At 31.3% G+C, this 57671-nt stretch carries 59 protein-coding genes and 1 other annotated feature (2 of these 60 cut by a window edge); of the genes, 54 read left to right on the top strand and 5 right to left on the bottom strand.

The genetic code is table 11. The features are described 5' to 3' along the window. The 8 genes from fabG to ftsY form a co-directional block, all read left to right on the top strand. On the top strand, positions 1–728 hold the 3' portion of the coding sequence (gene fabG, locus RBH29_RS02255) for a 3-oxoacyl-[acyl-carrier-protein] reductase (protein ID WP_306694837.1). It extends 25 nt beyond the left edge of the window; the window shows 728 of its 753 coding nt (coding positions 26–753); its start codon lies beyond the left edge, outside the window; it ends in the stop codon at positions 726–728. 83 nt (positions 729–811) lie between these two features. Next, on the top strand, positions 812–1039 hold the full coding sequence (acpP, locus tag RBH29_RS02260; RefSeq protein ID WP_306694928.1) for an acyl carrier protein: 228 nt from the start codon (positions 812–814) through the stop codon (positions 1037–1039). A 163-nt stretch (positions 1040–1202) separates the two neighbouring features. Next, complete coding sequence (gene fabF / locus RBH29_RS02265; RefSeq protein WP_306694839.1) at positions 1203–2441, top strand: beta-ketoacyl-ACP synthase II; 1239 nt, start codon at positions 1203–1205, stop codon at positions 2439–2441. Positions 2442–2476: 35 nt separating this feature from the next. Next, the gene (gene rnc, locus RBH29_RS02270; protein WP_306694840.1) at positions 2477–3190 is read left to right on the top strand and encodes a ribonuclease III; all 714 of its coding nucleotides are present in this window, start codon (positions 2477–2479) and stop codon (positions 3188–3190) included. Positions 3191–3222: 32 nt separating this feature from the next. Continuing rightward, positions 3223–4239 (top strand): elongator complex protein 3, encoded by a 1017-nt coding sequence (locus RBH29_RS02275; protein ID WP_306694841.1) that lies wholly within the window; start codon positions 3223–3225, stop codon positions 4237–4239. Between the two features lie 159 nt (positions 4240–4398). Further along, complete coding sequence (locus RBH29_RS02280; protein ID WP_148893934.1) at positions 4399–4659, top strand: stage V sporulation protein S; 261 nt, start codon at positions 4399–4401, stop codon at positions 4657–4659. Positions 4660–4851: 192 nt separating this feature from the next. Then, positions 4852–8424 (top strand): chromosome segregation protein SMC, encoded by a 3573-nt coding sequence (smc, locus tag RBH29_RS02285; RefSeq protein ID WP_306694843.1) that lies wholly within the window; start codon positions 4852–4854, stop codon positions 8422–8424. Positions 8425–8498: 74 nt separating this feature from the next. After that, on the top strand, positions 8499–9422 hold the full coding sequence (gene ftsY / locus RBH29_RS02290) for a signal recognition particle-docking protein FtsY (RefSeq protein WP_306694844.1): 924 nt from the start codon (positions 8499–8501) through the stop codon (positions 9420–9422). Positions 9423–9438: 16 nt separating this feature from the next. On the opposite strand, the gene RBH29_RS02295 is transcribed toward ftsY, so the two are convergent. After that, positions 9439–9849 carry a response regulator gene (locus tag RBH29_RS02295; protein WP_306694845.1) on the bottom strand — a complete coding sequence of 137 codons (411 nt, stop codon included), beginning with the start codon at positions 9847–9849 and terminating at the stop codon, positions 9439–9441. A gap of 225 nt (positions 9850–10074) precedes the next feature. Here RBH29_RS02295 and RBH29_RS02300 point away from each other — a divergent pair, with 225 nt between their 5' ends. From RBH29_RS02300 to RBH29_RS02325, 6 genes are all read left to right on the top strand, one after another. Continuing rightward, the gene (locus RBH29_RS02300; protein ID WP_306694846.1) at positions 10075–10665 is read left to right on the top strand and encodes an RNA polymerase sigma factor; all 591 of its coding nucleotides are present in this window, start codon (positions 10075–10077) and stop codon (positions 10663–10665) included. Positions 10666–10686: 21 nt separating this feature from the next. Beyond that, entirely contained in the window at positions 10687–11739 is a 1053-nt protein-coding gene (locus tag RBH29_RS02305; RefSeq protein ID WP_306694847.1) for an anti-sigma factor family protein, read from the top strand. Positions 11740–11956: 217 nt separating this feature from the next. Continuing rightward, on the top strand, positions 11957–12130 hold the full coding sequence (locus tag RBH29_RS02310; protein WP_306694849.1) for a hypothetical protein: 174 nt from the start codon (positions 11957–11959) through the stop codon (positions 12128–12130). A gap of 43 nt (positions 12131–12173) precedes the next feature. Then, positions 12174–14855, top strand: coding sequence for a DNA polymerase I (polA, locus tag RBH29_RS02315; RefSeq protein WP_306694850.1), 2682 nt, complete (start codon positions 12174–12176; stop codon positions 14853–14855). A 22-nt stretch (positions 14856–14877) separates the two neighbouring features. After that, positions 14878–15462 carry a dephospho-CoA kinase gene (gene coaE / locus RBH29_RS02320; protein ID WP_306694851.1) on the top strand — a complete coding sequence of 195 codons (585 nt, stop codon included), beginning with the start codon at positions 14878–14880 and terminating at the stop codon, positions 15460–15462. A gap of 5 nt (positions 15463–15467) precedes the next feature. Then, entirely contained in the window at positions 15468–16076 is a 609-nt protein-coding gene (locus tag RBH29_RS02325; protein ID WP_306694852.1) for a lytic transglycosylase domain-containing protein, read from the top strand. Positions 16077–16084: 8 nt separating this feature from the next. Here RBH29_RS02325 and RBH29_RS02330 read toward each other — a convergent pair whose 3' ends face one another. Then, a complete protein-coding gene (locus tag RBH29_RS02330) occupies positions 16085–16465 on the bottom strand; it encodes a flagellar protein (RefSeq protein ID WP_306694853.1) in 381 nt (126 codons plus the stop codon). Between the two features lie 254 nt (positions 16466–16719). On the opposite strand from RBH29_RS02330, the gene RBH29_RS02335 reads away from it, so the two are divergent. Continuing rightward, positions 16720–17622: a DMT family transporter gene (locus tag RBH29_RS02335; RefSeq protein WP_306694854.1), complete on the top strand. Its 903-nt coding sequence runs from the start codon at positions 16720–16722 to the stop codon at positions 17620–17622. 133 nt (positions 17623–17755) lie between these two features. After that, positions 17756–18868 (top strand): GGDEF domain-containing protein, encoded by a 1113-nt coding sequence (locus RBH29_RS02340; protein ID WP_306694855.1) that lies wholly within the window; start codon positions 17756–17758, stop codon positions 18866–18868. A gap of 71 nt (positions 18869–18939) precedes the next feature. Here RBH29_RS02340 and aroF read toward each other — a convergent pair whose 3' ends face one another. Next, positions 18940–19953, bottom strand: a complete 1014-nt coding sequence (gene aroF, locus RBH29_RS02345) for a 3-deoxy-7-phosphoheptulonate synthase (RefSeq protein WP_306694856.1) — start codon at positions 19951–19953, stop codon at positions 18940–18942. Between the two features lie 184 nt (positions 19954–20137). Continuing rightward, positions 20138–20396: a binding site (T-box leader), on the bottom strand. A gap of 91 nt (positions 20397–20487) precedes the next feature. Next, on the bottom strand, positions 20488–21630 hold the full coding sequence (locus RBH29_RS02350) for an FtsW/RodA/SpoVE family cell cycle protein (protein WP_306694857.1): 1143 nt from the start codon (positions 21628–21630) through the stop codon (positions 20488–20490). Between the two features lie 365 nt (positions 21631–21995). Between RBH29_RS02350 and RBH29_RS02355 the strand changes: the two genes are divergently transcribed. Together RBH29_RS02355 and ychF are read left to right on the top strand one after the other, a co-directional pair. Further along, positions 21996–22436 carry a chemotaxis protein CheW gene (locus tag RBH29_RS02355; protein WP_306694930.1) on the top strand — a complete coding sequence of 147 codons (441 nt, stop codon included), beginning with the start codon at positions 21996–21998 and terminating at the stop codon, positions 22434–22436. 184 nt (positions 22437–22620) lie between these two features. Next, positions 22621–23715 (top strand): redox-regulated ATPase YchF, encoded by a 1095-nt coding sequence (gene ychF / locus RBH29_RS02360; RefSeq protein WP_306694860.1) that lies wholly within the window; start codon positions 22621–22623, stop codon positions 23713–23715. Positions 23716–23820: 105 nt separating this feature from the next. Here the strand turns inward: ychF and RBH29_RS02365 are convergent, their stop codons facing one another. Then, complete coding sequence (locus tag RBH29_RS02365; protein ID WP_306694861.1) at positions 23821–25113, bottom strand: ArnT family glycosyltransferase; 1293 nt, start codon at positions 25111–25113, stop codon at positions 23821–23823. A 256-nt stretch (positions 25114–25369) separates the two neighbouring features. On the opposite strand from RBH29_RS02365, the gene RBH29_RS02370 reads away from it, so the two are divergent. The 36 genes from RBH29_RS02370 to RBH29_RS02545 form a co-directional block, all read left to right on the top strand. Continuing rightward, positions 25370–27064, top strand: coding sequence for a GspE/PulE family protein (locus tag RBH29_RS02370; protein WP_306694863.1), 1695 nt, complete (start codon positions 25370–25372; stop codon positions 27062–27064). 63 nt (positions 27065–27127) lie between these two features. Then, positions 27128–28204, top strand: coding sequence for a type IV pilus twitching motility protein PilT (locus RBH29_RS02375; protein ID WP_306694865.1), 1077 nt, complete (start codon positions 27128–27130; stop codon positions 28202–28204). Continuing rightward, a complete protein-coding gene (locus RBH29_RS02380) occupies positions 28201–29415 on the top strand; it encodes a type II secretion system F family protein (RefSeq protein WP_306694866.1) in 1215 nt (404 codons plus the stop codon). Before RBH29_RS02375 ends, RBH29_RS02380 begins: the two co-directional genes overlap by 4 nt. 47 nt (positions 29416–29462) lie before the next feature. Beyond that, positions 29463–29843, top strand: coding sequence for a type II secretion system protein (locus tag RBH29_RS02385; RefSeq protein WP_306694867.1), 381 nt, complete (start codon positions 29463–29465; stop codon positions 29841–29843). A 180-nt stretch (positions 29844–30023) separates the two neighbouring features. Next, the gene (locus RBH29_RS02390; RefSeq protein WP_306694868.1) at positions 30024–30842 is read left to right on the top strand and encodes a prepilin peptidase; all 819 of its coding nucleotides are present in this window, start codon (positions 30024–30026) and stop codon (positions 30840–30842) included. Between the two features lie 128 nt (positions 30843–30970). Continuing rightward, positions 30971–31237 (top strand): late competence development ComFB family protein, encoded by a 267-nt coding sequence (locus RBH29_RS02395; RefSeq protein WP_306694870.1) that lies wholly within the window; start codon positions 30971–30973, stop codon positions 31235–31237. 33 nt (positions 31238–31270) lie between these two features. After that, on the top strand, positions 31271–32341 hold the full coding sequence (gene pilM / locus RBH29_RS02400) for a type IV pilus assembly protein PilM (RefSeq protein WP_306694872.1): 1071 nt from the start codon (positions 31271–31273) through the stop codon (positions 32339–32341). Between the two features lie 17 nt (positions 32342–32358). Continuing rightward, positions 32359–32853: a type II secretion system protein gene (locus tag RBH29_RS02405; protein ID WP_306694873.1), complete on the top strand. Its 495-nt coding sequence runs from the start codon at positions 32359–32361 to the stop codon at positions 32851–32853. Between the two features lie 23 nt (positions 32854–32876). Further along, entirely contained in the window at positions 32877–33446 is a 570-nt protein-coding gene (locus tag RBH29_RS02410; protein ID WP_306694875.1) for a PilN domain-containing protein, read from the top strand. 48 nt (positions 33447–33494) lie between these two features. Then, the gene (locus RBH29_RS02415) at positions 33495–34730 is read left to right on the top strand and encodes a hypothetical protein (protein ID WP_306694876.1); all 1236 of its coding nucleotides are present in this window, start codon (positions 33495–33497) and stop codon (positions 34728–34730) included. Between the two features lie 51 nt (positions 34731–34781). Continuing rightward, a complete protein-coding gene (locus RBH29_RS02420) occupies positions 34782–35690 on the top strand; it encodes a type IV pilus modification PilV family protein (RefSeq protein ID WP_306694877.1) in 909 nt (302 codons plus the stop codon). Positions 35691–35694: 4 nt separating this feature from the next. Continuing rightward, positions 35695–38037, top strand: coding sequence for a PilX N-terminal domain-containing pilus assembly protein (locus tag RBH29_RS02425; RefSeq protein WP_306694878.1), 2343 nt, complete (start codon positions 35695–35697; stop codon positions 38035–38037). A 16-nt stretch (positions 38038–38053) separates the two neighbouring features. Further along, positions 38054–40615, top strand: a complete 2562-nt coding sequence (locus tag RBH29_RS02430) for a cellulose binding domain-containing protein (RefSeq protein ID WP_306694879.1) — start codon at positions 38054–38056, stop codon at positions 40613–40615. A 131-nt stretch (positions 40616–40746) separates the two neighbouring features. After that, the gene (locus RBH29_RS02435; protein ID WP_306694880.1) at positions 40747–41604 is read left to right on the top strand and encodes a TIM barrel protein; all 858 of its coding nucleotides are present in this window, start codon (positions 40747–40749) and stop codon (positions 41602–41604) included. A gap of 1 nt (position 41605) precedes the next feature. Then, on the top strand, positions 41606–42034 hold the full coding sequence (gene aroQ, locus RBH29_RS02440) for a type II 3-dehydroquinate dehydratase (RefSeq protein WP_306694881.1): 429 nt from the start codon (positions 41606–41608) through the stop codon (positions 42032–42034). A gap of 22 nt (positions 42035–42056) precedes the next feature. Beyond that, positions 42057–43127 carry an aminopeptidase P family protein gene (locus tag RBH29_RS02445; protein ID WP_306694882.1) on the top strand — a complete coding sequence of 357 codons (1071 nt, stop codon included), beginning with the start codon at positions 42057–42059 and terminating at the stop codon, positions 43125–43127. A 134-nt stretch (positions 43128–43261) separates the two neighbouring features. Further along, a complete protein-coding gene (efp, locus tag RBH29_RS02450; protein ID WP_306694884.1) occupies positions 43262–43819 on the top strand; it encodes an elongation factor P in 558 nt (185 codons plus the stop codon). Positions 43820–43862: 43 nt separating this feature from the next. Continuing rightward, a complete protein-coding gene (locus RBH29_RS02455; protein ID WP_306694885.1) occupies positions 43863–44285 on the top strand; it encodes a CD1247 N-terminal domain-containing protein in 423 nt (140 codons plus the stop codon). A 149-nt stretch (positions 44286–44434) separates the two neighbouring features. Beyond that, entirely contained in the window at positions 44435–45457 is a 1023-nt protein-coding gene (gene spoIIIAA, locus RBH29_RS02460) for a stage III sporulation protein AA (RefSeq protein ID WP_306694886.1), read from the top strand. Beyond that, entirely contained in the window at positions 45447–45968 is a 522-nt protein-coding gene (spoIIIAB, locus tag RBH29_RS02465) for a stage III sporulation protein SpoIIIAB (protein WP_306694887.1), read from the top strand. Before spoIIIAA ends, spoIIIAB begins: the two co-directional genes overlap by 11 nt. A gap of 87 nt (positions 45969–46055) precedes the next feature. Continuing rightward, positions 46056–46250 carry a stage III sporulation protein AC gene (gene spoIIIAC / locus RBH29_RS02470; protein ID WP_306694888.1) on the top strand — a complete coding sequence of 65 codons (195 nt, stop codon included), beginning with the start codon at positions 46056–46058 and terminating at the stop codon, positions 46248–46250. An 11-nt stretch (positions 46251–46261) separates the two neighbouring features. Then, positions 46262–46648, top strand: coding sequence for a stage III sporulation protein AD (gene spoIIIAD / locus RBH29_RS02475; protein WP_306694889.1), 387 nt, complete (start codon positions 46262–46264; stop codon positions 46646–46648). Positions 46649–46684: 36 nt separating this feature from the next. After that, positions 46685–47884 carry a stage III sporulation protein AE gene (gene spoIIIAE, locus RBH29_RS02480; protein WP_306694890.1) on the top strand — a complete coding sequence of 400 codons (1200 nt, stop codon included), beginning with the start codon at positions 46685–46687 and terminating at the stop codon, positions 47882–47884. A gap of 28 nt (positions 47885–47912) precedes the next feature. Next, positions 47913–48533, top strand: a complete 621-nt coding sequence (gene spoIIIAF, locus RBH29_RS02485) for a stage III sporulation protein AF (protein ID WP_306694891.1) — start codon at positions 47913–47915, stop codon at positions 48531–48533. A 12-nt stretch (positions 48534–48545) separates the two neighbouring features. Further along, complete coding sequence (locus RBH29_RS02490; RefSeq protein ID WP_306694892.1) at positions 48546–49157, top strand: stage III sporulation protein AG; 612 nt, start codon at positions 48546–48548, stop codon at positions 49155–49157. Between the two features lie 108 nt (positions 49158–49265). Beyond that, complete coding sequence (locus tag RBH29_RS02495; protein WP_306694893.1) at positions 49266–49919, top strand: SpoIIIAH-like family protein; 654 nt, start codon at positions 49266–49268, stop codon at positions 49917–49919. Between the two features lie 190 nt (positions 49920–50109). Further along, on the top strand, positions 50110–50526 hold the full coding sequence (locus RBH29_RS02500) for an Asp23/Gls24 family envelope stress response protein (protein ID WP_306694894.1): 417 nt from the start codon (positions 50110–50112) through the stop codon (positions 50524–50526). Between the two features lie 178 nt (positions 50527–50704). Further along, positions 50705–51253 carry an alkaline shock response membrane anchor protein AmaP gene (gene amaP, locus RBH29_RS02505; RefSeq protein ID WP_306694895.1) on the top strand — a complete coding sequence of 183 codons (549 nt, stop codon included), beginning with the start codon at positions 50705–50707 and terminating at the stop codon, positions 51251–51253. Between the two features lie 14 nt (positions 51254–51267). Further along, positions 51268–51498: a DUF2273 domain-containing protein gene (locus RBH29_RS02510; RefSeq protein WP_459076748.1), complete on the top strand. Its 231-nt coding sequence runs from the start codon at positions 51268–51270 to the stop codon at positions 51496–51498. Positions 51499–51538: 40 nt separating this feature from the next. After that, entirely contained in the window at positions 51539–51964 is a 426-nt protein-coding gene (gene nusB, locus RBH29_RS02515; protein WP_306694896.1) for a transcription antitermination factor NusB, read from the top strand. Between the two features lie 22 nt (positions 51965–51986). Beyond that, positions 51987–53198, top strand: a complete 1212-nt coding sequence (gene xseA / locus RBH29_RS02520; protein WP_306694898.1) for an exodeoxyribonuclease VII large subunit — start codon at positions 51987–51989, stop codon at positions 53196–53198. Between the two features lie 35 nt (positions 53199–53233). Further along, positions 53234–53464 (top strand): exodeoxyribonuclease VII small subunit, encoded by a 231-nt coding sequence (gene xseB / locus RBH29_RS02525; RefSeq protein ID WP_306694899.1) that lies wholly within the window; start codon positions 53234–53236, stop codon positions 53462–53464. Positions 53465–53537: 73 nt separating this feature from the next. Then, entirely contained in the window at positions 53538–53978 is a 441-nt protein-coding gene (locus RBH29_RS02530; RefSeq protein ID WP_306694900.1) for a divergent PAP2 family protein, read from the top strand. Positions 53979–54984: 1006 nt separating this feature from the next. After that, positions 54985–55596 carry an Mg2+ and Co2+ transporter CorB gene (locus RBH29_RS02535; RefSeq protein WP_306694901.1) on the top strand — a complete coding sequence of 204 codons (612 nt, stop codon included), beginning with the start codon at positions 54985–54987 and terminating at the stop codon, positions 55594–55596. A gap of 76 nt (positions 55597–55672) precedes the next feature. Next, positions 55673–57577, top strand: coding sequence for a 1-deoxy-D-xylulose-5-phosphate synthase (gene dxs, locus RBH29_RS02540; RefSeq protein ID WP_306694902.1), 1905 nt, complete (start codon positions 55673–55675; stop codon positions 57575–57577). Continuing rightward, a protein-coding gene (locus RBH29_RS02545) for a TlyA family RNA methyltransferase (protein ID WP_306694903.1) crosses the window boundary here: on the top strand, positions 57574–57671 show its start. 688 nt of this gene lie beyond the right edge of the window; only the first 98 of its 786 coding nucleotides appear in the window; the start codon lies at positions 57574–57576; its stop codon lies off the right edge, out of view. The genes dxs and RBH29_RS02545 overlap by 4 nt, the downstream gene beginning before the upstream one ends.

The raw sequence follows: 57671 nt of genomic DNA on the forward strand, positions 1-57671 counted from the left end.
AAACTGCAATTGTAACAGGTTCCGGTAGAGGTTTAGGAAAAGCTGTTGCTAAAAAGCTTGGACAAATGGGGGCTAATATCGTTTTAAATGATATTTTGCAATCTGATAGTGTTGATGCTACTGCAGAAGAGCTTAAATCTTTAGGAATAAACGTACTTGTTACAAAGGGTGATGTTAGAAATTTAGAAGATAATGAAGCGATGGTTAAAGCTTCTATTGAGGAATTTGGAAGCATAGATATATTGGTTAATAATGCAGGAATAACCAAAGACAAACCTATAATTAAAATGTCTGAAAAAGATTGGGACGATGTTTTAGATATAAATTTAAAAGGTGCATTTTTGTGTACTAAGGCAGTTGTAAGACCTATGATGAAAAAGAGAAAAGGTACGATTATTAACATCGCATCTGTAGCAGGTGTTATGGGAAATCGGGGTCAAGCAAATTATTCTTCATCAAAGGCAGGATTAATAGGTCTTACAAAGTCAACTGCAAAAGAACTTTCATCAAGAAACATTACCTGTAATGCAGTTGCACCTGGAGTCATCGAAAGTAAGATGACGGATGTTTTAGCTGATGATGTAAAAGAGAATTATTTAAATAATATTCCATTAAAAAGGTTTGGGACGCCTGAAGACGTGGCAAATGTTATTGGTTTTCTTGCATCTGAAGATTCAAATTATGTAACAGGTCAAGTAATACATATTGACGGAGGACTAGTAATGTAATATTATCATATTGTAATATTTTTTTATGAGACAATATGATTGTACATTGTTAAATAAATACCCCCTGTGGAAGGAGGTGAATGATAGTGTTAGATAAGATTAAAAAAATTGTTGTTGAACAGTTAGGTGTTGAAGAAGAAGAAATAGCTATGGAATCTTCCTTTATAGATGATTTAGGAGCAGACTCATTAGATATTGTTGAATTAATAATGGCTCTTGAAGAAGAGTTTGATCTTGAAATTCCTGATAGTGAGGCTGAAAAGATTTCTACAGTGGGAGATGTTGTTGAGTACATTAAGAGTAATTCATAAAAAAAGTCCCTTAGTGGAGGGACTTTTTTTTAAAAAGATAATTTTAAAAGAGATTTACCATACATCTATTTAGAAACTATTCAAAAGAAGATGTTTAAATATATTGTTTTTAATCTAAATTATTAGTGGTACAGTTTTTACAATTAGCACTGGAGGTTAAATTATGAAAAAGCGTGTAGTTATTACCGGTATGGGGGTTGTTTCTGCATTAGGTAATGAAGTAAATGAGTTCTGGAATTCTATAAAGAATGGTAAATGTGGTATATCAAAAGTGTCAACATTTGATGTTTCAAATATGACTTCTAAAGTTGCTGCTGAAATAAATGATTTCGATCCAACAATGTACATTGAAAAAAAGGAAGCAAAAAGGATGGACAGGTTTACTCAGTTTGCCATGGCAGCTTCTAAAATGGCTGTTGATATGTCAGAATTGGATGTTAAAAAATTAGATAATTATAGATTTGGAGTTGTTGTAGGATCTGGTATAGGAGGAATTCAAACCTTTGAGAACCAACATAATGTGTTAAATAAAAGAGGACCTGGCAGAGTAAGTCCATTTTTTATTCCTATGATGATATCAAATATGGCAACTGGACGTATCGCTATTCAATATGGTGCAAAAGGTTTTAATGAATGTGTGGTTACTGCATGTGCAACATCTACTAATGCTGTTGGAGATGCATTTAAGGTTATTCAACGAGGAGATGCAGATGTAATAATTACAGGTGGATCTGAGGCATCAATTACTCCAATGTCATTTGCAGGTTTTTGTTCAATGAAGGCAATGTCCACTTGTGAAGATCCACAAACTGCATGCAGACCTTTTGATGCGGACAGAGATGGTTTTGTTATGGGGGAAGGTGCAGGTATACTGGTTATTGAAGAATTGGAACATGCCTTAAAGAGGAATGCAAATATTATAGCTGAAGTGGTTGGATATGCTTCTACTAATGATGCCTATCACATTACAGCTCCTAGTCCTGAAGGAGAGGGTGGAGTGATGTGTATGAAGATGGCAATAAAGGATTCAAATTTAACGCCAGATGACATTGACTATGTAAATACACATGGAACATCTACAGAGTTTAATGATAAATTTGAAACTGCTGCCATAAAGTCAGTGTTTGGAGAAAAGGCAAAAAAAATGCCGGTTAGCTCGACAAAATCTATGACAGGTCATTTGCTTGGAGCTGCAGGCTCTGTAGAAGCTATAATTTCAGCTCTTTCAATTAAGGACGGTTTTGTACCGCCTACAATAAATTATAAGACAAAGGATCCAGAATGTGACCTTGATTATGTGGCAAATGAAGGTAGAAAAGCAGATGTTTCAAGTGTGTTATCAAATTCATTGGGATTTGGTGGTCATAATGCTTCAATTGTAATAAAAAGATATGAACCTTAAAAAGCGTTTTATTTTTACTTGCTTTAGGAGGCAGCATGGAAAAGTTTGAAGAGATTTTAAAAAAAATAAAAAAACTAGAGGGAAAAATAGGGTATACTTTTAAAGACAAAAATAACATCATTTTAGCACTTACTCATAGTTCTTATGCCAATGAATACAAAAGCCAAAATTTCACAAGCAATGAAAGGCTTGAATTTTTAGGTGATACTGTGTTGAATATGATTATCAGCGAAGACATTTATAATAAATATTATAATTTGTCTGAAGGAGAAATGACAAAATTTAGATCAAATGTAATATGTGAGGCATCCCTTGCAAGATGTGCAAAAAATATAAATATTGGAGAATATCTTCTTTTAGGGAAGGGCGAAGAAAACACTGGTGGAAGATCTAGGATATCTATTCTTTCAGATTCCGTTGAGGCTTTAATTGGGGCACTGTATTTAGACGCAGGGATAGAGAGGACAAGATTTTTTGTGTTGAATCATATGGGTGAAATGATTGAAGAGTCCATAAAAGGTATAATATTCATGGATTACAAAACTCAGCTACAGGAAATTTTACAAAGAAGTAATGAAAAAAAGGTTGTGTATGAAATTATTGATGAAAAAGGTCCAGATCATAATAAAGTATTTATTTCTCAAGTAAAAATAGATGACAGACCAGCGGGTAGAGGAAAAGGTAGAACTAAAAAGGAAGCAGAACAGATGGCTGCTAAGGAAACAATTGAATCAATAAATAAAAACTAAAAATAATAATGATATATAAGTAAGGAAGTAAAATGAATAAGAGAAAAATAATTATACCAATTTTTATTCCCCATAAGGGATGTCCTTTTGATTGTGTTTTTTGTAATCAAAAAAATATAAGCGGACAAATAAAAGATATGGATGAAAAACAAATGCACAGCATTATACAATCATTTATAAATTCAGTTCCTAAAGGAGAAGTAGATGAAATAGCGTTTTATGGTGGAAGTTTTACAGGTATAAAAAAAGAAGAACAGGTAAAATTTCTACAAATTGCCAATGAGTATATAGAAAATGGTTATGTAAAGAAAATTCGCCTGTCAACACGTCCTGATTATATAAATCAGGATATACTAAATTATTTAAAACATTATAATGTATCTACAATAGAACTTGGCGTTCAAAGCTTAGATGAGGAAGTATTAAAAACTGCTTCAAGAGGGCATGGGATTGACGATGTTTATAGAGCATCAAAGATAATTAAGGAAAATGGTTTTATTCTTGGTATTCAGACCATGGTGGGTCTTCCTAAAGACACATCTGACAGGGCTTTGTATACTGCAAAAAAAGTAGTTGAGATTTCTCCTGACCTAGTGAGAATATATCCATTATTAGTAATAAAAGACACATATATTGAAAAAATGTATTATAATAGGGAATACATTCCTCTAACTATAGATGACACTGTTAATCTGTGTACAGAGTTAGTTCAAATATATAGAGCTAATGGTATAAATGTAATTAGAATTGGGCTTCAACCAACTGATAATATAAGTAAAAATGGTGATGTAATAGAAGGACCTTTTCATCCTGCATTGAGACAATTAGTTGAATCTAGGATTGCTCTTATTTCAATAGAAAAAGAAATAATAAAAAGAGGATTAAATAAAAAAAATGATATTGTTATATGTACAAGCAAGGAAAAAATATCAAATGTAATTGGACAAAAAAAGTCGAATATTATGTATTTAAAGGGAAAATATAAGTATAATAGTATTTTAGTTAGAATATCCAAAGACAAACATGAACTTTATGATATAAAATATTAATTTTGTAATATTGTTTGTTGAACAGTAATGTTATAAAATAGAATTATAGCAGGTTGTAGTATAACCTCTGGTCACTGATAAGTGAATAGCAATATACAGAGAGAGATTTATATAATTTTTAATTTATATAATTTACATTTAATTGAGGAGGATGAATGTATGGAAGTATTAAAGGTATCAGCACAATCACAGCCGAAGATGGTCGCCGGAGCATTGGCAGCAATTCTAAGAGGTAAATCAACAGCAGAAATACAGGCAGTGGGGGCAGCAGCAGTGAATCAGGCAATCAAAGCAATTGCAATTACCAGAGGTTTTGTAGCACCAAATGGAATTGATATTATCACTGTTCCTGCATTTTCATCAATTACTATTGATGGGGAGGAAAGAACTGCAATTAAGTTTCTTGTTGAACCAAGATAGGTTTAGTTTCACATAGGTAATGTTAAAAAAGCTGTCCATTTAGTTGGAGAGCTTTTTTTATGCTTTTTTTAAAAGAAAGGCTTACCTCTAGCGAATTTTCTTGATTAAGCATGAATTTATGTTAAAATAGTTATGGGAGCTAACTCTAGACAAAATGCATCAGTTTTAATTTTAAATACCGGGGTGTTTTAATTGCATTTAAAAAGACTTGAAGTGCAAGGCTTTAAATCATTTGCTGAAAAAATTAATCTTGAACTCAATTCCGGGATAACAACTGTGGTAGGACCAAATGGAAGCGGCAAGAGTAATATTTCAGATGCCATAAGGTGGGTACTTGGAGAACAAAGTGCTAAAACCTTAAGAGGTGGAAAAATGGAAGATGTTATATTTGCTGGTACAGAACACAGGAAACCTTTAGGGTTTGCTGAGGTTTCACTGTGCTTTGACAATTCAGATAATGTTCTTCCTATTGAATACAGTGAAGTTACAATAACCAGACGTGTATATCGTTCTGGTGAAAGTGAATATAAAATTAATAAAACTAATTGTCGTTTAAAGGATATTTCTGAGTTGTTCCTTGATACAGGTATAGGTAAAGATGGTTATTCAATTATTGGTCAGGGCAGAGTGGACGAAATATTAAGCACCAAATCAGAAGAGAGAAGGCACATATTTGAAGAGGCTTCTGGAATAATGAAGTACAAAGTTAAAAAGCAGGAATCAGAGAAAAAGCTTGAGATGACAAGACAGAATCTTCTTAGGATTAATGATATTATTTCAGAGCTGGAAAATCAGTTAGAGCCTTTAAAGAATCAATCTGACAGAGCAAAAAGATTTCTTTCTTTAAGAGATAACTTAAAGGAATTAGAAGTTAATGTTTATATAGAAAGCATATCAAAACTTAAAAGTAAAATAAAGGATTTTGAAGATAATTATATTTCTGTTAAGGATAATATTGACAGCGAAAGCAAAAAGTTAGAAGAAGTAACAAGTCTTAATGAGAAAAACACCATTTGTTTAAAGGACATGGATGAAAGGCTTGAAGTGTCTAAGAAGGGATATTATGCGTTAGAGGGAAATCTTGAAAGATGTAGCTCGGAAATAAAGTTAAATGAAGAAAAGAAAAACAATCTTACATTAAACAACAATCGTTTAGAGAATGAAACAAATGAAATAAATAGAAAAATAAAAGATTTGGACAGTGAAGAGAATGTAAAAAAAGAAAAAATTGTTTATTTAAATGAAAGATATTTAGAATACAATAAAAAACTAGAAGAATATAACGAAAAGTTGCAGACTATTTTAGATGACTTAAGTGAACATGAAAAATACATTGAAAAATTAAAGACAAGTATTATGGATAAACTTGATGTTCAATCAGATAAAAGAACTCAGGCTAATAATGTGAAAAATCATATTGAAATTATCCAAAAAAGACAGACAAGCATTGAAAATGAATTAATGCAGTCATCTTTAGAAAAAGATAATGAAAATACAAAAAAGAACAACCTTAATGAAAGTATTACAAGTACTGATAACATAATTGGTAACATAAAAGAAAAATTGAATTGTTTAAAAAGAAAGAAAAGTCTTACAAATACTGAGCTTGAAGAAATTAAGCGAAATCAAAACAGTTTAAAATCAGAAATACATGTAAAGACATCAAGGCATAAAATGCTTAGTGATATGGAAAGTAGTCTTGAAGGTTACAATAAAAGTGTCAAAATGGTACTTAAGGCATGTAAGCAATCTCCTGAATTTGGAAAGGGGATTCATGGTGCATTAGCTCAGCTTATAAATGTTGAAAAAAGATATGAAACAGCAATTGAAATGTCTTTAGGAGGGGTACTTCAAAATATTGTTACAACTACTGAAGAAGATGCTAAAAGAGCAATTGAATTTTTAAAGAAAAATAAAATAGGCAGGGCAACTTTTCTTCCTGTTTCTTCAGTTAGAGGAAAGTATTTTGACATGAAAATTATAAATGAATTAAAAAATGAGAGAGGTTTTATTGGAGTTGCTTCTGACCTAGTAAATGTTGATTCTTTATATAAGGGAATTACACTGAGTTTTTTAGGAAGAGTTGTAGTGGTTGACAATCTTGATTCAGGAATAAAAATAGCTAAAAAGTTTAAATATTCATTTAGAATAGTAACTTTAGATGGAGATATTATAAGCAGTACAGGTTCTATGTCAGGAGGTAGTAAAAGTCATAGAGAATCAGGTATTTTAAGTAGAAACAGAGAAATAACAGAGCTTATTGAAAGTATTAATAAATTAAAAGAGGATGAAAGCCTTTTAGAAAATAAGGCTATTGAGCTTACTAAAATGTTGAGAAATTTTATTGAAGATATATCTATTGAAGAGGAAAATTTAAAAAATAAAGAACATTTAAAAATACGAGATGAAAGTCAATTGATGCAGGTTGAAGAAAATATAAAAAGAATTAACTCTAAGATAGATATGTTAAACCAAGAAACCAACCAGCTTAATAGGCAGCAGGGAGATACTAAAAAAGAACTTTGCAAGTACAGTGAGGAACTTAGAAAAATAGAAGAAGATATAGAGAGTACAAAGAAAATAGTTGAAGAATACCAAAAAAAGCATAAAAAAACTCAGTCATCTAAAGACTTAATTCATGCAGATATTACTGAATATAAAATTTCTGTTAATTCTATAAAAGAAAACATTTTGGGTGTTGAAGAAGCTTTGGAGAAAATAGTAAATGAAAAAAATGATTTATATAAAAGTGTTAAAAATAAAGCTTCAGAAAAGGAAAATAATGAAATAGAAATTCAATCTATTGATGAAAAGAATGAAGGGTTACTTAAATTGATAAAAGGGTATGAGGAAGAAAAAACAGGAAAAACTCTTGAGATAGATAGAATAACAGAAGAAAAAAAGGTTTTAGAGGAAGAGTCTTTAGAAATGATAAATAAAACATCCCAAATGAATAAAAATATTATGCTTTTAAAAGAAGAGTATGCAAGATTGGAAGTTAAAAAAGCTAAAATTGAGTCAGAAATGGAAGCTATACAAAATAGAATGTGGGACGAATATGAGCTTACCTATACAAATGCTTTAGAGCTCAGAAAAGATATAGGAAGTGTAACTAAGGCTCAAAAAAGAATAAATGAATTGAGAAGTGAAATTAAAGACCTTGGACATGTTAATGTAGCAGCAATAGAAGACTATATAAAGACAAAAGAGAGATATGAATTTATGTCAGTTCAAAAAAATGATATGGAAAATGCTCAAGAGAAACTTCAAAAAGTTATTAGAGAAATGATGTCTATTATGAAGAATCAATTTATGAAGCAGTTTAAGCTTATTAATGGCAATTTTAATATTGTCTTTAAAGAATTGTTTGATGGAGGGCGGGCAGAACTGATTTTAGTAGACAAAGAAAATGTTTTGGAAAGCGGTATAGAAATAGAAGTACAGCCTCCTGGGAAAAAACTTCAAAATCTTATGCTCCTTTCTGGAGGTGAAAGGGCATTTACTGCAATAGCACTGCTTTTTGCAATACTAAGGCTTAATCCAACTCCTTTTTGTGTATTAGACGAGATTGAAGCAGCCTTAGATGACGCCAATGTGTATAAATTTGCACAGTATTTAAAGAAATATTCCTCTTTTACTCAGTTTGCTGTTATTACTCATAGAAAGGGTACAATGGAGTCATCAGATGCACTTTATGGTGTTACAATGGAAGAGCATGGTGTATCAAAAATTGTATCACTTAAAATGGGAGATAAGGTAAGTTGATAGGTTTATTTTGTTTAATTCTAAGGTGGAAATTTTTAAAAATAGAAAATGGAAAAAGAATTGGAGGATAATAAATGGGTTTTTTTGATAAGTTAAAAAAAGGACTGAAGAAAACAAAGAGCACAATTACTGAAAGAGTAGATCAGGTATTGGTTTCCTTTGGGAAAATTGATGAGGAATTATTTGAAGAACTAGAAGAGGTTCTTATAACCTCAGATGTAGGAATTGACGCCAGCATGAAAATTATTGAGGATCTAAAAAAGAAGGTAAAGGAGACAAAGACCACTGATCCTAGGGAAGTAAAAAAACTTTTAAGAGATGAACTAAATGAAATTTTAGGGAATGAAGAATCAGAATTAGATATTAAAACAAAGCCTTCTGTTATTGTTGTAGTAGGGGTAAATGGTGTTGGAAAAACTACATCAATAGGTAAAATAGCAAGTGTTTTGAAATCTCAGAATAAAAAAGTGGTTTTAGCAGCAGCAGATACATTTAGAGCAGGTGCAATAGAGCAACTTGATATATGGTCGGAAAGAGTCGGCGTTGATATAATAAAGCACTCAGAAGGTGCAGATCCTGCCGCTGTAATTTATGATGCAGTACAAGCAGTAAAATCCAGAAATTCAGATATTTTAATATGTGATACAGCTGGCAGACTCCATACTAAAAAGAATTTGATGGAAGAACTTAAAAAAGTATTTAGAGTACTAGAGAGGGAAATGCCTGAGTGTTCAAAAGAAGTACTGTTGGTTTTAGATGCAACTACAGGTCAAAATGCAATATCCCAAGCCAAAACATTTGGTGAAGCCACAGGTGTAACAGGTATAGTTCTTACCAAGCTTGATGGCACGGCCAAAGGGGGTATAATTATTGCAGTTTCTTCTGAATTAAACATTCCTGTTAAGTTTATTGGAGTAGGAGAGCAGGTGGATGATTTACAGCCATTTAATTCTACAGAGTTTGTAGATGCTTTATTTTCAGATAATGATAGTGATTAAAAAAACACAGGTTTGTTTATTTGCTTTTTTTTAATTGTAAAATTAAATCTCTATATTTTATAGCAGTTTTGATTTTATTTAAAAATATTAACCTGTTAATATGGTCAAGGGGTTTTGTGATATAATCAAACACCTCAAATTCAAGAATTTTCTCAATATCATTCATGCTATCTATAGAAGTGGTTACAATCACAGGTATTTCACTGTAGTAGTTGGTTTTTGAAAATTCAACTAAAAATTCATAACCGTCCATAACAGGCATTACTAAATCTAAGAGGATAAGATCTACATTTCTGCTTTCAATAAGGTCAAGAGCTTCTTGGCCATTTAAAGCAGAAATGAGATTGTAATTCTTATTATGAAGGTAATTTCTTACAATTGCATTATCTAAAACATTGTCATCTGTAACCAAAATTGTATTATTCATCTAAAGACCTCCTTAAGTTTTATTAAAATGCATTTATTCTAACAGTTCTACTAATTGTACAAAAAATCCTTTGGTAATAAATGCAAACAAGTAATTGTTACATTTATATAAATTATTTTTGAAGTGGTACAATCTTTGTAAGTAATAATGTATAATCCTTATATAGTATATGATTGTAATTACAAATATAATATTGTAGTTTATAATTTGCCCGGAGGTGAGGGTGTGAGCGAAAAAGAGCTGATTGAACAAGCCAAATCAGGTAGCATAGAAGCATTTGAACAACTTATTGAAAAATGTCAAAAAAAAGTTTTTAATATTGCCTTTAAAATGATGGGCAACTATGAGGATGCAAGTGAACTAGCCCAGGAAGCTTTTATAAAAGCATATAAATCTATAAAGAAATTTAAAGGCGATTCACTTTTTTCAACATGGATATATAGAATTACTACAAATGTATGCTTAGATGAGTTGAGAAAAAGAAAAAACAAAAAAGTAATTTCGTTAGATGAATATATAAAATACGATGGTGAAGAAATCAAGCGACAGGTGAAGGATGAAAGTCCTGGTCCTGAAAAAGTTTTTGAGAAAAGAGAAATTAAAAATATAATGAAAAAGTGCATTGATTCTTTGCCTATAGAATATAAAACTGTAGTAGTATTAAGGGATATTCAAGGCTTTAGCTATGAAGAAATAGCTAAAATAATTAAATGTCCAGAAGGCACAGTTAAGTCTCGAATTAACAGGGCAAGAAAAGCACTTAAAGATATTTTAAAAAATAATAAGGAACTTTTAAATGAAGAATACGTCAAATAGATATGGGAAGGAGGGATAGATATGAAAGATTGCAAAGAAATAATGGAATTAATTTCAGGATATATCGATGACCAATTAAATGAAACTGAAAAAAGTAAATTTGAAAACCATATACGTTTATGCGATAAATGTAGTGAAGAACTCCGAGAACAAATGGAAGTTGTCAGCTTGTGTAATGATATAGATGATGTAGAACCTCCTAAAGAATTTAATAAACAACTTCATAATAAGCTTTTAAAGGAAAAACAAAAAAAATTCCCTCTTTTCCATGTAAGTTCTAAACATATTAAATTAGTGTCCTCTATTGCAGCAGCATTTTTATTGATTTTCGTTACAACACAATTTCTTACAAGAGACGATTATATCAACAACATGGAGCCTGGAAAAGAACATGAAGACTCAATCTCTTCAGAAGCTGGAATGCTTGAATCTAAAGAATATAGTGATGGAATATATGCAGAAGATTCAGAAAGTGCTAATTTATTTTCTTTTGATACAGAGGATGCTGAGGCAAAAATTTATGGGAAAGATCAAGTAGATAGTGGAGCTTTGAGAGAAGATATAGATGGGGATTTTGGAGGCATAGAGGATGGTCCTGATGAAGGCATAGGTGATACTTCTGATGAAGGAATAGATGATGTTCCTGATGGAGGTATAGATGATGTTCCTGATGAAGGCATAGAGGATGTTCCTGATGAAGTCATAGATGATACTTCTGGTCAAGGCATAGATGATGTGCCTGATGAAGATGAAGAGCTTGAATTTTCTGCGGAAACAGAGGAAATAGGTGTAAAAGTTTTTGTTATAAATAGATTTTCAAATGAAGAAGACACAGAGTATGTTATAGATACTGCCAATAAAATTGGAATTGAAATTATTGCTGAGAACGGATACCGAGGAAGTAATCAGGAAACTACTACTGCTATGAATGATACAGTTTCTATAAAATTTGAGACTGAGAAAAATAAATATGATAGATTCATAAGAGAATTGGAAATTAAGTATACTGACATTACAATTAATAAGATAGTAGATGAGGAAACTGAAAAAACAGTTGAGGTAATAATAGAGTGATTGGTTTAGCGTTATCTAAATATAGATGCCTTAGGTAACGTTTTAGAATAAGATAAACTAATTTTGAAATTTCAACTTTGGTTTTTAAAAGTTTTTTAAAGAGCAGAGGGGTGAGGGTTAAAAAATATTAAACCTCACCCTTTACTAAGGCTTTTTTTTTGTGTAAAATGACTTTGTACGCTTATTTTTATAAAATTAAAGAAAGGTGGCAATTATTTTGATTATAAAAGCGATATTTGATAGGATAGAAAATGGTTTTGCAGTTTTATTGCCGGATAATTTAGGCATTGAAATAAACATACCTGTTTCTAAATGGAAAAATAATTGTCAAAGAGGGGAAAGTGTTTCTATAATGATTTATGACAATGGAGCATTAAGACTTATTGGATAGATATTAAAAAAATAGCATTAAAGGCTAAAGCGAAAGGATTACTATGAATAAACAAAAAATTATGATTATAGATGGAAACAGCATATTAAACAGGGCCTTTTATGGAGTGGGGCTGTTGTCAACTTCTGATGGTTTGTTTACAAATGCAGTTTATGGATTTATAAATATAATGTACAAATATATTGAAGAGGAAAATCCCCAGTATGTTTGTGTGGCCTTTGACCTTAAGGCTCCCACCTTTAGACATAAGCAATATGAAGGATATAAGGCAAAGAGAAAAGGAATGCCTGAGGAATTAAGTATGCAGGTTCCTTACATAAAAGAAGTATTAGATGCAATGAAAATTAAAAGACTTGAAATGGAAGGTTTTGAAGCTGATGATATACTAGGTTCCATTGCATTGTGTGGTGAAAAAAGAGGATTTGAAGTAACAATAGTTACAGGAGACAGGGATGCTCTTCAGCTTGCTACAAAGACTACAAGGATAAAAATCCCTAGGACAAAAAGTGGAAAGACTCAAACAGAGGAATATGATTATGATAAAATAGTTGAGACTTATGGAATTGAGCCATGTCAATTTATAGATGTAAAAGCTCTGATGGGGGACAGTTCTGATAACATTCCAGGAGTTCCCGGTATTGGAGAAAAAACAGCTTTAAAATTTATTAATGAATATAAAGATTTAGAAGATTTATATGAAAACATTGACAAAATAACTCAAAAAAAAGCTAAAGAAAACCTCATAAATTATAGAGAACAGGCATTTATGAGCAGGGATTTAGCCAGAATTGAGAAAAACATGCCAAATCTTTGTGAGTTTGAAGAATTTAAATATCAAGAGTATGATGGAGAGAAATTACTTAATTTATTTCAAAAGCTGGAGTTTAATAGCTTTATTGATAAATTTGGATTACGAAGCGAGGCTCCCTTAGACAAAATTAGTGTTAATAAAAAAATAGTTAAAAGCATTAGTGAGCTTAAATCTATAAAGGCTAAGATAATTATGTCAGGAAAAGTGTATATGTATTACTTAATTGACAGAGAAGAAAAATTTTCAAAAAAACTTGTTTCATTGACCTTTTCCACTGGAGATGAAGAAGCATGGTATGTTGATTTTACCCAAAACATAGATAAAAAAGAATTTTTTAATCTATATAAAGACCTTTTTGAAGATGAGAGCGTTAAAAAATATTCACATGATACAAAGGATTTTGTTGTATATTTAAGAAATAATGATATTGTGTTAAAAGGATTAGCATTTGACACAATGACAGCTGCCTATATTTTAAATGCTTCAAGAGAATCTTATATGATATTTGATCTTGCAAGAGAATATATAAATGTAGGCATAAAATCAATAGAAGATATGATGGGGAAGGGTAAAAAAGCAATACTTTATAAAGATATGTCTATAGAGGATATATCTGATGCTGTGAGTGTTTATCCTTATGTGATAATGAATTTAGAAAAAGAATTCAAGAAATTATTAGAGGAAAATAAACAAATAAAGCTCTATTATGATATTGAATTGCCTTTAATAAATGCTTTAGCAGATATGGAATATTACGGTTTTAAGGTTGACACAGAGGTATTGGTTGATTTCTCTAAAGAGCTTCAAAATAAAATTAATTCTATCAAAGCAAAAATATATGATATAGCTGGTCAGGAATTTAACATTAATTCGCCTAAGCAGCTAGGAGTAATACTTTTTGAGAAACTTGAACTTCCAATTATAAAAAAGACTAAGACAGGTTATTCTACAAATGCTGAAGTATTAGAGCAGCTAAAAGACAGGCATGAAATTGTTTCAGACTTGCTCACTTACAGGCAGTTAGTAAAGCTTAACTCTACTTATGTAGAAGGTCTTTTGGCAGTTATAAATAAAAATACAGGGAAGATTCATTCAAGTTTTAATCAAACAGTTACTTTAACAGGGAGAATAAGTAGTACAGAACCTAATCTTCAAAACATACCCATAAAGCTTGAAATGGGTAAAAAGATAAGAAAAGTTTTTGTGCCGTCTGATGAAAATTATCTGCTTTTAGATGCGGATTATTCACAGATAGAACTGAGAGTTTTGGCACATATAACAAATGACAAAAATATGATAGAAGCATTTATGAACAATGAAGATATACATACCTCGACTGCTTCTAAGGTATTTGGTGTTTCAAAAAGTGAAGTAACATCACTTTTAAGATCTAGTGCTAAAGCTGTGAATTTTGGTATTGTATATGGTATTGGAGATTATAGCCTCTCTAAGGACTTGGGCATAACAAGAAAAGAAGCAAGAAAATATATTGACGAGTACCTAGAAAAATATCCAGAAGTAAAAGAGTATATGACAAATATTGTAAAACTGGGCAAGGAAAAAGGTTTTGTTACCACTATGTTCAATAGAAGAAGATATTTACCTGAGATAAAGTCAAGAAATTTTAATATTAGATCTTTTGGAGAAAGAGTGGCACTAAATACCCCTATACAGGGAACAGCAGCTGACATTATTAAAATTGCAATGGTGAATGTTTATAGAGAGCTAAATAAAAGAAATCTCAAATCTAGATTAATTCTACAAGTACATGACGAATTGATAGTTGAAGTTTTTAAAGAAGAAATAGAAGAAGTTAAAAATATACTTGAAGAGAGCATGAAGAATGCAGCCTCACTGAAAGTGCCTTTATCCATAGAGGTTAAGTCAGGTGAGAACTGGTATGAGACAAAGTAAAAATTAAAAGGATGTATAAACATTGAGAGTTATAGGTATTACAGGAGGAATAGGAAGTGGAAAAAGTACTGCTTCTAGTATTCTTTCACGCTTAGGCGTAAAAATAATTGAAGCTGACAAAATATCAAGATATATAATGAAAAAGGGATATAGAGCTTTTGATGAAGTTGTAGATTATTTTGGGGATGAAATTTTAGACAAGCAAGGTGAAATAGTAAGAAAAAGACTTGCAGATATAGTTTTTAAAAATGAAAAAAAGCTTGAGGTATTAAATAATATCACTCATAAATATATTTCTAAAGAAATTGTAAAAAAAATAAAAAAATGCGATATAGAAGATTCAGTTGTGGTAGATGCGGCAATTCCATTGAAAAATGGATTTTTAGATGTGTCTGACGAGATATGGTTTATTACCGCAGATATAGATATAAGAATAGAGAGGGTTATAGAAAGAAGCAATTTAACATATGGTAAAGTAATAGATATAATAAAAATGCAACCAGATGATGACTATTATTATTTTATTTCAGACATAACTATATATAATAACGGTAATTACAATGAATTAGAAGAAAAAGTAAAAAATGCATTTAAACAAAGGTGGTAGCTTTAGTGTTAAATAAAACAAAAAAAAGAATAAGCCTGTTTGTGTTTCTTATTCTTTTAGTTATATTAATAGTTTTTACAGTTGAAGTGGCTGTAAAATTTTTATATCCTATAGAATACAAAGAATATGTTTTGAAATACTCGTCTTATTATGAGAATTTAGATCCATATTTAGTTTTTTCAGTTATAAAGGCAGAAAGCAATTTTGAGCCAAATGCAACATCTCATAAAAATGCTCGAGGACTTATGCAGATAACAGACGATACCTCAATCTGGATAGCTGAAAGAATGAAAATGGATAATTTTAAAATAGAGCATTTATACAACCCAGAGACCAATATTAAAATGGGATGCTGGTATCTTAACAATCTCATAGAAGAGTTTATGTATGAAGACGGTGTATATATATATGAAGAGGAACCAGAGAGAAGAAAGCTTGTTTTAGCAGCATATAATGCAGGGAGAGGTAATGTAGCTTTGTGGCTAAAAGACATAAAATTTAGTGAATCAGGAAAGTCATTAGATGTAATACCATTTAAAGAAACTGATCGTTATGTAGATAAAGTGCATAATTATTATGAAGTGTACAAAAAGTTGTATAAAGAAAATTTTTAGAAACAATTTTATGAGGATTTAAAGTGTATTGGTTTTGCTGGTTTTCCTCTATATTCTGATCTATAACCACAGTGGTTAAGACTTGAATAACATAGGTTGCAATATTTACCTGAATGAATTGATTTTCCACAAACTTCACAAAATAAAAAGTAATTTTCTGATTCTATTATTTCAAGTCTGCATTCACGTAAATATCTTTTTATTTTTTTTAAAGAAATGTCAAGAGCACTTACAACTTCAAAAATTTTAGCACAAGGGTTTTCATTTAAGTAGAGTCTAATTTTATCAAATTCTGATTCATCATGTTCTAAACAAGAGGGGCACACTTTATGGAAGCCGTTTGAGGTATAAGTTTTTCCGCATATTTGACAGTTTTCAAGCTCAAACATTTTCTTCACCTCTTTTAAACTATCTATAAACCTTAGTATTTTTGAATATAAGTATATTATATAACAAAAAAAGACTTGTGTTAATGGTTAAAAAGAATTATATTAAAACAGGGACTAGTTCTAAAGACCTATAAAAATTTTAAAAGGAAGCTTCTAAGGGTAAAAAACATCAATTGAAAGGAGCTATGAGATTTCCTATTAAAAAAGAAAACTCATGAAAGATAGCGTTTTTTTAAAGTAGAGGGGGAAGTGTTTTGAAAAAGAATGGTTTTGGCTATTTGTTTTTATTAAATACAGTTATATTGTTTAGTACTTATGAAGTTGTAAGTAAAATAATTATAGATAGAATTAATCCTTTTCAAATTAATTTTTTAAGATTCTTTTTGGCTGGCTTATTTCTTTTTTTGTGTAGTGTAATTAAAGGTGATATAAAGGTTGAGAAAAAACACTTTAAAACCTTTGTTATATTAGGAATATTAAATGTTATCTTTAGCATGAACTTGTTTCAGTTAAGCTTAAGTATGGAAAATGCAAAGGCAGCCCTAGTTGCAGTTATTTTTAGCAGCAATCCTATATTTGTCACTCTTTTTTCTGCAATAATTGATAAGGAAAAAATACATACATACAAAAAAGTTGGACTGATACTTGGCATAACGGGAATAGCAATTATGTCATTTAATGAATTGAGTGTAGACGCTCTTAATGTTTTAAGCCCTCTATTAGCGATGTTTTCAGCAGTATTGTATGGATTATATACTGTAATTGGCAGAAAAGTGTCTTATAAAATTGGAAGTCTTAAAATGAATTCATATTCTTTTTTAATTGGCAGTGTTATTCTTCTTCCATTTTTAATATTTTTTAATATTCCAGTGTTTGATATTGATTCGACAATAACGGCACATGTAATATATTTGTCCATTTTAGTAACCGGAGTAGGTTATCTAACTTATTTCATTGGACTTTCTATTGCAGGTGCATGTAAAGGATCTATGGTTTTCTTTTTAAAGCCTGTTTTGGCAAGTATTTTTGCTGTAATACTTTTAAAAGAACATGCCGGGATTTACTTTATACTTGGTACAATCTTAGTAGTTTTAGGGGTGATAATAATTTTTTACTGGGAAGCTTTTAAGCACTGGATTAAAAATATAAAATTTTAAAGATAAAATAGGTTAAAGAATTGACAAAATTTAAAATTGAATATAAAATAAATGGTAAAGAAGAAAAGCAAAGAATTCTGTTCTGGAAGTATTTATAAAGACAAATTACATATATGGGGGAAAGTAAAAGACCATGGATATAATTAACGAATCAACCATAGAAAAAAGGCTAAAAAATTTACAACCAAAGAGTAGTCATATTTGTTTTAGGTGTGTATTGTTGTTACTGATAGTTCCAATTTTTCTCATAGTATCAGATACATCTGTTATATCAGAGGGATTTTGGATAACCTTTATAGTTGCCTTCTTATATAATGCTGTTTTTATTATTTTATATTTAAAAAACAAATTAGTCGATATAGCATCAAGTATTGTATTTTATATAGATGTATTGTCAATCAGTGCTTTTTCATACTTTTTAGGAGGCCTTCAGTCAGATATATATTTTCTTTTATTTTTCATTATTGCCTATTATGGAATTAGTAGAAATATATCTTCTACAGTAAAAATAAGCATTTTTTCAATGGTAGTATATTCTTTATCAAGCATTTTTTATGAAGTTGATGGTTTAAGCCAGTTTAATTTTTTTAAACTGTTTGTTAGAAATGTTTTTATTATTTTTGTAACCTATGGAATTTCTGCTATTATCGTTCAGGTTAAAAAATATGATGAAATGCATAAAAGAGAGTTTAAACGTGCTAGGACAGATAAGTTAACAGGTCTTGCCAACAGACATTATTTTGATCAAAAGTTAGAAGAAGAGGCTTTATATTCGGAGTATTCAGGAAAACCGTTAAATGTCTTAATGTTTGATATTGACAATTTCAAGGTTTATAATGATAGTTATGGACATGTAGAAGGTGATAAGCTTCTTTCTCTTTTTGGTGATATTATACTTCAGAGTATAAGAAAAGCAGACATACCTGTAAGGTATGGGGGAGAAGAGTTTACAATATTAATAAGGGATCTTAATATTGAAATGGCAAAAAATGTTGGTAATAGAATAAGATATCAGTTAGAGAGGAAAAATATGGATTTGGAAAACAAGAAAAACAGTGTAAAAGTTACTGTAAGCTGTGGCATAGCACAATTTCCAAAACATTCAAAGGATATTAAAAAAGTGGTTGAATATTCGGACAAGGCACTTTATTATGCAAAGGAAACAGGAAAAAATAAAGTTGTATGTTATGACGAAGTAATTAAAGAGAGTAGTACTTCCGAAATAGATAGAGCTAAAAGTAGTTAAAAAAACTCCACACTATAAAGGGTGGAGTTTTTTATACAACTACAAATACAAAGCGGCTTAAGACCTTCTAGCTATATAGTTCTTTCAACTGCATTGGCTACATGACTTAGTTCACTCATGATTTGTGAAAACTTAGAAGGCCTTAAGGATTGTGGTCCATCACAAAGAGCACAATTAGGATCTGAGTGAACTTCAATAATAAGGCCGTCTGCACCAGTAGCGATAGCTCCCTTTGAAAGGGCACTTACATATTTCCATGTTCCAGTTGCATGACTTGGATCTACAATTATGGGAAGGTGTGAAAGTTCTTTTACTACAGGTATAGCACTTAAGTCAATTGTATTTCTAGTAGCAGTTTCAAAAGTTCTTATACCACGTTCACATAGAATTACATCTTCGTTACCTTCTGAAATAATATATTCTGCTGCCATAAGCCACTCTTCTATTTTAGCGGATAGTCCTCTTTTTAAAAGAACAGGTTTTTTATGCATTCCAACTTCTTTTAAAAGTCTAAAGTTTTGCATGTTTCTTGCACCAATCTGAATAATGTCTGCATATGAAGCAACTAGGTCAACATCTCTGGTGTCAACCACTTCGGTTACAAGTTTTAGGCCTGTTATATCTCTTGCCTCTGCCATTATTTTAAGTCCGTCTTCTTCTAGACCCTGAAAGTCATAAGGAGAAGTTCGTGGTTTAAATGCACCACCACGAAGTATTTCTGCACCAGCTTCTTTTACTTTTTTGGCAGTATCAATATAGCTTTTCTCATTTTCAATGGCACAAGGTCCTGCCATTACTACAACTTTGTTTCCTCCAATTTGTACATCACCGACATTTATGACGGTGGGAACCTGTTTTAGTTCACGACCTGCAAGCTTATAAGGTTTCATAATAGGTACAATATTTTCAACTCCTGGCAAGGTGTATATTTCCTGTGTATTTAGATGTCTTTTGTCTCCTATAGCACCTATTACCGTTTTAACCTCTCCAAATATGGGGTGGGTTCTAAACCCCAGTTCTGACAATTTCTTTTGAACATCATCAATATTCTCTCTTGATGCATGTTGATCCATAATAATAATCATTATATTACCTCCTCTTATAAAATAAATATTCTAAAAATAAAAGCTTTAAGGCATCGAACCTATTGGTTAATAAGTCTTTTTTGTGTTATGACTTATTAATAAAAGCTTTTTTTAGTATTTCCTTTGCTTATAAGTCTTTTGCTTTAAGACTTATAAGGTCAAAAAAGCTCTTCATCCCTCTATATAGAGGGACGAAGAGCTTAAATCTCTACGCGGTACCACCCAAATTGGCATAATGCCCACTTTGCAATGCACAGGAATATTCTCCGATACACCCTTTCTTTTAACGGTGAAAGCTCCGGTTAAACCTACTTTAGCAGATGCTGCTTTTCAGCCAACAGCTCAAAGGGGAACTTCAATTATACTTCTTTTTTAGGCTTCCACCATCCCTAAATCGCTTCTGAAAGTCTATATAATTTACTTTCCCTTATCATTGCTTTTAATTATATAATTGTAACTTATTTTACCATACTGAAATATATTAGTCAATATATTTTTAAAAGTTTCGTTCATGTTATTTCAAATCCATCCATTTTATAATCCAGTTGTTTTAAACATATTGTTGTTTTTGCGCCTAGATACACTCATAATAATGCCTATTGCAATATAGTATGTTACCATCGCACTTCCTCCAGCACTTACAAAGGGAAGAGGTACACCTGTTACAGGAAGAATACCTATATTCATACCAATATTTTGTATAAAATTAAATGATAACATTGCAGTTAGACCAATTGTAACATATGATCCATACATGTCTTTTGATTTCAAAGCTACATATATACACCTAAATAAAATAAACATAATCAATGAAATAAGCAATGCTGAGCCAATAAAACCCAATTCTTCACCTATAACGGTGAATATAAAATCTGATTCTCTAACAGGAACGCCAAATTCACTTTGGGATTGAGTTCCACTAAAAAGTCCCTGTCCCCAAATTCTACCTGAACCAACCGTCATTTCTGCACGGTTAACCTGATAAGCTGCACCCTGGATATCCGAACTAGGATCTATAAAGGACAGTAATCTGTCTTTTTGATAGCCTTTTAAAATAAACATCCACGCTATAGGGAAAGCAGCTACAGCAGCAGTAATTATGGCGAATATATACTTAAATGGTATCCCATGCACAAAAGCTATAACAAATAATATAACCAAAAATGTCATAGCTGTACCTCCATCTGGTTGTCGCAAAATAAGCAAAATGGGAATTAAAGTGAAAATTGCAATTTTAATGATAGTCATTTTATCAACTTCATTTGCAAGCTTTTCAAAGTGCTTTGACACAAGCAGTATAAAAAATATTTTTGCTATTTCAGATGGTTGAAAACTCATATTTATTACAGGAATTACAAGCCAGCGATCACTTCCCGAAGTTTCATAACCTTCTCCAATAATAAGAACTGCTATAAGCAGTGCGATACCTATTATATATAAAAAGCCACTTAAAATTTTAAACGTGGTATAATCAAAAAAGTTTATAGCGAGACAAATCCCAATACCTAGAAACATACTGATGATCTGTACCATAACCATCCTTGTTCCACTAGACATTGTTGTTGTTGCACTGCTTAAAATAATAATGCCAAAAACAGAAAGCAATATTACAGAAAAAAACAAGAGATAATCAAATTCAAATTTATTTTTTTTAGTTTTATCTGGTAATGAATACATAATAACACCTTTTAGTAAAATTATTAATGCAAAAACAAAAGTACTAACAATTATTAGAATAAGTACTATAAATTTTTAGTCTGTCTTAAGATTCAACATTTAAAATATTTATTCACTTTGAGTTTATCATAAAACATTCAAATAATCTACATGAAAGATTATGGATTTTTTAATATATCCCCTTTTTTAACTTTAATAATTGAAATACTATACTATTTTATGATATTATTATAATTAGAGGTTTTCAACAATGAATTCTTAACAAATAAAGGCATTTCTTGTTTTTGTAGCATTGATAAAAGTTCAAAAGGAAAGTGAAATGTAGCAATAATTCTAATAAATGAGGAGGTATTATTGTGAACGGAATGCAAATTGTAGTATTTACACTAAATGATGAGCTTTGTGGGGTGGATACATGTCAGGTCAATGAAATTGTTAAATATGAAGGACTTACTAAAATGCCTAAGATGCCTAAGTTTATTGATGGTATAATTAACCTGAGAGACAGGGTAGTACCAGTTGTAAATTTAAACAAAAGGTTTAATTTAGGTGAAACTGAAATCACAAAGAAAACAAAGATTATAATTACAGAAATTGAAAAAAAGTATATAGGATTTATCGTTAATAATGTAACTGAAATTTTAAAATTACCTCCTGAAAAAATTGAATCTACCCCGGATATTATTCAAAAAAGTTATAATCGCTATCTTGAATATGTAGGTAAAAAAGATGAAAAGTTAATTTCTATTTTAGATCTTAGCAGCATATTGACTGATAAAGAATTAGATAAAATAGATGATGAATAGGAATTATATCCATCCTTAAAAATTGAAAAAGGGTGCACTTGCATTGGCAGATTATATAATATATAATTTACTTTGATTTTAATATTTTAACACTATGGACTAATAGATTAAAAAATTCTGACTTTTAGATAAGTCATTTAAAAGTATTATTCTATAAGTTCTATAAGAAAGGAAAGGTTTTTAAATGAAGTTAGGAATAGTTGGGCTGCCCAATGTAGGTAAAAGCACTCTGTTTAATGCTATAACAAAAGCTGGAGCGGATTCTGAGAATTATCCTTTTTGTACTATTGAGCCTAATGTAGGTATGGTATCAGTTCCAGATGAAAGACTTGATGTACTTACTAAAATGTATAATCCTGATAAAACAATACCTACCACAATTGAATTTGTTGATATTGCAGGGCTTGTTAAAGGTGCAAGCAAAGGAGAAGGATTAGGTAATAAGTTTTTATCAAATATAAGAGAAGTTGATGCTATAGTTCATGTTGTCAGATGCTTTGAAGATAGTAATATTGTACATGTTGATGGTTCTATAGGACCTGTAAGAGATATTGAAACAATTGAAATGGAACTAATATTAGCTGATATGGAAGTTATGGAAAGAAGAATTGAAAGAACACGTAAAATGCTTAAATCTGGTGAGAAAAAATATAAAATTGAGCTGGATGTTTATGAAAAAGTATTTAAGCAATTAGAAGAAGGAAAAACAGTTAAATCAATGGAGTTTGAAAGTGAAGAACAAAAACTGGTGGATCAGCTTTTATTAATTACGTCAAAGCCTGTTCTTTATGCAGCAAATTTATCAGAAGAGGATATTAACGATGAAAAATCCAATCCACTTTTAGAAGAACTATTTAATCATGCTAAAAATGAAGGCTCAGAGGTAATGACCATATGTGCAAAAATTGAAGAGGAAATTGCTCAGCTTGAGGAAGAAGAAAGAGAAGAGTTTTTAAAAGATTTAGGATTATCAGAATCCGGGCTGGACAAACTTATAAAGATGAGTTATAAGCTTTTAGGACTTATAAGTTTTTTAACTGCAGGTCCAAAAGAAGTACGTGCTTGGACGATTGTTGAAGGGTCAAAAGCACCTCAGGCGGCAGGAAAGATTCATACAGATTTTGAAAAAGGATTTATACGTGCTGAAATAGTTGCTTTTAAAGATCTTTTGGAGTGTGGAAATTATAATGTAGCAAAAGAAAAGGGACTGGTACGTTCTGAAGGTAAGGAATATGTTATGAAAGACGGAGATGTAACTCTTTTTAGATTTAATGTATAATTGGATAGGAAAGGTATTTTATAAGATAAACTCCACCTTATATAAGGTGGAGTTTATCTTATAAATCTTTAGGTGAAGTTGATTCTCCACCTGAAGCCTCGATGTTTAGCGTTGGCTAAACGAGCTCACTTTCTTCCGAATTACGCCAAAAACATTAAATAAAACAAATGCCACTGCAATAGTATATATAGGGTGAAGAGGAAAAACATATCTAGAATTTCCCTCAAGCACAAACATCATAGCAGTAAAGTACATAAAAATCAATAAAATAAATGTGATAAAATCTATTTTTCTATAACGAATAAACCTGAATATAGAATATAATATAAAGGCAAAAAGCACTATATAAAATGGTCTAAACAAAAGCTTTTGAAGTTTTACAAATCTTGAAGCCATAGGGTGCCATTCATTAATTCCTGTAGTAAATGCCCATTTTATTTCATCGGTTTTTGCCCAGTACGAGTTTTTAAGCCTTAAAAAGCCAAGGTTTATAAATTGTTTTGGATTTTCTTTTATCCATTCTATTGCAAGTTCTTTTCCAGTGTTGTGTATAGCCATTTCATCAAACCACTTATCTGTCCTGTATTGTAAAAAGGGACTGTCAGGATATTTATATGGATCACTCCATGAACCTGTTGCATAATCGTTATTGTTTACATATATTACATAACCACCATTGGTAGAGAAAACAGGTTCTCCAAAAGCTTTATAGTTTCTTATAAGCCATGGTGAAACCACTAGACCAAAAAATATGCCAAATATAATCATATATTTAAATTTTTGCTTTAAAAGCATATCTTTTTTTATGAATATAAAAATAGCAAATATTGCAGGAATAAACATTCCGATAGGTCGTATAAGTGTCAAATATCCAATAAGCAAACCAACTAAAATAGGATTGTTTTTTACAAAGAATAAATAAATTGAAAGCATAAGAACTGCTGAAAATAGTATTTCAGAACCTAAAATACTGTTATAGCAAATAGCAAGTGGGGAGAAGACAAATATAAGCAGTGTGATAAAAGCCACTTTTTCGTTAAAAAACTTTAAAGCCAGTTTGTATGTCAAAAACATAATTAGAGTTGACAATAAAACATTAAATATTTTTCCAACCATAAAACTTGTACCAAAAAAATAATAAAGAATGGCTAAAGTGCCAGGATAACCAATAGGTCTAAAAGCAGTAGGGAATCCTGGATTTCCTATGTAATGAGGATAAATTCCATTTAAAAAGCCTTTTCCTTCAGAAAGTTCTACTCCTTTAACATGGTACCACATAAAATCTGTATATGGATATGTGTCCATAATGAATATCCATACCAGCCTTAAAATAACACCTAAAGATAATAAAATTAAGAAGTGATATTTTTTTATAAAATCTATAACTTTAGTATTCATGCCGACTCCTTTTTAAGATTAATTTTTTACACATCATCACTGTATATTTTACTTTTGTGCAAGATAGTATGTCAATAGTAATTTTTAAATCTCCTTTAATCACAGTAAATTTAAGCAAGTTATATAAGTATTGAGTTACTTTATTTTATTAAAAAGTTAAGAAATTAGCTTTTTGTGCCGATATTATTATAAATAAAATGTTTAAATTGTTAAACATTAATTTTAATACTATTTTTAAGAGTATAGGGTGGGTTTAATGAATAATAGACCGAGGAAGAAACTTGGAGATTTGCTAACAGAATCTGGTATAATTAGTAAAGAGCAATTAGAAACTGCTCTCAGTCTGCAAAAATCTACAGGTAAAAAACTTGGAGAAGTTTTAATTTCAGAAGGTATGGTTACACAGGAAGAGATAATCCAAGTGCTAGAGTTTCAGCTGGGAATACCTCATGTAGTTCTTGAAAAGTATAAAATAGATCAGGCAGCATGTCTTCTCATTCCCGAAAGCCTTGCTAAAAGATATGAACTAATTCCAATAGAGCTACAAGGTGGAGTACTAAAAGTTGCAATGAGTGACCCTCTAAATGTATTTGCCATAGACGATGTAACTATTTATTCAGGAAAGGATGTTCAGCCTGTTATTGCTACGTCTGGTGAAATTATTCGTGCAATTGACAAATATTATGGTAAGCAACATGCCCTTGAAGCAGTAGAAGAATTTAAAAAGGAAAATGAATCTACATTTAATATAAAGATTGATAATACAAGTCCAGAAATTAATGAAGAATTACAAAATTCTCCAGCTGTAAAATTAGTGAACTCTGTAATAGAACAAGCTATTAGAAATAGAGCTAGTGATATTCATATTGAGCCATTTTCAAATAGCATTAAAATTAGGTATAGAACTGATGGTGAAATGTATGAAGCAATGAAGACCGAGATAGGTATTATGAATGCTATTGCCACTAGAATTAAAATTATATCTGGCATGAATATAACAGAAAAAAGAGCTCCACAAGATGGGAGGTTTTCTGTAAAGGTTGATGGAAGTGATTACGACCTTAGAGTTTCTATTTTGCCTACAGTTTTTGGGGAAAAAATAGTGATGAGAGTAGCAGATAAGAATGCGTTTGTTTTATCGAAGGATCAGCTTGGATTTTCAAAAATGGATAAGAGAAAATTTGAAAAGATACTAAAAAATCCATATGGAATTGTTTTAGTAACCGGCCCTACAGGAAGTGGTAAATCTACAACTTTATATACTGCTGTCAGTGAAATAAACAAGCCCAATATAAATATTGTAACAATAGAAGATCCGGTAGAATGTATTATTGAAGATGTAAATCATGTTCAGGTTAACAATAAATCTGGTTTATCTTTTGCCTCAGGTCTTCGCTCAATATTAAGGCAGGATCCAAATGTAATAATGCTTGGAGAAATAAGGGATGCAGAGACTGCTCAAATAGCCGTAAGAGCTGCGATAACAGGACATTTGGTGTTAAGTACTTTGCACACAAATGATGCACCGGGAACAGTTATAAGGCTTGTTGATATGGGAGTTGAACCATTTTTAGTTGCATCTTCACTTGTTGGTGTTATTGCACAAAGATTGGTTAGAAAAACATGCAATAACTGTAAAGAAGAGAGATGGGCAAGTGAAAAAGAACTTGCATTATTAGGAGTAGCTGAACCTTTGAAACTCTACCATGGAAGAGGATGTGCAATTTGTAATGGAACTGGTTACAAAGGTAGAATAGGAATATATGAAATTATGATGATTACAAAAAAACACAGAGAATTAATAAACAGTGGATGTACTGAAGAAGAATTAAGAGATCTTTCTTTAAAAAATAAAATGAAATCTTTAAAGTATAATGCAAAGGCTTTGGTATTAGATGGTGTTACTTCTATAGAGGAAATACTAAAAATATTATTTTCAAATGATAATTAAGACTATATATAATTTTTAGATGTTTTAAATATATATTAGGATATAACTTCAGGAGGGCTTTGTATGAATTTAGAAAAATTGCTTGAAACCTTAGTAAATGAAAATGGTTCTGACCTTCATATTACGGTAGGAATACCACCTACTATAAGAAAAAATGGAAGATTGATAAAAATTGGTGAAAAAGATCTTTCAGCACTAGAGACTGAAGATTATATAACGCAAATTACAGACAAACCACAGATGGAAGAAATATTAAATAGTGGACATGTGGATTTTTCATTTTCACTAGAAGGAATAGGTAGGTTTAGAGTCAATTCTTTTAAACAAAGAGGATCTTTTGGTGCTGCCATAAGACTGGTAAATTCAAAAGTTAAAACTATACAAGAGTTAGGCCTTCCAGATGTTGTATCTGATATGGCAAGAAAAACAAAGGGGTTGATACTTGTAACAGGTCCTACAGGAAGTGGAAAAACCACTTCATTAGCTGCAATTATTAATCAGATAAATGAGGAAAGAGATTGTCATATATTAACTCTAGAAGATCCTATAGAATATTTACATAGACATAAAAAGGCAATTGTAAATCAAAGAGAAATAGGAAATGATGCAATATCATATTCTACAGCTTTAAAAGCAGCTCTTAGAGAAGATCCAGATGTTATACTCGTAGGAGAAATGAGGGATATTGATACAATATCTATTGCAATAACAGCTGCTGAAACAGGACATTTGGTTTTATCTACTCTTCATACAACAGGTGCTGCTAGTACCATTGATAGAATTATAGATGTTTTTCCTCCTCATCAACAGCAACAGATAAGGATTCAATTGTCGGTTATTTTACAGGGCGTCGTATCTCAACAATTACTTCCGAGATTTGATAAAAAGGGCAGGGCTATAGCAGTTGAAGTTATGATGGGAACTCCTGCTGTAAGAAATCTTATAAGAGAGGGTAAAACACATCAAATAGATTCTTTGATACAGACAGGCTCTAAGTTTGGAATGCAGTCTATGGATTCTAGCCTAGTAAATCTTTACAGAGACGGTTTTGTGGACTATGATGATATTTTAGCATATGCAGTTTCTTCAGATAACATATTAAGATTAATAGGAGGTTCATTGGGAGGAGGATCCTTTTGAATACTTATGATTACAGGGCAAAAACGCCAGCTGGAAATCTATCAATTGGAAATTTAGACGCAGCGGATAGAAACAGTGCTGTAGAATTATTGAGAAAAAGGGGTTTATACCCTATTGAAGTTAATAAGATAAGTAATTTGGACAAAAGCTTAAAGTTTAGTACGAGCAAAAAAGTATCTCTCAAGGAAATATCTATATTTTGCAAACAATTCTATACAATGATAGATGCTGGTGTTACTGTGATAGCAAGTCTTGACATGTTAAGAAAGCAAACAGAAAATCCTAAACTTGCAGAGATAACAGGAAAGGTATTTGAAGATGTTCAAAAAGGAATGTCCCTTTCTGAGGCTATGAAACTTCACAGCGATGTATTTCCTACAATCGTAACAAGCATGATGGAAATAGGAGAAGTAAGTGGTAATTTAGATGTGGTGTTGAAAAGGTTAGCTTCATATATTGAAAAGGAAAATAAGGTAAGACAAAAGATAAAAACTGCTACTGTATATCCTAAGGTGCTAGCGACAATTGCTTTTACAGTTATTATATTTATGATGATAGTTGTAGTACCAAATTTTGTTGATATGTTTTCTAGAATGGGTGCAGAACTTCCCTTACCAACAAGAATAATTTTAGGCATTAGTAATCTAATTAAAAATATATTTTTCATACTAGGAGCTGTCATAACAATAGCGGTTTTATCAATGGTTTTGAAAAAATTTAAAAAAACATATAGAGGAAAATATTTAATAAGCAGCATTAGCCTAAAAACCCCTGTTGTGGGAAAAATTACACAAAAAATTATTGCATCTAGGTTTAGCAGAACACTTAGTTTATTGTTAAAGACAGGTGTGCCTCTTATACAGGCGTTAGAAGTGGTTTCAAATCTTTTGAATAATTTATTAGTGGCAGAGGGACTAGCAAAGGCAAGAGAAGAAATAAAAAGAGGTTTAGATCTTGCTGAGTCACTTGCTGCAGTAAATATTTTTCCTGTAATGGTCATTCATATGATTAGTATAGGAGAAGAATCGGGTTCAATTGATTCAGTGGTAGAAAAAGTGGCGGATTTCTACGATGATGAATTGGACTCAGCAATCGGCAGGCTACTTTCTATGTTGGAACCTATAATGATTGTAATTATAGCAGTTGTAGTGGGGGCTATTGTAATCTCTATGATACTTCCTATTTTTTCAGTCTACCAAGAAATCAACTAAGCAAAACGACAAACAAAACAAAGCAATAAAAACAAGGAGGTAAATTTATGTTAAATATTTTCGGAAAAAGAGTAAAAAACAAAAAAGGTTTTACACTAACTGAACTAATAATCGTTGTAGCTATTTTAGGTATTTTAGTGGGTATTGCTACGCCGTTACTAATTGGCTACCTTGATGATGCAAGGGAAAACACAGATTTGGCAAATGCAAAAACCATAGAAAATACTGTGTTGAGGCTTGAAGCAAGAGGAACTTTGAGTATTGCTAATGCCGATGCACAGGATATAATTGACGCTATAGAGACAGAAGTTCAAATTCCGTCTTGTGAACAAGATGGTATGAATTTTATACTTAATACAGAAACTGGAGATGTTAGTGTCGCAGAATCTGCTGGAGCTGATGAAATTAATTTAAATGATCCATCCTAAAGCCTAAACAAAGAATACAGAACTGACGCCACGCAGTTCTGTATCCTTTAAATAGCCCCCATATTACTAATTTTAAAAATTAATATAAAAAGACTTTTAATTTGTGAAAAATTTATATATAATTAATATGTAATTATATATAGGTTAATATAAAAAATACTAAAGAAAAGGATAAATAATATGCCAGTTGATATAATGGATATTTTTGCGTATACATATGTTATTTTAATAGGTCTTTTGATTGGGTCATTTCTAAATGTTTGTATTTGTAGAATACCTGAGGGAGAATCAATAGTAAAACCTTCTTCCCACTGTGTGAAATGTGGACATAAATTAAAGTGGTTTGAACTTGTACCAGTCTTTAGTTATTTGTTTTTAAGAGGAAAATGTAGAAAATGTGATGTAAAGATTTCACCAAGATATGCTTTGGTTGAAATGCTTACAGCGATTGTTTTTGTAATACTATTTTTTCAATATGGCATATCTGCCATATCGGATTTTGTTGCCTCAGCATTTTTAATGTCAATAATGATTGTTGTGTTTTTCATTGATCTTAAATATATGATAATTCCCGATGGACTTGTAATAACTGGTTTAATTGGTGGAGTGGTAACAGGTATATATAATGCATTTAATCCATTGGAGATATATGGAGATGACAGGTGGTGGAATCCACTTTTAGGTGCTGTCATTGGTTTTGGAATGTTGCTTCTTATAGCTGTATTAGGGTATCTTGTATATGGTACTGAGGATGCAATGGGAGGCGGAGACGTGAAAATCTTTGCACCTATAGGTTTGTTTCTTGGGTGGAAAATGACGATAGTGGCACTTTTTATTTCTGTTGTTCTTGCAGGAGTGATTGGATTAATTTTAATTCTTACAGGAATTAGGGATAGGAAAAGTGGTATACCCTTTGGTCCTTTTATTGTCATAGGAACTTTTTTAACATATTTATTTGGCTGGGATTTATTAAATTGGTATATTGGAAGGCTTTTTTGATTTGTTAGATTCATGATATAATGATGTGTAAAGTACTTTTTTCTAATATTAACGTTTCTTTTTTCCGATACTTACTCTAGGAAGATGTAAATTTAATTTTAAAAAATAAATAAAGGGATGGTGTTATAATGCCACAGGTAAAGAATTATATGGAGGAAGTGGTTTTTTTAGTGATGAAAGAGATTTCAGAAGATATAAATGTTTGCACTTGTGAAAAATGCTCATTAGACATTTTAGCAATAGCATTAAATGATTTGCCTCCTAAATATATAGTAAGTGAAAAAGGTGAATTGTATTCTAAGATAAATGCATTAAAACAACAATTTGAAGTTGATGTTATAGCTGCATTGACAAAAGCTGCTATTTTGGTAAAAAGAAATCCAAGACATGAATAATTACATTTATAAAGGCAGGTGTATTAGATTCCAATGAATAAAAAAATAATTTCTATCGATATTGGAAGCAATAAAATTAAATTGGTCTATGGATATGTTCGTAAAAACAAATTGATTGTTAAAGAATATGCTATTGCAGATACACCTGAAGATTCTATAGAAGATGGGAAATTACTAGATATTTATAGTTTGGTAGATGTGATAAAAAACAGCTTAATTAAAAAAAACAAAATCAGGTGCAAAAACTTAGGGCTTATTATTAAGGGAACTGGGGTGATTGTAAGGGAAATACAGATACCAAAATCCACAGAAGACGAGATTGAAAAAATGTTGGAATTTGAAGTTGAACAGTATTTTCCCATAGGTTTAGAAAACTACGTTTTAGATTATAGAATTATTGATGAAATAGAAAATATAGAAGGCATTCTCCAAAGAGTTTTAATTGTTGCGGTACCCAATAATCAAGTTGATGAATACATGAAGATACATTCTATGCTAAAGATGGAAATTGAAGCTATTGATATACCAGCAAATGTTATATATAAGATTTTGTTAGACAGGATCAAACTTGAAAAACATCCAAAAGAATATGCTGTTTTAGACATTGGAGCAAAAACCACAGGGGTCTATATCTTTTCAGAAGGAAAATTAAAATTTAACCGTATACTTTTAAGAGGCAGTAGATATGTTGATGAAAGCATCTCAAATCATTTTAGTGTAGATTTTAAAAAAGGAGAAGAATTAAAAATAAGTGCTAAAAATTTAGATGAAGAAACTGAGACAGGATATTTAGAAAGTGAAAAATCAGCAATTAGCAGTGTGATTAAAAGTGCAATGGAGGATATATTAAATGATGTAAATAGATTTTTTGATTTTTACAATTCAAGAAGGGCAACAAATAAATTAAGAAAAATATACATTTGTGGTGGTGGAAGCAAAATTAAAAATCTTGATAAATTTATAAGTATGTACTTTAACTTGCCTACAGAAAACTTAGTGCCTGATGAAAATATAATTTATGAAGGCAAAAAAGATTTTGAAACATTTAAAAAAGATTTCCCGTTTCTTGTAAGTAGCATTGGAGCAATAATTAGAAACAGATAAGATAAAGAGGGGATGATATGAATATAAAAGGTAATAAAGGTATAACACTTACAGAATTAATGATGACTATTGCCCTTTTAGGCATAATAATTCCATCTGTATCTTTGGTTTTATACATTGGGTATAAAAGTTATTATGTTGAAAAGGATACTATGCAGGCACAGCAACATGCAAAAGAAATTATGGACATGATAGTTACAGATTTGAGAAGATATGACAATATCAATACATATATAAATGAAATAGAAAAAAAGCTTGTTATTAAAGAGGAAGAAAATGAAGAGCTGATATATACTTATTCTAAAGAATCTAAAAATATATATAGAAATAATGAACCAATTATAGAATATGGTAAAGAAATAAAAATAACCAATTTTAAAGTAGAGGAAATTGATTCTGAAGATTTTGATAACAATTTATTTAGTATAGGTATTTTTGTAAAAGCTGAAAGGACAGAAGAGATAAAATTAGAGACTTTATACAGAAGAAGAGTGAAAGTCTTGTCAGAATAGATACATTAAGGTGGTAATGTACATTGAAAGACATAAACTTAGTACCTAAAAGTTATATTCAAAAAAAGAAAAGAAAATCAGAAATTATACAATTTAGTATAATTGGTGTTATCATTGTTAGTATTTTTTTGGTGCATATTTTTATACCTGTGCTTACAAAGAGAAATTTAAATAATAGAATAGAAATTTTGAAAACTCAGATAAATGAAATGAATACATATATAGAAATAAAAGAGGAATATAAGATAATAGAGTCCATGTACAATCAAAGAAAAGCTACTGCAGAGAATTTATCATCAGTGGGACTGGATTCTCTTAAAATAATCGAAAGAATTGAAGAGAGTGTTCCAGAAGAACTATTTATTATAAGTTTTTCCATAGACAATATTTCCAGTAAAGAAAAAGTTGTTTCTTTACTGGGTGTATGTGAAAGTTATGATGATATTGCTTCATTTGCAAATTATTTAAAAAAGCATAAGTCTTTTTCAGATGTTTACATTTTAAACGTGGACAATAGTGGAAGCTATGGTGAGGAAAAAGGATATACTTTTGATTTAAATATACATATTTCCTCAGATATAAATAACAGGTGACAAAAACTAGGTTTTAAGTAGTGAATATAAAAAGTAGGAAGTGATAGGATGAATAAGCTATTAAAAAATAAAAAAATAGTTGTATTAATAGTTTTTGTAATGGTTTTTGCATTCTATTATATAGGTGTGTATAGAAAACAAATGCTTGAAATTGAATTACTAAGAGATACTATTTCTACTTATGATGAAATTTCTAAATCCAATCAAGATGTGGCAAAAAGAGCAAAAAATATTGACGGGGAACTAAAAATAATAAATGAAAAAATGGAGAAAATAAGAAAAATATTCCCTCCTAAAATAATACAAGATGAACTGCTCATAATGGTAAAAAACACTGCGAATGATTCTGGAATGACAATTGATAGAATTAGATTTTTTGAAATAGAAATGGCTGAGAAAATAGAGGAATCTAATTTTAAAAATGAACTTAGCAAAAACACAATACAGAGTGAGAATATGTTAAATGCTTTAGAAGATATGGGATTTAGTTTTAATGCGATGGATTTAGAAAGAGAAATTCCTGATGGATATGGATTTTTATTAAGGGTAAATATATCAGCAATTGGAACTAATTCTAACATTAAAAACTTTTTAAGTAATGTTAATGAAATAAAAAACAAAATAGTTGTTGAAGAATTGAAAATCGATGCTGTTGATGGAGAAAAGCTTACATGTAATTTTAACCTTTTGTTTTATGGAATTATGGACAAAAAGGCAGCTGAAAAAAGAAGTTACATGGACTTGTCATGGACACCTAAAAGACCTTCTAACAGGGATAACATTTTTATAATTGATGACAATTTAGATGTGGAAAATAATATTCAAACTAGGGAATATGAGGTTGATAAGTATGATTTTACAATGAAAGTTAATCCCTACGGCGAAAATATGAGCCCTCCTACTGTGTCACTTGTTTTAAAGAATTTAGAAACAGGATATGGAGGAATACCTGTTGTTTATGGAGACAGCATAGACAAGGAAAGGATTTATATTTATATTGAAGAAAAAGATGGACAATATCTTTCTAGGTTTAAAACTGAGTTGGATTCTTTCCCATCGGGGGAAAGTGGAGAGCTGGCTGTTTTTGAACCTGAAGGTGATAGATTAAATATGCTTATAAATTCAACAAGAAGAATTTCTGAAGAAGATCATTCTAAGGTAAATGTTAGTATAGAGAATAATACAGATAAAGATTTTATTATAGAAGTTATAAATGATGATAAAAACAGACCAAGGGTTATAATAAATGAGATTACAGATAATGTAATCATCAATAAACATTAAAACATAGGGTTATATATATGCTTTAGGAATTTAAAAATTTAGGTGATATGAATGAAGATTATATTTTTAAAGTTTTTCTATAAATTAGAAAAACAAAAAGTCGTGAGGTGTGTATGCTTTTTTACTAAAAAAATAAAAAGTAAAAAAGCTGTAACGCTTATTGAACTAATAATTGCCTTATCTATTCTTGCTATTGTTGCCGCTCCTTTTTTGATGACATTTTTGTCTTCAACTAGAAATAATGCTTTTTCCAGAGAAGTTATAGATTCAACAGTTTTAGCTCAGAAAGTTATGGAAGAAATAAAATCTAGACCATTATTTTTGAGTCAACAAGCATATAGTGATAATCAAACAGCGGAATATAAGGAATATGACATTTATGAGGATTACAAGATAAAGTATAAAATTGTGATGAAAGAAGGAGGATTGTTAGAAGATAATCAGGAATATGAATTTTTGTCTATTGAAGAAAAAGAATTTGATATTATTTTTATTATTGATTCAGGAAATTTAATATTAAACCATGAAGAGAATTTTAATCTTTACGATGGCGATCCGTTAGAATTTTTTTTAGAAATCAGTGAAGAACAGAGCATTTTTTCCTATGAATTTTTTGATATAGATGAAACTATATATTACTCCCAGAATGTTAATACTGAAATAATGACAAGACCTTTGAGAATAAAAGTACATTATGTTAATTACAGTGTAGACTTATTTAGGTTAAATGTCGATATAGATAATATAGGAGATAATAATCAGGTTAAATTTTATGTATTAGATGACATAAATAACATGTTTTTAGTTAATAATTCAGGAAAAAAATCTTTTTATAAATTTAACAGAATTTCCAGCCAACATGTAGAATACACTAACGTTCTTTACAAAATAAATCTAATTGTAGAAAAGGATAATGAAATGATAAACCAGCTTGAATCTTATGTAAAAAAGAACAGGTGATTTTATGTTTAAAAAGCTTTTAAAGTCAAATAAAGGATCAGCACTTGGGATTGCTTTGCTTATAGTAATAATGATGTCTCTTATGGGCATTTCTCTTATGACTTTATCTTTAAGTTCTCTAGAGATGAGCAGTTTTTACAGTGATTTAAACAAAGCTTATTTTTTAGCAGAAACAGGAGCTGAATTGGCTGCAAAAAACATAGATCAAAAGGTAGGAGAAATACAAGAGAATGCACGTAAAGAGGCTTCTTCTAAAATACAAAATATGTTAAAAGAAAACCCAGCACAATTTAGGGAATATGATGGTTCGATAAGCACAGAAGAAGTCGAAACTTATAAAGAATCAAAGTTAGAAAAGGAATTTAAAAGTTTATATTATGATTTATTATATGAGAGCTTTCAAAATGAATTTTCTAATATAAATACCCTTGAGTATATGAAGTCACTTATAAATACACAAGAAGATGACGGTACAAATGCTTATAGGTATATGGAAAGTGAAATGGAGAAAATTGTGTTAAAAGAAGCTCTATATGATTATGAAAAACATACTATAACTTTAGGTGTATTAGGAGAGTACAATGAGTACAATAAAAAAATAGAGGCGATATTTGACTTGATTCCCGAGCCAGATGCAGCTTTATATCAACCTGTTGAAAAGTCAAAAGTTAGAAATCCTGTAAGACATGAAATTTTAAAAAAAGCTGTTGTTGCAGAAAAAAATATGATTGTATCTGGAGGAGATGTGAACATATCAGGAGATGTTTTGGCCTTTGGAACAGTTCCGGTTATTGATAAAACCGTACCTCCTAATAATATGCAGGAAGACTATGACGCCCCATGGTACAAATATGGAGGTGTTATGGTGGGGATGTGTCGTGATACAGCACTTAGAAGTGATGAATTTGGATTTGACGAAGATAAAACAGGTCTTTTTTCAAGAGGTTCTCTTACAGTTGATGGAGATGTATCAACTATGAGTTATATTCAGGCTCTTTATAGTACTAGTATACATCCTTCAAACATCTCAATTACAGGTGACAGCTATGCAAGGTCAATAAGGTCACAGGTATATGCAAATTACTCAAATTTCAACTTTAATAATGTGTATGCACTTGAAAATCTGCAAATAGATTCTAACAAAAGTGTGGTTGATGTTAACGGAAAGTATAAGGGAATTGTGGACTCATGGTATGCCATTGATGGAAGTGGGGAATGGGAAGCTCCTACATATGAAGAAATTCCCAAAAGGACAAGCAGTGTTGTGGTAAATGGCGACTCAATTATAAATTTTAAAGATGAAATTTTTATAGGAGGAAGCACATATTTGGGAAATTATTTAGATGAAAATGAAAATCCGTATATGACAGGAATATCAGCATTAAAATCAACAAGAAGGATTGAAAGTGCATATATGAAAGATGACATATCAAATCCTGATAACAATATATTCTGGTATGAAGATGGACAGTATGTAGAGACTTTACCCCAAGCTTCGTTTAAGACATATAACAGAAATGAGGATTCTTTTTTGATGATGGATGGTACAGAAGATAATCCAGGTTCTTTTAATTTGATAAACAGGGGAATGCACTTTAAAGGAATATGGGAAAACTTATGGAAAGTTGATGATATTTTTTCTCTTAACATAAACCCATTTAATATTAATATTGAGGAAAATGCCATTACAGAGGATGGTAGAATACGTGGCTATTCAAATGGTGCAATTATTGCAAATGGAAGAGTTTATGATATTCATGAGTTTGAACAGGTACATGATCCTGTAAATTTTCATTTAAATGTTCAAAAGCCTGGAATTGAAGCATATTACAAAAAAATACAAGGACTTTTAAGTGAAGAATTAGATCTTTCTGCACCAAGGCTTAATTTTCCAGCACCAACAAAATTTATAGAAGACTATGTAGATGAAAGATTTGTTGGCACAAATAGAATAGTGCCTGAAGAAATGTATATTCCCCTTGATTTAAATGGTGGATTTGTCTATTATGGAAAGTCTGATGTAGATATACATAGAATAGATGAAAATTGGTATATTGGAGAGGAGCAAATGCCTGTTAATAGAGGTATTATATTTGTTGAAGGAAATGTGTATATAGAAAGTGGTTTTGAATTTACAGGAGTTATAATGACATCTGAAAATATTGTTTTTCTGGGAGATTCAAATATAACATATGATGAAAGTTTAGTAGAGCAACTTCTTAGTACGGATGTAAATATAAATGGATTTTTTACTCAGTTAACCTATGATATTCCCTATGAAACCCTTGAAAGTCAAAGAACATCTACTAAAAATATCAGCATAATCAGTATAAGAGAAGTAGAATAAGAGGGAGGATTTAGTAATGAACAAAAAAATAAAGGTCTTGTTTATACTTGTAATATTTCTTTTTGTTCATATTATTTTCCAACTTGACTTTGATAAATTATTTGCCTCAACAGAAGTTTTAGCAGAGGATGATTTTAAAAGTGGCAACTGGACTGGTGGATTTGGATGGGAAGATACATGGGCATATGAGGGATTGAGTGAAATAATAGATTTTGATTACTATAGTCCAGATTATTGTATGAGACTTTCAGGTTTAAACAGCCGTGCCCAAAGAACTGTTGATTTATCCCAATACCATAATGTTACACTTTCATACTATTGGAGTGGTTCGGGTTTTAGAGGAAATGATACTGCACAGGTTAGGATTTTTGATGGACAGTGGCATACCGTTCATGTAATTAGAAGACAAGATGCTACTGGTCAATACAATTATAGCAGTATTGATTTGTCAGAATATAACATGACTGATGACTTTATAATTCAATTTGAAACAAATATGAGAAGGGATACAGGTTCGATTTATATAGATGATATTGTTATAACAGGAATAGAGGAACCTGAACCAACTCCTACGCCGCCTCCCGGAACTCCTCAGGTGATGGTTGAAATGTATAATGAAGATAGAAGTGATACAACAAATGATATTAGGATAAACCATAGGATAACAAATACTGGAGATGAGGATATAAGTTTAGACCAGTTGAAAGTAAGGTATTACTACACAATAGATACAGAAGCACAGCAAAATTATGACTGCTTCTGGTCCAGTGTTGGAGATTCTAACGTTACAGGTTCTTTTGTAGAAATGGAAGAATATTATCATGAAGCTGATTATTATATGGAATTAGGATTTACAGAAGGAGCAGGTGTTTTATCTCCAGGATCTGATGTAGTAATATTTTCTAGGTTTCACAAAACAGATTGGTCAGATTATTATCAGACAAATGACTATTCATTTAATGCCGTAGCTTCCGATTATGTTGAGTGGGAAAAGGTAACAGCCTATGTAAATGATGAACATATATGGGGGATAGAGCCTATTGGAGATTATTATACTCCTCCGCCATCACCAGATACTTCTCATATAATTGTTGAAATGTATAATCATAATAGAGAAGATACGACAAATTCTATTATGCCATTTTATAGTATAACAAACGTAAGCGATGAGACCATAAATTTAAGAGATTTAGAACTACGATATTACTATACAAAAGAAGGTAATGAGCGAGAAAACTATTCCTGCTATTGGTCTACCGTAGGAAATAATCGTGTAACTGGCGATTTTATAGAAATGGAAGAAACATACCCTGATGCAGATCATTATCTTAGCGTAGGATTTACAGGAGGAGCAGGACAGCTTGCACCGGGAGATTATATTGAAGTGCATCAGGAATTCAATAAAAGAGACTGGTCTGATTACGTGCAGACAAATGACTATTCATTTAATCCAGAAGCTACCGATTACGTTGAGTGGGAAAAAGTAACTGGATATATTAATGGTGAACTGGTCTGGGGGATAGAACCATCATTGTCTCCAACACCCACACCTACACCAGAGCCCACACCTACACCAATTCCAGAAATAGGAGAGGGTACTGGACTTAGAGGTGAATATTATAATAATATAGATTTTACAGATATTCAGGAAATAAGAATAGACTCTGAAGTTGATTTTGAATGGGGAAATGAATCACCTGTACCTGATATAGATGAAGAGGAGTTTTCTGTAAGATGGAAGGGAAAGGTAATGCCCAAGTTTTCAGAAGAATATATCTTTTATACTTATACAGATGCAGGTGTGAGACTTTGGATAGATAATGTGCTTATCATTGACAACTGGAACTTTTCTGGAGGAGAGAGTAGTGGGGTTATATCTTTATCGGCAGGTGTAAAGTATGATATCCGGCTGGAGTACTTTAATGATAATGATTTGTCAGAGTCAAAGCTTTCATGGGAGAGCAGTACCCAGTTAAAAGAAATAATTCCTCAAAGTCAGTTATATCCTCCTAAAATTTTTACTGCAGTAGAGCACAGTGTTAGAACAAGTGAAAACAACTTTTTAACTGGTGATTTTATTCCTTTAAAAATTGAGACAGATATTTTATGGCCTATATCAAATCCAGTTTTGAGTATAGATTTAAATATTAAAAAAGATGATGGAAGTGATAGTGGATTTCTAATTGAAGAAATTAGACAAGGTAATGATATAAATAAAAATTATTATGATGTATTTGTAAATGATGTTTTACTTGAAGATTCAGATTTTACAATGTGGTCTGGAAGTAGATTAAATATAGAAATTCATGGAAATTATGACTATGGTGATCAAATTAGTATAAGGTATGTTGTAAAATCAACTGCCACAGAGGAAGTGTTTACAACAGGAATAGGAAATTATTTAGAAGAAAATCATTTAGAAAATACGGATTTAGAAATAATATATGAAATAAGCCAGTGGGTTGACATGGGGCTTTTATTAGATACCCCATATTCAATTAATGATGCAGAAAACTTAGATGAAAGGGAAAGCTTTATTGCTCCTGTAAGAATCGAAGATCCCAATATATTTCAGTAACGTGAGTGCTAATTTTTTAAATAAGTAAATTATTCAAGCCTGACCCCAAAAATATGTTTTAAAAATAGGTAGGATTAGTTATAATAGTATTATGCCAGATTTGGTGTAATACTTTTTTATAGGTGATTATTTTGATAAGATTTGGACCATCGGGAAATTCAGAGAGCTTTTACAATGCAGGCTATAAATCTTCGGTTGATATGCCTAAATGGCTGGCTGATATGGGACTTAATGCATATGAATATCAGTGTAACCGAGGTGTAAGAATAGGAAAAGAGGCTTCAGGGAAAATAGGAGAAGAGGCACTAAAACATGATATTTTTCTCAGCATACATGCACCTTATTATGTAAACATGGCAAGTCCTGAAGAAGAAAAAAGAGAGAATTCAAAAAAGCATATTATAAAAACACTTAATGCTGCAAAGTGGATGGGAGCAAAGAGAATTGTTGTACATGTTGGATCCTACAGTAAAGTTGATAAAAAATGGGCCTTATACACGGTTAAAAAAGGACTTTCCCAAGTGATAGAAGAAGCGGATAATTCAGGACTTGGAGAAATAACAATTTGTCCTGAAATTTTAGGCAAAAACAATCAATTAGGGTCTTTAGAAGAAATACTTGATTTGTGCAAAATTGATGAAAGGCTGACACCCACAGTTGACTTTGCTCACCTGCACGCAAGAGGACAGGGATCTCTCAGTTCTCCAGCTGATTTTGAATCTGTACTGGATATTTTAGAAAATTCTTTAGGAAAAGAAAGATTTAAAAATCTTCACTGTCATTTTAGTAGGGTAGAGTTTACAAAAGGTGGAGAGAAAAAACACTGGACTATGAAAGATATACAGTATGGGCCAGAGTTTTCACATTTGGCAGAAATAATTTTAAAAAAGAAAATGGAACCTGTGATAATATGTGAGTCAAGAGGTAAAATGGCAGAAGATGCCTTGAAAATGAAGAAAATATATGAAAAAATTAAAGGAGGGATTTAAAATGAAGAATGTTCTTGTTATAAATGGACCGAATTTGAATTTGCTTGGTACTAGGGAAAAAGATATATATGGCACGGAAACTCTTGAGGATATAGCAAAAAAAGCAAATGCAGAAGCACTAAAACATAATATTGATTTAAGTTTTATTCAAACAAATCATGAGGGAGAAATAATTGATAAGATACACGAAGCAAGGGATGGTATAGACGTTATAATAATAAATCCAGGGGCATATACTCATTACAGTATAGCAATAAGAGATGCTGTGAAATCTGTTCAAATACCTACTATAGAGATTCATTTATCCAATGTTCACGCAAGAGAGGAATTTAGAAGTAAGTCTGTAATTGCTCCTGTTTGTGTTGGACAAATAAGTGGTTTTGGAAGTAAAAGCTATATACTTGCAGTAAATGCAGCAGCTTTAATATAAACATAACAACAGGGAGATGAAAATGATAAAAAAGAGATTAGAAAAATTAAGGCTAAAATTAAAAAAAACAGATATGGATGCAATTTTAATTACAAAAAGAGAGAACTATATTTATATTTCAGGCTTTACAGGTACCTTTGCCCATGTTTTAGTTACACAAAATGATGCTGTTTTGCTTACTGATTTTAGATATGCCAGTCAGGCAAAGAAGCAGGCAGAACAATTTGAAGTTGTAGAATTCAGGGGAAAACTTTTAGAATCTTTAAATGATATTATTAAATCTAAAGATATTAAAACTTTAGGATTTGAAGAAGATAATGTTACATACAAAAAATATATAAGCATGAAAAAAAATTTAAAGGTAAAAAAGTTGCAGCCTATTGATGGTATAGTAGAAGATGTACGTGTTAGAAAAGATTCTGAAGAAATAGAAAATATAAAAAGAGCTGTAAAAATTGCAGATGATGCTTTTTCACATATACTAAAGTATATAAAGCCTGGAGTTAGGGAGTATGAAATTGCTTTGGAAATAGAGCATTACATGAAGAAAAAAGGTGCAAAAGGCATATCATTTGAGACAATTGTAGCTTCAGGTTGTCGTTCTTCACTGCCCCATGGAGTGGCTACAGATAAAAAAATTGAAAACAATGAAGCAGTAACACTTGATTTTGGAGCTGTATACAATGACTACTGTTCAGATATGACAAGAACTGTATTTGTTGGACAACCAGAAAAAGAACTTATAAATATATATGATATTGTGCTTAAAGCTCAAGTAGCTTCTCTTAAAGGAGCCAAAAAAGGCCTTTTGGGAAAGGAAATTGATCTTATAGCCAGAGGTATTATTGATAAAAATGGGTACGGAGAGAATTTTGGACATGGACTTGGGCATGGAGTAGGACTTGAAGTTCATGAAAAACCCAGTTTATCTAAAAAAGGGGATGTTGTAATGGAAAATGGCATGGTTGCTACAGTTGAGCCAGGGATTTATGTTGATAATTTGGGCGGGGTTAGAATTGAGGATATGGTGGTTATAAATGAGGGTTCTCCAATAGTTTTAACAGGGTCTACTAAAGAAATAATAGTATTATAAAATTATATGAAATTTTTTCTTGAATTATCTTTGATTTTAATTTAATATTAACTAGAAGGATTATATTAAAAAGAGAACATCTTTATTTGGAGAAAGACACAGATGATAAGATAAAATTTTTGGAGGGATAGTTAATGATTTCAGCAGGTGATTTTAGAAACGGAGTAACTTTCGAAATGGACGGAGATATATACCAGGTAATTGAATTTTTACACGTTAAGCCTGGTAAAGGAGCAGCTTTTGTAAGAACTAAGCTAAAAAATATTGTTACAGGGTCTACAATTGAAAAAACTTTTACACCTACAGACAAAATGCCTAGAGCTCACATAGAAAGAAGAGATATGCAGTACTTATATAATGATGGGGATCTTTATCACTTTATGGATGTTGAAAATTATGAACAGATTCCACTTGGGAAGGATGTAATAGGTGATGCATTCCAATTTATAAAAGAAAATGAAGTTGTAAAGCTTTTATCTCACAAAGATAATGTATTTGGTGTAGAGCCTCCTACTTTCGTTGAACTTGAGATAACAGATACAGAGCCTGGATATAAAGGGGATACGGCAACAGGAGCAACAAAGCCTGCAACTGTTGAAACAGGAGCAGTAATAAAGGTACCTTTATTTATAGACAAAGGTGATATTGTTAAGATTGACACGAGAACTGGAGAGTATATGGAAAGAATATAGTGGTTATACTATATAAAATTTGCTTTTTAAACGGGAGGTATTTATGGGTTACGTAAAAGAGAGAGTTGCATATCTTAAGGGACTTGCTGAAGGCATGAAGATTGACGACTCAACAAATGAAGGAAAGCTTTTAAAGGAAATGATTGAGGTTTTAGACGACATTGCTAATTCGGTGGTTGATGTGGAAGAAGTGCAGGATCATTTAGGTGATCAGGTGGATAATATTGATGAGGATCTTGCTGAGATAGAAAGGATACTATATGATGACTATGAGTATGAGTATGAAGATGAAGATGGATTAGTTGCAGAAATTGAATGTCCTCACTGTCATTCAACTGTTCAATTAACAGAAGAAATGCTAGACAATGAAGAGGATTCTTTTAAATGCACTGATTGCGGAAAAGATATTGTTGTTGAATGGGATTGTGATTGTAAAGAATGTAATGATGAAGAGGATAAAAAATAAAAAAACAATAATATAAAAGTTTAAAAAGTAGTATATGTATCAACTGATACATATACTACTTTTTTTTAGTCATAATTTTAGTCATAATTTTGGACAAAGTACATACATATTAAAAGAGTGATATGTTTAAAAAAAGGAGGGAATAAACAATGATTACCAAAGACAAACAAATTGTTAAAATGGAGCAGGTGCGTTCTTTTGAAAGAGATATTTTAATGTTTTTGTGTAATGATTTAAAAGATGCTTTTAAAAAAGCAAACCCACTTGAGCTTGTTAGTCTTGAAGAAATAAGACTGAGGGCTGGAAAGCCGGTTATGATTCAAAATAGAAGAGGAAGCTTTTTTTTTAGTCGTGAAGGAAAGATTACAAATAATAGGTTTAATCTTTTTTATGCCAGCCAAGAGCACATTTTAAAAACTTTAGCACTTATAAGTGAAAACTCTATTTATGCATTTCAAGAAGAAATTAAAAATGGTTTTTTAACGCTAAAAGGAGGCCATAGGGTTGGAATAACTGGCAGAGTTGTTTTAGAGGGTGGAAATATAAAAAATATTAAAGACATATCCGGTCTTAACATAAGAATTTCTAAAGAGGTAACAGGTTGTTCCTCAAGTGTAACAAAATACATAATAAATGATAATAATCAAATTTTTAACACTCTTCTTGTTTCACCTCCTCAGTGTGGAAAGACAACCATGCTTCGGGATATAACAAGGAGTATAAGTGATGGAATAGACAGAATGGGATTTAGGGGAGTAAAAGCAGGAATTATAGATGAGAGGTCTGAAATAGCTGCTTGTCATAAAGGGGTGCCGCAAAAAAGAGTTGGTGTAAGGACGGATGTTTTAGATGCATGCCCAAAACAACTGGGAATGGCGATAATGTTAAGATCTATGTCACCTGATGTTATTGTTACAGATGAAATTGGTGGAAGTGGTGATAAACACTCAATAATGCAGGTATTAAATGCAGGAATAAAAATCATATCAACTGCGCACGGATACAATATTTCAGGGCTTAAAACCAGGAAAGAAGTATTAAGCCTTATTGAAGAAAAAATTTTTGAAAGATTTATTGTGCTAAGTGCTGCAAAAGGACCTGGTACTGTGGAAGAAGTAATTGATGGTAAAAATATGAAAGTGCTTTTCAGGAGGGAGGAAAATGGCTGTTAAAATTTTAGGATGTTTGATTGTGTTTATTTCAAGCAGTCTATTAGGACATATATATTCAAGAAAATGTTCTAAAAGGCCTAATGAACTTAGGACTTTGCAGGCAATGCTTCAAATGTTTGAAAATGAAATTAGCTTTTTATCAAACAAACTTTCAGACGCATTTTATAAAATTTATAACGGAAATGAAAGCACTGTTTCAAACTTTTTCAAATCTACTGTAAAAAACTTGTGTAAAGAGCCTGGAATAAGTGCTTCTAAAGCCTGGAAAAGTGCAGTTGAATCTAACATAAAAAATACTTCATTGGATAAAGAGGATGAACAAATAATAATTTCTTTTGGGAAAATGCTTGGAACTTCTGATTTAGAAGGACAGATAAAAAATATCAGAATGACACTAAATCAATTAAAGCTCCAAGAAGAAAAGGCAGAGGAATTTAGAAAAAAAAATGAAGCTATGTATAGAAATTTAGGCATATTAGGAGGGTTGGCGATAATAATCATATTGTTTTAATCTATTTTAGAATATTTTTATAGGGGCAATGAATATACTTGTACAAATGGTTAGTTTTATAAAACACATAAGGAGAAAGGTCAGTATATGGATATAGATTTAATTTTTAGAATAGCTGCAATAGGAATTTTAGTCTCTGTCTTAAATGCGGTACTAAATAAATCCGGCCGGGAGGAACAAGCTATGATGACTACTTTAGCGGGACTTATCGTGGTGCTTATGATGATTGTTAAGGAAATAGCACATTTATTTGAAACTGTAAAAACTATATTTCAATTTTAGGGGCTTAAATTGTGGAAATATTTCAAATAGTTGTTCTAGCAGTAATATCAACCTTAATAATCATCGTGCTAAAGATTCAAAGACCTGAAATTGCATTACAGATAAGTCTTATTACAGGAGTAATTATATTTTTTGCAGTTTTAGGAAAAATATCCGCTGTAGTTGAGCTGTTTAGACAATACGTAGATAAAGCAAATATAGACATGGTGTATTTTTCTACATTGCTAAAAATAATTGGTATTGCATATGTTGCAGAGTTTGGGGCAGAAATTTGCAGAGATGCTGGTGAGGGAGCTATTGCATCAAAAGTTGAACTTGCAGGCAAGGTTATCATTATGGTGTTAGCTGTGCCTATAGTGACATCACTTTTGGATTTGGTAATAAATATGATGCCCTAGCCTTATAAACAAAAGTATAGTGGGGAAGAAATGTATATGAATAACAAAAGATATTTAAAATTAATGAAAAAAATATTTTGCATAAGTCTCATGGTTTGTTGTGTAAATTTCTGTTATATAAATGCAGAAGATGAAGATATACAAAACAGAATAATTGAAGAACAGACTCAAAGAAGTGAGATTAACAATGTTAAAGAAAACCTTAAAAAATATACTGATAAAAATATTGAAGAAATTATCCCTGGATATGATCCGGAAAATATAATCTCGGATGTGGCAAAGGGTAATATTGATTTTAATTTTATGGGGATTATAAATGGTATACTAAAGTTTTTATTTAAAGAAATATATTTAAATGTATATATACTGGCAAGGTTAATTGTTTTGGTGGTTTTGTGTGCAATATTAAAAAATTTGCAAACATCTTTTTTGAGTCAGAGCATAGGGGAGCTGGCCTTTTATACATGCTATATAGTTTTAGTTTCAATACTTTTAGTTAGTTTTAATACAGCTGTACAGTCAGGAATAGAAGTAATCAACTCAATGGTAGACTTTATGCATTTGTCCATACCTGTTTTAATTGCATTACTTGTATCTTCAGGTAACATTACTACAGGAGCTGGAATGCAGCCTGTACTTATTTTAATTGTGCAGGTTTTTGCAGCTTTGATAAAAAATATTTTGATACCAATTGTAATATTATCTACTATTATATCGGTGGTTGATAATATATCGGAAAAAATACAAATTTCCAAACTGGCTGGATTCTTAAAAAGTTTAACTGGATGGTCTTTAGGGCTTATATTGACCATTTTCATTGCAGTAGTGACTGTTCAGGGGTCACTTGGAGCAGTGGTAGATGGAGTTACAAGCAAAACTACAAAATTTGCAATAGGTGCTTTAATTCCAGTAGCAGGAAAATACCTAGCAGATGCAGCAGATGCAGTTATCGGTTGTGCATTACTTATAAAAAATGCAGTTGGAATAGCAATGATGATAGGCATTGTTGTTATGTGTGTTTTTCCCATGTTGAAAATACTTGCGGTTATAGTTTTATATAAGCTGACGGTTGTTCTTCTAGAACCGGTGGCTGAAGCTAGAATCATAAAGTGTATAAATGCTATCTCAGACTCAATGTCTGTAATTCTAGGAATTATGGCCTCGGTTGCATTTATGTTTTTAATTACAATTACAGCACTTATTGCAGCAGCAAATTTAAGTACAATGGTAAGATAAAGCCGAAAGACAAACGGAGGATAAAATAATGGGCTTTTTAAAGGAATGGATTTTAAATATTGTAACTCTGTCTATCTTCATAATATTGATAGAAATACTTGTGCCTTCAGGAAAAATAAAGAAGGTTGTGAATTTAGTAACTGGTTTTATTCTTGTGATTGCACTTATTAATCCTATATTAGGTCTTTTTAAAATGGACATAAATTTAGAAAATTTTAAATTTAAAGACAGTAATTTTATTGATGCCAGAGAAATATCCATAAACAGTGATGTTTTAAAGGAAGATCAGATTAATCAGATGACATATGTGTATAGAGAAAAAATTATATCTCAGTTTGAATCTTTGGCCAAAGGAGTTGATAAGGTTGGTGATGCTAGAGCAGACATTATGATTAATGAAGACTATGACTGTGAAAATTTTGGTGAAGTAAAGAGAGTATATTTGCATGTTTTAATGGATGAGGAAAAAAACGATATTAAGCCTGTTTTAAATGTTGAAAAAATAAGAATTGGTAAAACATCATCGGAAGATAGAGAAGATACTGACGATTATAAAGACTTAGAAACTGAAAAAAAACTAAAGGATAAAATCCATGGACTTTTTAAAATACAAAAAGAAAACATTATTGTTTCTTTTGAAGATAATTAAGGGGGTCACAAAATGGAGAAAATAAAAAAGTTTATTAAAAAATTAAAAAATATGTTTGATAAAGATAATAAAAAACTTGGAGAAAATTTAGTAATACTAATAATTATAGGAGTAATAATAATTATAGCAGGAGGCTCTTTTTTTGGAGGGGATAAAAAAGAAAATACTAAAATTGAAAAGGTTGAACTTGAAGAAGTAGAAACTTCAGGAATTGTTGAGAGCTCAGATGAAAAAGAAGAACTGGAATTAAAAATGGAAGAGATACTGTCACAAATAGAGGGTGCAGGAAAAGTAAGGGTATTGATAACCTATGAGTCGGGAAAGGAACTTGTACCATTTACAGATATAAAGAAAAATGATGATAATGTTGATGAAGTGGACAGTGCAGGGGGAACTAGAACATCTGAACAGAGTAGTTTTGAAAGCAGTGTTGTATATGAAGAAGAGGGAGGAGGTGTGAAGAATCCATTTATTGTTAAGGAGGTATATCCTGTTGTAAAAGGAGTTGTTGTCGTTGCAGACGGAGGGGCGGATTTAACTGTAAGAGAGAGTCTTTTAAAGGCTGTACAGGTTTTGCTGGATGTTCCAGTTCATAGAATACAAGTTTATGAAAGAAAAAAATAATTTAAGCTATTCCAAAAAAAAGATATAAATTGGACGGAAATATAATATATATGATAGTAAAAATTAAGTTTACTATAAAAAATTAATGTGCTTAAAGGGGGATTATTAATGATGGTTTTTAAAAGAAAACAGGTTGTTGTATTGTCTTTGATTTTGATGATAGTAGTAGCAGGGTATTTGCAGTATAGCTACAATAAGAGCAGTGTATCCGTTAATGAATGGGACGATGTTTCTGTTGGTGATTCATACGAAAATGTAACAATTGATGAAACAGAAGAAAATGATGTTCGACTTGGCGAAGCTGTATATGTAGACAGAGATTTAATGGGAGATGATATTGAAGCTAAAAAAGAGGATGAAGAAGAGGATAAAGACGATAAACAAGAGGCTCTAAAAGCGTCTCAGGACACCAATAATTTTTTTGCCCAGGCAAAAATAAATAGAGAAATAACCAGAAGCAGGGACAAAGACGTATTAAAAGAAATTTCAGAAGATGTTGGGTCAAGTGAAGAACTTAAGAAAAATGCACAGGAATTAATGATGAAAATAATAGGAAACTCGGAAAAGGAAATGAGAGTTGAAACGTTAATAAAGGAAAAGGGCTTTAATGATGTTGTTGTTTTATTTGGCAGTGATGGCAGCGTTGATGTAATAGTTAAAACTCCAAGCCTCACGTCGGTACAGGTTGCTCAGATAGCAGATATTACTTCGAGGCATGCTGAGGTAGATATTCAAGATATATATGTAAGGCCAAAGTTTTAATATAAAAATAGTTTATTTAATTATTTCCTTTGTGTTGATATCGCAATTTTGAAATGATATAATTATCTATGGATTATTTTCAAGAGTTACTATAGGTATTTCCTTTATAAAGCACTATAAATTTTTGGATGCCCAAAAAGGAGGTATTTAGGCTCTTGGTTTCTGTTTGTAGCAAAGGAGGAGTTTTAATATGGAAGAAGCAGATCAAAGTAATATACAAAATAAATTAACCGAAGCAGGAGAAGTACGAATTTCTGAAGAAGTAGTAGCAATAATTGCTGGCATTGCAGCTATGGATATTCCAGGAGTTGCAGGTATGAGTGGAGGAATTGCTGGAGGAATTGCTGAAATGCTAGGAAGAAAGAATTTGTCCAAGGGTGTAAAGGTAGAAGTTGGTGACAAAGAAGCCGCAATTGACTTATATATAATAGTTGAATATGGATGCAGGATACCAGAAGTTTCTTGGGATATACAAGAGAGGGTAAAAGATGCAGTTGAAGCAATGACAGGACTTAATGTTATAGAAGTAAATATCCATATACAGGGTGTGAATATTGAAAAAGATTATAAAAAAGAACCTGCAGAAGAAATTGCTAGAGTAAAATAACTAAAGGGATATTTAAAAATAATATCTATATTTTAATTAAATTACAGGTATATATTAAATATTTCTTGGAAAAGATAAAATAATAACCCTGTAGGGTTTATTTTTTTATCAAAATAAAATATAATGTAATAGAGTCTTTTGAAAACACAAGATAAAATAAAGGGGTGGTACTGGGTATATGAATATTATTTTCAGGACTTTGTTAGCTTTTTATGCTTTTTGTCTTACAGTTATATCGCTGATTATGATGATTATCACTCTGAATAAAGGAATGTTTGTAACTGCAACAGATTTTTTGGCGGAAAATGTTCTGGCCAACAAAGCTTCTGTTATATTACTTTTTATAATAGAGTTGATATTTTTTGGACTAAGTCTTATGTTCTTGCTTTCTGGAGTAAGAAGTGAAAGAAACAGAAAATCCATAAGCAAGTTTAATAAGATAGGAGAGGTGAAAATATCACTAAATACCATTGAAAATATAGCTCTTGCTTCATCAAGAAGAAATAATGGAGTGAGGGAGTCAAAAGCCTATGTTAAAAGGGCAGGCGAAAATGTTTCAGTACATATTAAAACGGTTGTTATGCCTGATATCAACATTCCAGCCCTTCTTGAAGACGTACAGCGTAGAGTTAAGAAGTCTATTGAAGATACTTCTGGTATTTTAGTAGATGATGTAAAAGTATCTGTAGAAAATATATATGCAGGTTACAGGTCAAGAGTTGAATAATGGAGGCATACATAGTGAATAAAGAGAAGATTTTAAACTTTTATCGTTCACATTTTGGTGAAATAAATGGTGCCCTTGGAGGCCTAATTATTTCAGTATGCATACTGTGGATTGGATTTATAAGAACTATTTTTATTGCAATATGTATTTTGGCAGGTTATTATATAGGAAAAAAGATTTCTAATGACAAGGACTACATAAAAAATCTTTTGGATCGTATATTGCCGCCAGGTACATATAGGTAAAGATTTTTTGGAATATAGTTTGGGGAGGTATATACTAATAATGGGGAGAAGGGCATCAAGAGAAGTATCTATGAAGCTTTTGTATCAGCTTGAAATCCGAAAGGATTCAAGAGAAGAACAAATTAAAAGCACTTTAGAAGAATATAATTTAAAAGATAAAGATGTAGAATATATAACTGATATAGTTGATGGAGTGTACAAAAATAAAGAAAATATAGACAAGACTATAGAAAATCATTCAAAAGGCTGGAAGATATCTAGGATTTCTAAAGTTGATTTGTCTATTTTAAGACTTGGAATTTATGAAATTGTTTTTAGAGAAGATATACCAATTAATGTATCTATAAATGAAGCTGTTGAACTTGCTAAAAACTACAGTGGTGAAGAAAGTGGAGCATTTGTAAATGGTATACTTGGTAAAATCAGAAAAGACAATTTCTTAGCTATTGAAGAAAAAAAAGAATAGGATTTAAAATTAGGTGAAGTATATGAATTTAAATAATAGCAGAATTTTAACTGTTACTTCTATAAATAGATATATAAAAGAGGTTATGTCAAGAGACTTTGTTCTTTCAAATCTATGGATAAGAGGTGAAATATCTAATTTTAAAAATCATTCTTCAGGGCATATGTATTTTACTTTAAAGGATGAAAATTGCCTGATAAGGTGTGTAATGTTTAGAAATTGCAACTTAAACTTAAAATTTATGCCTGAAGATGGAATGAAAGTTATAATAAAAGGATATATTTCTATTTTTGAAAAGAATGGTCAATACCAGTTATATGCTCAGGAGATGCAAAATGATGGCACTGGAAATTTACATATAGCATTTGAACAACTTAAGAAAAAGCTCTTTAATGAAGGGTTGTTTGATGAGGGTATCAAAAAAGACATACCTTTTTTGCCTAAAAATATAGGAGTGGTTACATCTTCTACAGGTTCTGTAATAAGGGATATCATTAATGTATTAAACAGAAGATTTTATAATACAAGCATAAAAATATATCCTGTCAGAGTACAGGGAGAAGGTGCAGAAAAGGAGATTAGCAGAGGTATATTAAAGTTTAATCAGTTAAAATGTGTAGATGTAATAATAGTCGCAAGGGGCGGTGGTTCTTTAGAAGAGCTATGGCCTTTTAATACTGAAGAAGTTGCTAGGAGTATATTTGAATCTGATATTCCTGTTATATCTGCAGTAGGACACGAAACTGACTATACAATTTCTGATTTTGTGTCAGATGTCAGAGCTCCAACTCCATCCTCTGCTGCAGAAGTAGTTATTCCTGAAAAATTAGCTATTGAAAATAAAATAAAAGAGTTACATTTAAGGCTTGTAAATTCCCTTCATGGTAATTTAAAGATAAAGAGAGAGCAGCTTTTGAAAATTCAAAGTTCCTCTGTTTTAAGACAACCTTATGATCGGATATATCAGGAGAGAATGAGACTTGATATATTAAATAGGGATATAAAAAAGGCTGTTTTAGTTAAACATGAAAGATTATCGGCTAAATTCAATTTGTTAATTGGAAAACTTGACACACTAAGTCCTCTGGCTGTATTGTCAAAAGGTTATGGAGTTTTAAAGTCAAGAGAAAAGGGGATTTTCATAAAATCAATAGATGATGTAAATGTGGGTGATGAAATAGAAGTTGGTTTAAAAGATGGAAAAGTAATTTGTTCGGTGCTTGAAAAAGAGTGATTTTTTAGCTTATTGTAGGAAGGTAGGTAAGAAAAATGTCTAAAGAAAAAAAGACTTTTGAAGAGTCTATGAATGAATTAGAAAAAATTGTTGAAGATCTTGAAAAAGGTGAAATGCCTTTAGAAAACTCAATAGAGGCATTTCAAAAGGGAATGGGACTTTCAAGAAATCTTAGCAAAATGTTGGATGAAATGGAGAAAAAGATAACAATATTGATAGAGGATGAAAAGGGTTCTATTAAAGAAGAGGACTTTAACAAACAGTAACCACGGGTATATTTTAACATTATAAGAAATTGCAGACAAGTTATGTTAAAAAGTACTTATTGGAGGAATGTGAGTGAATTTGCTTAGTGAAATATTATCTAATAGAACAATAACAGTGCCTGTATTTTCATGGTTTTTAGCTCAATTAATTAAAGTATTTAATGTTGTTATTATTGAAAGAAAGCTGGATTTTACTAGGTTTGTTGGTTCTGGAGGAATGCCTAGTTCCCACTCTTCTTTTATTGTTTGTCTTGCAACTGTTGTAGGAAAGAGCCAGGGGTTTGATTCTGTTGAGTTTGGAATTACATTGGCATTTGCGTTTATAGTTATGTATGATGCAGCCGGGGTAAGAAGAGCAGCAGGAAAACAGGCAAAGGTTTTAAACCGATTGATTTTTTCAAGTAATAATAAAGAGAGTATAGATGAAAAACTAAAAGAACTTATAGGACACACTCCTTTTGAAGTATTTATGGGAGCAATCCTTGGAATTATGATTGGTTTTTGGTTTGGATAAAGTCTATTCATAGTAAAAATTAGATTTCCTAAATTTGAGATTACAGGTGCATTTATAAGATAACAAGTTTGTTGTGAGATTTATCTAGGGTAAAATTATAAAAGAGATATTTACATGATTTAGACTGTGAAACCTTAGTTTCTGGAATGTTTTTTTGCACCTTTAATATATACACTTGGAATTAAAGAAAGGAATTAAAAGGCTAGTTGCACAAAGTACATAAATATGATATAATTTTTTATCACAATAAGCGAGAAATGCAGTATAAAAAGCTGATTTATTGTTATAAAAGGTTATTAAAACTAAATAAGAAATAAGCCAATAATAAAAATGTAAATTTATTAGTTGGTTTTTAAAAAGCTAATGAAAACAGGATGGAGCAGTATTCTAGTCAGTACTGCCGATTCTGAAGACGGGGCTAAAAATCCGTCAAGGGCACATCGATGAAGTTCCTGGTGTCGGCTTGTTACGCCCAGTAGTGGGCTGGTGCTGGGAGTTAAGGTTTAGGGGCGATCCGCAATGGCATGTGGGCGTTGACCCCTCTACCGTGGAGACCCTAACTTGTGGAACATACTTAAAGTATGCCATGTTGACTACGAGTAGGGAATAAACCTGTTATGCGGTACAGTAAGTGCTGTGTACAGTGTAGCCTGCCTTGAGTGGTGTTGGCGGATAATGGTCAGGTATGGATGTATTGGCCAATACAATCTGTACTAATGCAGTTTGAAACCAACATTGCAAAAGAGGCTAGGAATCGGTTAGACTGTTGGGGAAATCCCCTAGACTGTTCTGCTTAGAAATGTGTTGAGGATTGAAGTGTGGACTAAGTGGCAATCAGGCATCATATTTGGTAACAATATGGGTGGAATCTTAAAGGGAAACCGCTGATTTGGTGACATTTCAGTGATTCCAGTGGAAATCAGGCCTGACCTAAGCCGCAAAATTTACTCAACACATTTCCATCCTGTGTTAATACATAAAATTACTTTTGGAGGAAAACATTTAAGTGGATGAGCATATTAAACATCCTAACAATGGTAAAAAGGTTAAGTTTAAATCAAATTCTGTTGGTTCCAAAAAAGAAAATACCAGATGGGTTATAGTTATTACTATAGTGGGGTTTATTTTGTCTTCAGGACTTTCATTTGCTTCTTCTATTTTGTTAGAGAATGTTGACTTAATTTTTTCTTTTTTGATAGTATTGATTATAGTAGTAGTAGGAATAATTTTTGATACCATAGGTATTGCAGTGACAGCAGCAGATGAGGCACCCTTTCATTCTATGGCATCTAGAAAGTTTTACGGTGCTAGGCAGGCAATAAAACTTGTAAGAAATGCAAATAAAGTTTCTAGTATATGTAACGATGTTGTAGGAGATATTTGTGGAGTTATAAGTGGAGCTGCCATAGGTTTTATTATTATAGCTATATCTCAATCAGCAAATTTACCAACATCAACCATTGTGAGTTTGAGTTTGACAGGTGTTGTAGCAGCACTTACAATAGGAGGTAAGGCAATAGGAAAAACTATTGCTTTAAAACACAGCAATTATATTGTTTATAAAGTAAGTATAGTGTTGAGTTTTATAACAAAAAGACATTTAAAAACCAAAATTTAATATAAGCAGGAATTTATTTCACCTTGTATTGAGTTTTGAAAATATTAAAAAAGCTTGAAAGTGAGATGAAAAGTAGTTGCAGAATATATTAGACAATATAAATTTTCCTGAGGACGTTAAGGAACTTAGTGATGAACAACTTAAAGAGTTGGCCTTTTCAATAAGGTCATTTCTCATTGAAAAAATATCAAGAACAGGTGGACACCTAGCATCAAATCTTGGTGTTGTGGAGCTTACCATGGCTCTTCACAGAGTTTTTAATACTCCTTTTGATAAAATAGTATGGGATGTAGGTCATCAATGCTATGTTCATAAAATTTTCACAGGCAGAAAAAATATGTTTGACAATATGCGTAAATTAGACGGGCTGTCAGGTTTTCCTAAGGTTAATGAAAGTTCCCACGATTCTTTTAATACCGGTCACAGTAGTACATCAATTTCAGCTGCGTTAGGTATTGCAAAAGCTAGAGATATAAAAAAAGAAAAGTATTCGGTTATATCAGTAATAGGTGATGGTGCATTAACTGGGGGTATGGCTTTTGAGGCTCTTAATGATGCAGGAAGGTCTCTAAACAATCTTATTGTCATATTAAATGATAATGAAATGTCTATATCCAAAAATGTAGGAGGACTTTCTAGTTATTTAAATAAAATAAGAACAGAGCCATTTTACTATAAAGTAAAAGAGGATATAGATATAATATTAAAGAAAATTCCAGCTATAGGTAAAAGTGCAATAAGAGCTATTGATAAAGTCAAAGGTTCTATAAAATACATGATAATGCCCGGGGTTATATTTGAAGAACTTGGGTTTAAGTACATAGGTCCAATTGATGGACATGACATGACAGAATTAGAAGATGTACTAAATAGGGCAAAAAGTATTAAAGGTCCGGTTTTTGTGCATGTTTGTACTCAAAAAGGAAGAGGATATAGTCATGCAGAAGAAAATCCAGATGTGTTTCATGGAATTGCACCTTTTGAAATAGAATCAGGCGAAGTTATTTCAAGTAAAAGTTCAAGTTACTCAAATGTTTTTGGAAAGGAATTGGATGAAATTGCCCAAAAAAATGAGAAAGTTGTTGCAATTACTGCTGCAATGCCTCATGGTACAGGTTTAGGCACATTTTCTGAAAAATATCCTGATAGATTTTTTGATGTTGGAATTGCTGAACAGCATGCGGTTACTTTTTCGGCAGGGCTTGCTCGCAATGATTTAGTGCCTGTGTTTGCCGTATACTCTTCTTTTTTACAGCGTGCGTATGATCAAGTACTTCATGATGTAGCACTACAAAAATTACATGTGGTTTTTGCAATAGATAGAGCAGGCATAGTAGGAGAAGACGGGGAAACACATCAAGGAATATACGATATATCCTTTTTAAGTCATATTCCAAACATGACCATCATGGCACCTTGTGATTATAGTGAGTTTAAAAAGATGCTCAACTATGCTGTGGAAGAGTTTGACGGACCTATAGCAATAAGATACCCAAGAGGAAACGGGCAGGAAAAATTATTTGATGCACCTGATATTAATTTAGGACAATCTCTTCTTTTAAGAGAAGGCGAAGATATATCTATTATAGCTGTTGGGAATAAAGTGGAAACAGCTCTTGAAGTTGCAGATTTATTGGAGCAAATAGACTTATCAGCTGATGTTATTTATTCACGCTTTATAAAACCTATTAATCCAAAGAATATAATTAATTCTGCAATTAAGACAAGAAGAGTTATAACAATTGAAGACAATGCCATTGAAGGTGGTTTTGGAAGTAAAATTCTTGAGTTGATAAATCAAAGAGGTATAAATGTTAAGACAAAGATTTTTGGTTACCCTGATGAGTTTATTTATCATGGTTCTAAAAATGAATTACAAGAAATATTCAGATTGGATACCAAGTCAATTTTTAGTGATATACTAAAAATGTTTAATAAGAGCAGAGGTGTAAAAGGTGAAGCTGGAGGGAATTTAATTTGAAAAAGGAGAGGCTGGATGTACTTCTTGTCCAAGAAGGGTACTTTGACAGCAGAGAAAAAGCTAAAGGCTCAATAATGGCAGGTGTAGTTTTTGT

The organism is Herbivorax alkaliphila (assembly GCF_030848475.1).
Taxonomy (GTDB): domain Bacteria; phylum Bacillota; class Clostridia; order Acetivibrionales; family Acetivibrionaceae; genus Herbivorax.

Bases quoted from the DNA above. Each gene is read 5' to 3' on its own strand.
- fabF (WP_306694839.1), top strand. From the start codon at position 1,203: ATGAAAAAGCGTGTAGTTATTACCGGTATGGGGGTTGTTTCTGCATTA.
- rnc (WP_306694840.1), top strand. From the start codon at position 2,477: ATGGAAAAGTTTGAAGAGATTTTAAAAAAAATAAAAAAACTAGAGGGA.
- RBH29_RS02275 (WP_306694841.1), top strand. From the start codon at position 3,223: ATGAATAAGAGAAAAATAATTATACCAATTTTTATTCCCCATAAGGGA.
- RBH29_RS02280 (WP_148893934.1), top strand. From the start codon at position 4,399: ATGGAAGTATTAAAGGTATCAGCACAATCACAGCCGAAGATGGTCGCC.
- ftsY (WP_306694844.1), top strand. From the start codon at position 8,499: ATGGGTTTTTTTGATAAGTTAAAAAAAGGACTGAAGAAAACAAAGAGC.
- RBH29_RS02295 (WP_306694845.1), bottom strand. From the start codon at position 9,849: ATGAATAATACAATTTTGGTTACAGATGACAATGTTTTAGATAATGCA.
- RBH29_RS02305 (WP_306694847.1), top strand. From the start codon at position 10,687: ATGAAAGATTGCAAAGAAATAATGGAATTAATTTCAGGATATATCGAT.
- polA (WP_306694850.1), top strand. From the start codon at position 12,174: ATGAATAAACAAAAAATTATGATTATAGATGGAAACAGCATATTAAAC.
- RBH29_RS02330 (WP_306694853.1), bottom strand. From the start codon at position 16,465: ATGTTTGAGCTTGAAAACTGTCAAATATGCGGAAAAACTTATACCTCA.
- RBH29_RS02340 (WP_306694855.1), top strand. From the start codon at position 17,756: ATGGATATAATTAACGAATCAACCATAGAAAAAAGGCTAAAAAATTTA.
- aroF (WP_306694856.1), bottom strand. From the start codon at position 19,953: ATGATTATTATTATGGATCAACATGCATCAAGAGAGAATATTGATGAT.
- RBH29_RS02350 (WP_306694857.1), bottom strand. From the start codon at position 21,630: ATGTATTCATTACCAGATAAAACTAAAAAAAATAAATTTGAATTTGAT.
- RBH29_RS02355 (WP_306694930.1), top strand. From the start codon at position 21,996: ATGCAAATTGTAGTATTTACACTAAATGATGAGCTTTGTGGGGTGGAT.
- ychF (WP_306694860.1), top strand. From the start codon at position 22,621: ATGAAGTTAGGAATAGTTGGGCTGCCCAATGTAGGTAAAAGCACTCTG.
- RBH29_RS02365 (WP_306694861.1), bottom strand. From the start codon at position 25,113: ATGAATACTAAAGTTATAGATTTTATAAAAAAATATCACTTCTTAATT.
- RBH29_RS02370 (WP_306694863.1), top strand. From the start codon at position 25,370: ATGAATAATAGACCGAGGAAGAAACTTGGAGATTTGCTAACAGAATCT.
- RBH29_RS02375 (WP_306694865.1), top strand. From the start codon at position 27,128: ATGAATTTAGAAAAATTGCTTGAAACCTTAGTAAATGAAAATGGTTCT.
- RBH29_RS02385 (WP_306694867.1), top strand. From the start codon at position 29,463: ATGTTAAATATTTTCGGAAAAAGAGTAAAAAACAAAAAAGGTTTTACA.
- RBH29_RS02390 (WP_306694868.1), top strand. From the start codon at position 30,024: ATGCCAGTTGATATAATGGATATTTTTGCGTATACATATGTTATTTTA.
- RBH29_RS02395 (WP_306694870.1), top strand. From the start codon at position 30,971: ATGCCACAGGTAAAGAATTATATGGAGGAAGTGGTTTTTTTAGTGATG.
- pilM (WP_306694872.1), top strand. From the start codon at position 31,271: ATGAATAAAAAAATAATTTCTATCGATATTGGAAGCAATAAAATTAAA.
- RBH29_RS02405 (WP_306694873.1), top strand. From the start codon at position 32,359: ATGAATATAAAAGGTAATAAAGGTATAACACTTACAGAATTAATGATG.
- RBH29_RS02415 (WP_306694876.1), top strand. From the start codon at position 33,495: ATGAATAAGCTATTAAAAAATAAAAAAATAGTTGTATTAATAGTTTTT.
- RBH29_RS02420 (WP_306694877.1), top strand. From the start codon at position 34,782: ATGAAGATTATATTTTTAAAGTTTTTCTATAAATTAGAAAAACAAAAA.
- RBH29_RS02425 (WP_306694878.1), top strand. From the start codon at position 35,695: ATGTTTAAAAAGCTTTTAAAGTCAAATAAAGGATCAGCACTTGGGATT.
- RBH29_RS02430 (WP_306694879.1), top strand. From the start codon at position 38,054: ATGAACAAAAAAATAAAGGTCTTGTTTATACTTGTAATATTTCTTTTT.
- aroQ (WP_306694881.1), top strand. From the start codon at position 41,606: ATGAAGAATGTTCTTGTTATAAATGGACCGAATTTGAATTTGCTTGGT.
- RBH29_RS02445 (WP_306694882.1), top strand. From the start codon at position 42,057: ATGATAAAAAAGAGATTAGAAAAATTAAGGCTAAAATTAAAAAAAACA.
- efp (WP_306694884.1), top strand. From the start codon at position 43,262: ATGATTTCAGCAGGTGATTTTAGAAACGGAGTAACTTTCGAAATGGAC.
- RBH29_RS02455 (WP_306694885.1), top strand. From the start codon at position 43,863: ATGGGTTACGTAAAAGAGAGAGTTGCATATCTTAAGGGACTTGCTGAA.
- spoIIIAA (WP_306694886.1), top strand. From the start codon at position 44,435: ATGATTACCAAAGACAAACAAATTGTTAAAATGGAGCAGGTGCGTTCT.
- spoIIIAB (WP_306694887.1), top strand. From the start codon at position 45,447: ATGGCTGTTAAAATTTTAGGATGTTTGATTGTGTTTATTTCAAGCAGT.
- spoIIIAC (WP_306694888.1), top strand. From the start codon at position 46,056: ATGGATATAGATTTAATTTTTAGAATAGCTGCAATAGGAATTTTAGTC.
- spoIIIAE (WP_306694890.1), top strand. From the start codon at position 46,685: ATGAATAACAAAAGATATTTAAAATTAATGAAAAAAATATTTTGCATA.
- spoIIIAF (WP_306694891.1), top strand. From the start codon at position 47,913: ATGGGCTTTTTAAAGGAATGGATTTTAAATATTGTAACTCTGTCTATC.
- RBH29_RS02490 (WP_306694892.1), top strand. From the start codon at position 48,546: ATGGAGAAAATAAAAAAGTTTATTAAAAAATTAAAAAATATGTTTGAT.
- RBH29_RS02495 (WP_306694893.1), top strand. From the start codon at position 49,266: ATGATGGTTTTTAAAAGAAAACAGGTTGTTGTATTGTCTTTGATTTTG.
- RBH29_RS02500 (WP_306694894.1), top strand. From the start codon at position 50,110: ATGGAAGAAGCAGATCAAAGTAATATACAAAATAAATTAACCGAAGCA.
- amaP (WP_306694895.1), top strand. From the start codon at position 50,705: ATGAATATTATTTTCAGGACTTTGTTAGCTTTTTATGCTTTTTGTCTT.
- nusB (WP_306694896.1), top strand. From the start codon at position 51,539: ATGGGGAGAAGGGCATCAAGAGAAGTATCTATGAAGCTTTTGTATCAG.
- xseA (WP_306694898.1), top strand. From the start codon at position 51,987: ATGAATTTAAATAATAGCAGAATTTTAACTGTTACTTCTATAAATAGA.
- xseB (WP_306694899.1), top strand. From the start codon at position 53,234: ATGTCTAAAGAAAAAAAGACTTTTGAAGAGTCTATGAATGAATTAGAA.